Source organism: Paenibacillus sp. FSL H8-0122 (assembly GCF_038005345.1).
Lineage (GTDB): Bacteria > Bacillota > Bacilli > Paenibacillales > Paenibacillaceae > Paenibacillus_AQ.
This window is the reverse complement of record NZ_JBBOTB010000001.1, coordinates 1,613,687-1,671,357: the sequence shown is the minus strand read 5'-3', so window position 1 is coordinate 1,671,357 and position 57,671 is coordinate 1,613,687. Positions and strand designations below refer to the sequence as shown.

At 55.7% G+C, this 57,671-nt stretch carries 50 protein-coding genes (2 of these 50 running past the window's edge); 25 read left to right on the top strand and 25 right to left on the bottom strand.

Annotation, left to right across the window (positions count from 1 at the left end):
* Positions 1-186: the 3' portion of a TVP38/TMEM64 family protein gene (locus tag NSS64_RS07075; RefSeq protein ID WP_341139689.1), read on the top strand. 426 nt of this gene lie to the left of the window's left edge; only the last 186 of its 612 coding nucleotides appear in the window; its start codon lies beyond the left edge, outside the window; it ends in the stop codon at positions 184-186.
* Positions 187-284: 98 nt separating this feature from the next.
* Positions 285-1,271 (top strand): peptide-methionine (S)-S-oxide reductase MsrA, encoded by a 987-nt coding sequence (gene msrA / locus NSS64_RS07070; RefSeq protein ID WP_340939416.1) that lies wholly within the window; start codon positions 285-287, stop codon positions 1,269-1,271.
* 201 nt (positions 1,272-1,472) lie between these two features.
* Here the strand turns inward: msrA and NSS64_RS07065 are convergent, their stop codons facing one another.
* A complete protein-coding gene (locus tag NSS64_RS07065; protein ID WP_341139688.1) occupies positions 1,473-2,615 on the bottom strand; it encodes a DUF4349 domain-containing protein in 1,143 nt (380 codons plus the stop codon).
* A 372-nt stretch (positions 2,616-2,987) separates the two neighbouring features.
* Here NSS64_RS07065 and NSS64_RS07060 point away from each other — a divergent pair, with 372 nt between their 5' ends.
* A complete protein-coding gene (locus NSS64_RS07060; RefSeq protein WP_076079942.1) occupies positions 2,988-3,140 on the top strand; it encodes a DUF1540 domain-containing protein in 153 nt (50 codons plus the stop codon).
* Between the two features lie 190 nt (positions 3,141-3,330).
* Here the strand turns inward: NSS64_RS07060 and metE are convergent, their stop codons facing one another.
* Together metE and NSS64_RS07050 are read right to left on the bottom strand one after the other, a co-directional pair.
* A complete protein-coding gene (metE, locus tag NSS64_RS07055) occupies positions 3,331-5,631 on the bottom strand; it encodes a 5-methyltetrahydropteroyltriglutamate--homocysteine S-methyltransferase (protein ID WP_341139687.1) in 2,301 nt (766 codons plus the stop codon).
* Positions 5,632-5,826: 195 nt separating this feature from the next.
* Positions 5,827-6,687 (bottom strand): undecaprenyl-diphosphate phosphatase, encoded by an 861-nt coding sequence (locus NSS64_RS07050; protein ID WP_076079944.1) that lies wholly within the window; start codon positions 6,685-6,687, stop codon positions 5,827-5,829.
* Between the two features lie 194 nt (positions 6,688-6,881).
* Between NSS64_RS07050 and NSS64_RS07045 the strand changes: the two genes are divergently transcribed.
* From NSS64_RS07045 to NSS64_RS07030, 4 genes are all read left to right on the top strand, one after another.
* Positions 6,882-7,913: an NADH:flavin oxidoreductase/NADH oxidase gene (locus NSS64_RS07045; protein WP_341139686.1), complete on the top strand. Its 1,032-nt coding sequence runs from the start codon at positions 6,882-6,884 to the stop codon at positions 7,911-7,913.
* Between the two features lie 88 nt (positions 7,914-8,001).
* Positions 8,002-8,436: a MarR family winged helix-turn-helix transcriptional regulator gene (locus NSS64_RS07040; protein ID WP_340939407.1), complete on the top strand. Its 435-nt coding sequence runs from the start codon at positions 8,002-8,004 to the stop codon at positions 8,434-8,436.
* 128 nt (positions 8,437-8,564) lie between these two features.
* Positions 8,565-8,837 carry a PQ-loop domain-containing transporter gene (locus NSS64_RS07035; protein ID WP_076079946.1) on the top strand — a complete coding sequence of 91 codons (273 nt, stop codon included), beginning with the start codon at positions 8,565-8,567 and terminating at the stop codon, positions 8,835-8,837.
* Positions 8,838-8,915: 78 nt separating this feature from the next.
* Complete coding sequence (locus NSS64_RS07030; protein WP_341139685.1) at positions 8,916-9,659, top strand: class I SAM-dependent methyltransferase; 744 nt, start codon at positions 8,916-8,918, stop codon at positions 9,657-9,659.
* Between the two features lie 73 nt (positions 9,660-9,732).
* Here the strand turns inward: NSS64_RS07030 and NSS64_RS07025 are convergent, their stop codons facing one another.
* The 5 genes from NSS64_RS07025 to NSS64_RS07005 all read right to left on the bottom strand — a co-directional run bounded on the left by NSS64_RS07025 (position 9,733) and on the right by NSS64_RS07005 (position 15,125).
* Positions 9,733-10,419, bottom strand: coding sequence for a YitT family protein (locus NSS64_RS07025; RefSeq protein ID WP_036698508.1), 687 nt, complete (start codon positions 10,417-10,419; stop codon positions 9,733-9,735).
* A gap of 321 nt (positions 10,420-10,740) precedes the next feature.
* Entirely contained in the window at positions 10,741-11,241 is a 501-nt protein-coding gene (locus tag NSS64_RS07020) for a Crp/Fnr family transcriptional regulator (protein ID WP_036731809.1), read from the bottom strand.
* A 174-nt stretch (positions 11,242-11,415) separates the two neighbouring features.
* On the bottom strand, positions 11,416-13,365 hold the full coding sequence (locus NSS64_RS07015; protein ID WP_341139684.1) for a PTS fructose transporter subunit IIABC: 1,950 nt from the start codon (positions 13,363-13,365) through the stop codon (positions 11,416-11,418).
* 47 nt (positions 13,366-13,412) lie between these two features.
* Positions 13,413-14,324 (bottom strand): 1-phosphofructokinase, encoded by a 912-nt coding sequence (gene pfkB / locus NSS64_RS07010; protein WP_341142779.1) that lies wholly within the window; start codon positions 14,322-14,324, stop codon positions 13,413-13,415.
* A gap of 39 nt (positions 14,325-14,363) precedes the next feature.
* Positions 14,364-15,125 (bottom strand): DeoR/GlpR family DNA-binding transcription regulator, encoded by a 762-nt coding sequence (locus NSS64_RS07005; RefSeq protein WP_340939402.1) that lies wholly within the window; start codon positions 15,123-15,125, stop codon positions 14,364-14,366.
* Positions 15,126-15,472: 347 nt separating this feature from the next.
* Here NSS64_RS07005 and NSS64_RS07000 point away from each other — a divergent pair, with 347 nt between their 5' ends.
* Positions 15,473-15,790 carry a hypothetical protein gene (locus NSS64_RS07000; protein ID WP_341139683.1) on the top strand — a complete coding sequence of 106 codons (318 nt, stop codon included), beginning with the start codon at positions 15,473-15,475 and terminating at the stop codon, positions 15,788-15,790.
* A gap of 26 nt (positions 15,791-15,816) precedes the next feature.
* Here NSS64_RS07000 and NSS64_RS06995 read toward each other — a convergent pair whose 3' ends face one another.
* Complete coding sequence (locus NSS64_RS06995; protein WP_340939400.1) at positions 15,817-16,284, bottom strand: hypothetical protein; 468 nt, start codon at positions 16,282-16,284, stop codon at positions 15,817-15,819.
* Between the two features lie 184 nt (positions 16,285-16,468).
* On the opposite strand from NSS64_RS06995, the gene NSS64_RS06990 reads away from it, so the two are divergent.
* Entirely contained in the window at positions 16,469-17,605 is a 1,137-nt protein-coding gene (locus tag NSS64_RS06990) for an AI-2E family transporter (RefSeq protein ID WP_340939399.1), read from the top strand.
* A 164-nt stretch (positions 17,606-17,769) separates the two neighbouring features.
* On the opposite strand, the gene NSS64_RS06985 is transcribed toward NSS64_RS06990, so the two are convergent.
* From NSS64_RS06985 to NSS64_RS06970, 4 genes are all read right to left on the bottom strand, one after another.
* Positions 17,770-18,174 (bottom strand): hypothetical protein, encoded by a 405-nt coding sequence (locus NSS64_RS06985; protein ID WP_076079955.1) that lies wholly within the window; start codon positions 18,172-18,174, stop codon positions 17,770-17,772.
* Between the two features lie 31 nt (positions 18,175-18,205).
* Positions 18,206-18,874: a uracil-DNA glycosylase gene (gene ung, locus NSS64_RS06980; RefSeq protein ID WP_076079956.1), complete on the bottom strand. Its 669-nt coding sequence runs from the start codon at positions 18,872-18,874 to the stop codon at positions 18,206-18,208.
* 71 nt (positions 18,875-18,945) lie between these two features.
* Positions 18,946-19,611 (bottom strand): ribonuclease H, encoded by a 666-nt coding sequence (gene rnhA / locus NSS64_RS06975; RefSeq protein WP_076079957.1) that lies wholly within the window; start codon positions 19,609-19,611, stop codon positions 18,946-18,948.
* 157 nt (positions 19,612-19,768) lie between these two features.
* Positions 19,769-20,344 carry a TetR/AcrR family transcriptional regulator gene (locus tag NSS64_RS06970; RefSeq protein WP_340939398.1) on the bottom strand — a complete coding sequence of 192 codons (576 nt, stop codon included), beginning with the start codon at positions 20,342-20,344 and terminating at the stop codon, positions 19,769-19,771.
* A 158-nt stretch (positions 20,345-20,502) separates the two neighbouring features.
* Here NSS64_RS06970 and NSS64_RS06965 point away from each other — a divergent pair, with 158 nt between their 5' ends.
* From NSS64_RS06965 to NSS64_RS06955, 3 genes are all read left to right on the top strand, one after another.
* The gene (locus tag NSS64_RS06965; protein ID WP_341139682.1) at positions 20,503-21,054 is read left to right on the top strand and encodes a hypothetical protein; all 552 of its coding nucleotides are present in this window, start codon (positions 20,503-20,505) and stop codon (positions 21,052-21,054) included.
* A gap of 93 nt (positions 21,055-21,147) precedes the next feature.
* Entirely contained in the window at positions 21,148-22,509 is a 1,362-nt protein-coding gene (locus NSS64_RS06960; protein WP_341139681.1) for a metallophosphoesterase, read from the top strand.
* 74 nt (positions 22,510-22,583) lie between these two features.
* Entirely contained in the window at positions 22,584-23,486 is a 903-nt protein-coding gene (locus NSS64_RS06955; RefSeq protein WP_341142778.1) for a manganese catalase family protein, read from the top strand.
* A gap of 120 nt (positions 23,487-23,606) precedes the next feature.
* On the opposite strand, the gene NSS64_RS06950 is transcribed toward NSS64_RS06955, so the two are convergent.
* Complete coding sequence (locus NSS64_RS06950; protein WP_340939396.1) at positions 23,607-24,725, bottom strand: DNA alkylation repair protein; 1,119 nt, start codon at positions 24,723-24,725, stop codon at positions 23,607-23,609.
* A gap of 203 nt (positions 24,726-24,928) precedes the next feature.
* Here NSS64_RS06950 and NSS64_RS06945 point away from each other — a divergent pair, with 203 nt between their 5' ends.
* From NSS64_RS06945 to NSS64_RS06915, 7 genes are all read left to right on the top strand, one after another.
* Entirely contained in the window at positions 24,929-25,147 is a 219-nt protein-coding gene (locus tag NSS64_RS06945) for a hypothetical protein (protein WP_036698535.1), read from the top strand.
* Between the two features lie 215 nt (positions 25,148-25,362).
* Positions 25,363-26,358 carry a LacI family DNA-binding transcriptional regulator gene (locus tag NSS64_RS06940; RefSeq protein WP_340939394.1) on the top strand — a complete coding sequence of 332 codons (996 nt, stop codon included), beginning with the start codon at positions 25,363-25,365 and terminating at the stop codon, positions 26,356-26,358.
* 137 nt (positions 26,359-26,495) lie between these two features.
* Positions 26,496-27,917 carry a tagaturonate reductase gene (locus tag NSS64_RS06935; RefSeq protein WP_340939392.1) on the top strand — a complete coding sequence of 474 codons (1,422 nt, stop codon included), beginning with the start codon at positions 26,496-26,498 and terminating at the stop codon, positions 27,915-27,917.
* Between the two features lie 64 nt (positions 27,918-27,981).
* A complete protein-coding gene (locus tag NSS64_RS06930; protein WP_340993631.1) occupies positions 27,982-29,469 on the top strand; it encodes a UxaA family hydrolase in 1,488 nt (495 codons plus the stop codon).
* Between the two features lie 36 nt (positions 29,470-29,505).
* Entirely contained in the window at positions 29,506-30,927 is a 1,422-nt protein-coding gene (uxaC, locus tag NSS64_RS06925; protein ID WP_341139680.1) for a glucuronate isomerase, read from the top strand.
* Between the two features lie 17 nt (positions 30,928-30,944).
* Entirely contained in the window at positions 30,945-31,631 is a 687-nt protein-coding gene (locus tag NSS64_RS06920) for a rhamnogalacturonan acetylesterase (protein ID WP_341139679.1), read from the top strand.
* 230 nt (positions 31,632-31,861) lie between these two features.
* Positions 31,862-32,704, top strand: a complete 843-nt coding sequence (locus NSS64_RS06915) for a sugar phosphate isomerase/epimerase family protein (RefSeq protein WP_341139678.1) — start codon at positions 31,862-31,864, stop codon at positions 32,702-32,704.
* A gap of 344 nt (positions 32,705-33,048) precedes the next feature.
* Here NSS64_RS06915 and fucU read toward each other — a convergent pair whose 3' ends face one another.
* The 4 genes from fucU to NSS64_RS06895 are packed head-to-tail and all read right to left on the bottom strand — an operon-like array spanning position 33,049 to position 37,630.
* Positions 33,049-33,489 (bottom strand): L-fucose mutarotase, encoded by a 441-nt coding sequence (gene fucU / locus NSS64_RS06910; RefSeq protein ID WP_341139677.1) that lies wholly within the window; start codon positions 33,487-33,489, stop codon positions 33,049-33,051.
* Positions 33,490-33,512: 23 nt separating this feature from the next.
* Entirely contained in the window at positions 33,513-34,163 is a 651-nt protein-coding gene (locus NSS64_RS06905) for a class II aldolase/adducin family protein (RefSeq protein ID WP_341139676.1), read from the bottom strand.
* A gap of 50 nt (positions 34,164-34,213) precedes the next feature.
* Positions 34,214-35,797 (bottom strand): rhamnulokinase, encoded by a 1,584-nt coding sequence (locus NSS64_RS06900; protein WP_341139675.1) that lies wholly within the window; start codon positions 35,795-35,797, stop codon positions 34,214-34,216.
* Between the two features lie 24 nt (positions 35,798-35,821).
* Positions 35,822-37,630 (bottom strand): L-fucose isomerase, encoded by a 1,809-nt coding sequence (locus NSS64_RS06895; protein WP_341142777.1) that lies wholly within the window; start codon positions 37,628-37,630, stop codon positions 35,822-35,824.
* A 278-nt stretch (positions 37,631-37,908) separates the two neighbouring features.
* On the opposite strand from NSS64_RS06895, the gene NSS64_RS06890 reads away from it, so the two are divergent.
* Positions 37,909-38,682, top strand: a complete 774-nt coding sequence (locus tag NSS64_RS06890) for a DeoR/GlpR family DNA-binding transcription regulator (protein WP_340939381.1) — start codon at positions 37,909-37,911, stop codon at positions 38,680-38,682.
* 3 nt (positions 38,683-38,685) lie between these two features.
* Here NSS64_RS06890 and NSS64_RS06885 read toward each other — a convergent pair whose 3' ends face one another.
* A complete protein-coding gene (locus NSS64_RS06885) occupies positions 38,686-39,525 on the bottom strand; it encodes an MBL fold metallo-hydrolase (protein ID WP_341139674.1) in 840 nt (279 codons plus the stop codon).
* Between the two features lie 192 nt (positions 39,526-39,717).
* Between NSS64_RS06885 and NSS64_RS06880 the strand changes: the two genes are divergently transcribed.
* Positions 39,718-41,655, top strand: a complete 1,938-nt coding sequence (locus NSS64_RS06880; protein ID WP_341139673.1) for an NAD(+) synthase — start codon at positions 39,718-39,720, stop codon at positions 41,653-41,655.
* Positions 41,656-41,745: 90 nt separating this feature from the next.
* Here the strand turns inward: NSS64_RS06880 and NSS64_RS06875 are convergent, their stop codons facing one another.
* The 4 genes from NSS64_RS06875 to NSS64_RS06860 all read right to left on the bottom strand — a co-directional run bounded on the left by NSS64_RS06875 (position 41,746) and on the right by NSS64_RS06860 (position 46,830).
* Complete coding sequence (locus tag NSS64_RS06875) at positions 41,746-42,174, bottom strand: GreA/GreB family elongation factor (protein ID WP_340939378.1); 429 nt, start codon at positions 42,172-42,174, stop codon at positions 41,746-41,748.
* A 173-nt stretch (positions 42,175-42,347) separates the two neighbouring features.
* A complete protein-coding gene (locus NSS64_RS06870; protein ID WP_341139672.1) occupies positions 42,348-43,280 on the bottom strand; it encodes a class I SAM-dependent methyltransferase in 933 nt (310 codons plus the stop codon).
* A gap of 143 nt (positions 43,281-43,423) precedes the next feature.
* Positions 43,424-43,825, bottom strand: a complete 402-nt coding sequence (locus tag NSS64_RS06865; protein WP_340939376.1) for an RrF2 family transcriptional regulator — start codon at positions 43,823-43,825, stop codon at positions 43,424-43,426.
* Positions 43,826-44,157: 332 nt separating this feature from the next.
* Positions 44,158-46,830, bottom strand: a complete 2,673-nt coding sequence (locus tag NSS64_RS06860; RefSeq protein ID WP_341139671.1) for a glycoside hydrolase family 78 protein — start codon at positions 46,828-46,830, stop codon at positions 44,158-44,160.
* A gap of 157 nt (positions 46,831-46,987) precedes the next feature.
* Here NSS64_RS06860 and NSS64_RS06855 point away from each other — a divergent pair, with 157 nt between their 5' ends.
* From NSS64_RS06855 to NSS64_RS06840, 4 genes are all read left to right on the top strand, one after another.
* Positions 46,988-47,896 carry a helix-turn-helix transcriptional regulator gene (locus tag NSS64_RS06855; protein WP_341139670.1) on the top strand — a complete coding sequence of 303 codons (909 nt, stop codon included), beginning with the start codon at positions 46,988-46,990 and terminating at the stop codon, positions 47,894-47,896.
* Between the two features lie 82 nt (positions 47,897-47,978).
* Positions 47,979-49,724: an ABC-F family ATP-binding cassette domain-containing protein gene (locus NSS64_RS06850; RefSeq protein ID WP_341139669.1), complete on the top strand. Its 1,746-nt coding sequence runs from the start codon at positions 47,979-47,981 to the stop codon at positions 49,722-49,724.
* A 111-nt stretch (positions 49,725-49,835) separates the two neighbouring features.
* Positions 49,836-51,590, top strand: a complete 1,755-nt coding sequence (locus NSS64_RS06845; RefSeq protein ID WP_340939372.1) for a sensor histidine kinase — start codon at positions 49,836-49,838, stop codon at positions 51,588-51,590.
* A complete protein-coding gene (locus tag NSS64_RS06840; protein WP_341139668.1) occupies positions 51,580-53,268 on the top strand; it encodes a response regulator in 1,689 nt (562 codons plus the stop codon). Before NSS64_RS06845 ends, NSS64_RS06840 begins: the two co-directional genes overlap by 11 nt.
* Before the next feature lie 419 nt (positions 53,269-53,687).
* Here NSS64_RS06840 and NSS64_RS06835 read toward each other — a convergent pair whose 3' ends face one another.
* Both NSS64_RS06835 and NSS64_RS06830 read right to left on the bottom strand, forming a co-directional pair.
* Positions 53,688-55,226, bottom strand: a complete 1,539-nt coding sequence (locus NSS64_RS06835) for a hypothetical protein (protein WP_340993647.1) — start codon at positions 55,224-55,226, stop codon at positions 53,688-53,690.
* A gap of 62 nt (positions 55,227-55,288) precedes the next feature.
* On the bottom strand, positions 55,289-57,671 hold the 3' portion of the coding sequence (locus NSS64_RS06830) for an FAD-dependent oxidoreductase (RefSeq protein ID WP_341139667.1). The gene runs 380 nt beyond the window's last position; 2,383 of the gene's 2,763 nt are visible here — the last part of the coding sequence; the start codon falls outside the window, past its right edge; its stop codon occupies positions 55,289-55,291.

Below are 57,671 nucleotides of genomic sequence, written 5' to 3'. Positions count from 1 at the left end.
CTGCCTTTCTGGAGCTATCTTGGAGCCACCGCACTTGGCAAAATTCCCGGCATCGCCCTCTACGCCTTCCTGGGAGGACAGATGTTCCAGCATCCGCGAAGTGCAGCTGTAGCTATAATCTTGTATATTGCCGTACTGGCTGTAGCCGGATTATCCATGCGCCGCCGTCCTTCTGCGGGCCGCTGACGCTTCAAGAATTTCCGGTATGCTGGCAGTAAGCCTCTATTTGATTTATAATTAAATTGTGATCTATTTAATTGCATTCTACAGATGGAGGGATAACAATGAGTGAATTTCAAGCTGATTCTATAAATTTCAAGACCGAACAAGCCACCTTCGCCGGTGGATGCTTCTGGTGTATGGTATCCCCTTTTGAAGAGCTTCCGGGCATTGTCAAGATTATCTCCGGTTATACAGGCGGACATACTGTGAATCCGACCTACGAGGAAGTATGCTCGGAAACCACCGGACATGTTGAGGCGGTACAGATTACGTTCAATCCGGATATTTTCCCATATAGCAAGCTGCTTGAGCTGTTCTGGCAGCAGATTGACCCTACCGATGCCGGAGGGCAATTCCATGACCGCGGCACTTCTTATGGAACGGCAATCTTCACCCATTCGGAGGAGCAGCGCCAGCAAGCAGAGGCTTCCAAGGCGGCCCTTCAGGCCAGCGGACGCTTCTCTGCTCCCATTGTGACGCCTATTCTTCCGGCTAAGCCCTTCTACCCAGCCGAAGAATATCATCAGGGCTATCATCACAAGAATCCAGCCCATTACAAGCGTTACCGCAAGGGTTCGGGCCGGGAAGCATTCATCGAAGCTCACTGGACGCATAAGGAGGACCCGCAGAGCCTGAAGGAGCGCCTGACTCCGCTTCAATATGAAGTAACGCAGAACAGCGCTACGGAATCTCCATTCCGCAACGAATTCTGGGATCACCACGGAGACGGGATCTATGTGGATATTGTCTCCGGGGAGCCGCTGTTCAGCTCAGAGGATAAGTTCGATTCCGGCTGCGGCTGGCCGAGCTTCACGCGTCCGATCCGGGACTATGCGGTCAAGGAGAAAACCGACCTCAGCCACCTGATGGTCCGCACCGAGGTACGCAGCAAGACAGCGGATTCCCACTTGGGCCATGTATTCAATGACGGCCCCGGAGCGAACGGATTGCGGTACTGTATCAACTCGGCAGCTCTGCGCTTTGTTCCCAAGGAGGATCTGGAGAAGGAAGGCTATGGCGAGTACCGCGTGCTCTTCCAGCATGCTTAAGGCTGGAGGTCCGGTTTGTCTGCTCCTCTAATGGACAGCTTTAAGCACTTACCTGCGCGCTAGCACAATGTATGCTGTTTTTCGCATACATTCGGACCACACGCCTGCATTTCCTGAACAAGAACAAAGCCTCCAGCCCGGATTCACGGGTAGGGAGGCTTTATTCTTTACAAATGATCCTTATCTTTACCGGTACAGCTTCTACTTGTTCTGCTTATCCGTATTCTCCTCTTCCGGTGCAGTTGGTACTATAGGTGCACTCTCAGGATGAGGCTGCGATTCCCGGCCCGGCAGATGCTTACCGCCCAACCGCACTTGTTCAGGGTGCGCAGGTTGCCGCCGCTTGAAGCTTCGCCGTAACCAGAGCACCAGCGCAACCACCACTCCAGCTACGAGCAGGACGGGGAGAGCAGCCGCCAGTACCACAACAAGCCACTGGAACATCACAGACAACGCCTTCATGCTGCCATTCAGCGCTTCTGAAGCCCGTACACCCAGCGGTCCCTGGGCATTGGTCTTCGTAAGGGTGAGACTCTTCTCCGTCTGGTATAGGCGAAGCTCCACTGTAGAGAAAGATACATTCTGATCAATATACCGCATTCTGCCCTTGATCTGTTCGATTTGCTCCTGAATTTCCCCAAGCTGGTTAGCGAACTGGACGAGATCGGCCGGTTTGGTTGCTTTTTTCATAAAATCGATATACTGCGCCTCCATCATCTGCTTCGCCTTAAGGCGTGACTCCAGGTCCACATATTCCTCCGACACATCCTGCCCCTGGATGCTTCTCTGGAGCTTCTCGTGCTTAATCTTCTCCAGATTGTTCAGGAACGGAGAGAAGCCCGCCGCAGGCACTTTTAGGATAAAGGTTCCGCCCTGTTCATATTCAGACATATTCTCTGAGAATTCGATAATGTAGCCCCCGGCCAGAGTAACCATATTCCGCACTTCAGTCTGCGCTGCCCCGTAGTCGCTTACCTCCATATTGAGGTTCGCCTTGTAGATCAGCTTCTTGTTCAGCCCTGCTACCACATCGGTTCCGGTGAATCCGGCAGAAGCATCTGTCCCTTGCTCAGCCCCCGCCCCAGGGACTGCCGAATTTCCGCCGCCGCCTTTCTGGTCAGCCTGATCATTAACAGCCATCGCAGTATTCGAGGTTAGACTATCCTCCTTGACCTCCACCGCAGCAGGCGCACTCTCCGCCGATCCGTCTGATGCTGCTTCATTTCTGAACGCGCTTTCTGTATTCGCGGCCGAATCTGAATTGCTACTCGACGCGCCGCAGCCCGTTAGAACCACGGCTACAACCACTAGATACAACAAGTAATGCAGACCCCATTTTCGCATGCTCATTCCTCCATCAAGTGTAATTGTATACTGCTTCCTGTGTTTCAGCTTCCGCGGCGAAAGGCCGTTATCTGTATCGGTCCGTTCCGCGCTTATCCCTCTTGACGTTCCAAAAGCTGGAAGGTTGCAGCCATTTACGGAAAATAACAAATAAGACCATTCAGCCATAGATAGCCAAGTGTGGTCCTGTTTGCGTATTGCCTCTTTATTTGTTACAATTACGATGATAAAACGGCAAAAAAACACCAAAAACCCTATTCGCATAGAATAAGGTTATGGCGCTATTCGGACAAGCTCCACCTTGCCCGGGCAGCTGTAATTGATTTCTTGCCGATTTATGATGCCTACTACTACAAGAGGAGGTGAACCCTCATGGCAAAAGACGTATTGTGCGCAGTTAATTCTTGCACCTACTGGGCTGAAGAGAACAAATGCAACGCTGAGTCGATCTTCGTTGCTTACCACAGCTCCAAGCAGCCTACACAATCTGAGGAAACAGATTGCAAAACCTTCGAAAGCAAATAATGAATGATTGCAGAAGTTGAAGGAGCCCTCCACAGGTTCCTTCTTTCTTTTCTCATTCTATCAAGAATGAGAATTATTATCAAGTGTTTCCTGCAAAAATAAAACCACTGCTGGCCGGAGACTGTACTCTCCCGCTTGCAGTGGTTTTTCTGTGCGAATCTAAGGATCTTAAACGGAACAACTCCGGCTGTTAACGGGTCACTGCGCCGTGCTGCTCTCTCACCAGGACCGCAGCCTTCACCATATTACGCAGTGCGCCTGTGGTCTCTTCCCAGCCCCGTGTCTTCAGTCCGCAGTCGGGATTAATCCAGAACTGCTGGACATCCAGCACGCGCAGCGCACGTTCGATGGCCGAAGTCATCTCCTCTACCACCGGTACGCGCGGACTGTGGATATCATACACACCCAGTCCAATTCCCTTGTCGTATTCCTGCTCCTCGAAGCTGACGATCAGCTCACCATGGCTGCGCGAGGTCTCAATGGAGATGACATCCGCATCCATCGCCGAGATCGAACCGATCATGTCATTGAATTCGCTGTAGCACATATGCGTATGCACCTGTGTGGTGTCCTTGACATGATTCGTGGCGGTCCGGAAGGATTTCACCGCCCAGTTCAGATAATACTCATGATCTCTCGCCTTCAGCGGCAGGCCTTCGCGGATCGCCGGCTCATCGACCTGGATCATCTCGATCCCAGCCTCCTCCAGTGCGGATACTTCATGACGCAGGGCGAGGGCAATCTGTCCAGCCACCGCCTCGCGGCTGAGATCATCGCGGACAAAGGACCAGTTCAGGATCGTGACCGGTCCGGTCAGCATTCCCTTAACAGGCAGCTTCGTCAGTGACTGGGCATACACGCTCTCCTTGACGGTCATCGGCTCGATGAAGGCAACATCGGCATAGATGACCGGCGGCTTCACGCAGCGTGAGCCGTAGGACTGAACCCAGCCGCCTGCGGTGAACAGATAGCCGGCCAGCTTCTCCCCGAAGAATTCCACCATATCCGTACGCTCGAACTCTCCGTGTACCAGCACATCCAGACCAAGCTCCTCCTGAAGCGTAATCGCTTCAGCGATCTGCCGCTTGATGAACAAGTCATAACGCTCCTGGTTCCAGACTCCCTTGCGCCATTTCAGACGGGCCTGGCGGACTTCAGCCGTCTGCGGGAAGCTGCCGATGGTCGTGGTCGGCAGCAGCGGCAGACGCCACTTCTCCTGCTGAACCTTGACACGCTCGGCGAACGGAAGGCTGCGGCGGTCCGGCAGCTGGGCAAGGGCACGCACCTGCTCCGCTACATCCTTACGCCCGCGCTCCGGCAGGGCACGGAATACGGCCAGCACCTCACGGCTGCGCTCCAGCTCGGCGGCATAACGCTCTCTTCCTTCATTAGCGGCTGCCGCAATCAGAACCAGCTCGGCCAGCTTCTCATTGGCGAACGCCAAGGCGTTCTTAACCGCAGCCTTCAGCTTGACCTCCCCCTCAACTGTTACAGGCACATGCAGCAGACTTGACGCTGGCTGGAGAATCAGCTGCTCCTTAGGCACATAGGTCAGCAGCTTCTCTACCAGCTCCAGCTTGGCATCGGTATCGGCGCGCCAGATGTTGCGTCCGTCAAGGATACCGGCTCCGAGTGTCTTATCCTGCGGCCACCCGAGGCGTGCAACCGACTCCAGATTCTTGCCGCCGTCATGGACGAAGTCAAGACCCAGACCCTGCACAGGCAGCGCGAGCAATGCTTCAAGCGGCTCCGCAGCTTCGAAGTACGTCTGCAGCATCAGGTTCAGACCAGGTACGGCCGCAGTAATCTCACCGTAAATGTTCTGCAGCAGCGCGGTATCCTCAGCCGTTAAGCCGGTAACAATCGCCGGTTCATCGATCTGTACCCAGGCCACTCCTTCCGCCTTCAGCTCCTGCAGCAGCTGCACATACAGCGGGAGGAAGCGTGCGGCAATGGCGGCGATGTCTGCTGCAGGGAAGCCCTTGGACAGCTTCAGGAAGGTATACAGTCCGACTATAACCGGCTTGCCCTCAATGCCTGCCCGCTCCTTGGCGAAGCGGTAGGCGGCCAGCGGTTTATTCGCTGTCAATACCGGGGACAGGCTGCCGATCTCAGGTACAATGTAATGGTAATTCGTATTGAACCATTTGGTCATCTCACAGGCCGGAGCCTCTGCATTGCCGCGCGCCATTGCAAAATACAGATCCAGCGGAATCTCTCCGCCCTTATATCCATAACGCGCCGGTACGATCCCGAACATGGCGGCAGTATCCAGCACATGGTCATAGAAGGTGAAGTCGCCCACAGGAATCAGATCAATTCCGGCCTGCTGCTGGGTCTGCAAATGCTGAAGCTGAATATCCTCCATCTGCGAGCGGAAGCTTTGCTCATCGATTTTGCCGGCCCAATAAGCCTCCAGCACTTTCTTCCATTCACGGTTCTTGCCGATTCTCGGATAACCGAGGCTGCTTGTATTGATTCCTTTACTCATAGGTGTCCACTCCTCTGTATAGTTGTTTATCGCTTATGCCTGCAAGCCTTAATCTGATGCCATCTTACTGCACGGCTTCCGCGCCCTGCAACAGTTTCCACGCAATCCGGCTATACAGATTCCCTATAGCAGAACGCCAAAAAAAGCCGCATCCCCATGAAGGAGGAGCAGCTTAGACTCTGAGGCGCGGAGAAATCAGAACCAGATCAGATAGACCACACCGGCAAGCACAATCCGGTAGATTGCGAAGGGCAACAGCTTGATCCGGTTAATCAGCTTCAGGAAGAAACGCATCGATACCAGTGCGAATACGAAGGCGCTAATGAAGCCGGCAATGAAGAACGGCAAGGCATCCAGCGTAAAATACTGCCAGTTCTTCAGCAGTGAAATCAGGCTTGCCCCGGCCATAATCGGTACCGCCATGATGAAGGTGAAATCGGCTGCCGCACGGTGGCTCATGCCCAGCAGAACCCCGCCGGATATCGTCGAGCCGGACCGCGAGAAGCCCGGCCACAGGGAGATACATTGAATCAATCCGACTGATAGCGCCTGCCTATATGTAATTTGGTCCACACTCTCAGTCCGGGCATTCGCAGGCGCAAAACGGTCAGCACAGATCATGAACAACGCTCCTACCACAAGTCCAATCAGCACAGTAAAGGTAGAGAACAGATGCTCATCGATGTAATCCTCCAGCAGAAATCCGAAAATACCGGCAGGCAGCAGTCCAACGAGGATATGCGTCAGCTTCAGCCGTCCTTCAACCGGAGCCTGCCGCTGCCCTTCCGGCACTACGGCCAGATCCTGGCGGCTAAGCTTCCTCAGGCCCAGCAAATCAATGAACCGGTTACGGAAAATAATGACCACCGCAAGAATGGAGCCTAATTGAATCACTACCTTGAAGGAGTTGGCCGTGTACTTCCCCAGGAACTCCTGCGATTTAAGCCACATATCATCAACGATGATCATATGGCCTGTCGAGGATACCGGAGCAAATTCGGTCAGCCCTTCTACAATGCCCAGGATGATTGCTTTAACAATGGTCAGCAGCTCCATGGCGATCCCCCTTTATTGTTTTCAATATAATAATTGTAAACTCGCACAGCTATTTCTGAAACTTACAACGTATATGCAGTATTGCAAATTTTAATCCAGCTGACTTGACAGGCAGAAACCTACGGCTTATATTTATATGCATGCGCATGCATTTATTGTTTATCCATCCCATATAGAACGAAGGAGCGACATTCATGACGAAAGATCTGTTCACCCCCTATGAGTATAAAAATTTAAAACTGAAGAACCGGGTGGTGATGCCGCCCATGTGCCAATATTCAGTTACCAATAAGGATGGCATCGCTAACGACTGGCATTACAACCACTATGTAAGCCGCGCTGTCGGCGGCACCGGACTGATCATTGTCGAGATGGCGGATGTGGACCCGGACGGCCGGATTACCGATTATGATCTGGGCGTCTGGTCTGATGAGCAGATTCCTGCGCTGGCGCGGATTGTGGAAGCCAGTCATGCCCATGGAGCCAAAATCGGAATTCAGGTGGCCCATGCCGGGCGCAAAGCGGAGGATGCCAAAGTTCCTGTCTCCTCTTCGGCTATTCCTTTTGACGGCAACTCCAAGACTCCTCATGCCCTGACGACAGAGGAAGTACAAGATATGGTCCAGAAATTCAAACGGGGCGTAGAGCGTGCGGTTCAGGCCGGGTTCGACACTATTGAGCTGCACGGCGCCCACGGTTATCTGATTCACCAGTTCCACTCGCCGTTGACCAACAAACGGACTGATGAGTACGGACAGGACCTGACCTTGTTCGGCCGGGAGGTAATCGCTGCCGCCAAGAGCGTGATGCCTGAGGATATGCCGCTGATCATGCGGATTTCCGCCAGAGAATATGTGAAAGGCGGCTACGGCCTCCAAGAAGGTCTGGAGATCAGCAGAGCCTATAAGGAAGCCGGAGCCGATATTTTCCATATCAGTTCAGGCGGTGAGGGAGCAGTTGACGCAGAGAATGGACCGGGCAACCATGCAGCCTATCAGTTACCGCTGGCAAGAACCATCCGCGAGGAGCTGAACGTGCCGGTGATTGCTGTCGGCCGGTTGGATGAAGCGGTTCTTGCCAACGCCGTCATTAGCAATGAAGAAGCTGACTTGGTAGCGGTGGGCCGGGGAATGCTCCGTAATCCTTACTGGACGCTGGAAGCCGGTGTGACACTGCGTAAAGACGCAGATATACCTAAGCAGTACGCATTAGGATTCCCGCGTTAAGGACAATTCGTCAGCAGCTTGCCTATGGTGATGGTATACTGTATAACAACTACTATTCATTACAGGTATACACCGGGAGGATGAAGACATGACTAACCCCCCTTCAAATGATCTGATTAACAGCTGGTTATCGCTCTCTCTGATACAGATGAAGGTGGCCGCAGTCCTTGAAGCGAAGCTGACCGAGAACTATGAGTTATCGCTTAAGGAATTCTATGTATTGCTGTTTCTGTCCGAAGCCCCTGAGCAAAAGCTGAAGCTCCAGCAGCTGGAATCGATGGTCGGGCTTAGCCAGAGTGCTGTGTCCCGGCTGGTCAGCCGCTTCGAAGCCAAGGGCTGCGGAGCGCTGGAGCGCAAGTCCTGCGAGGCAGACCGCAGAAGCATCTATACGTCCCTGACTGCCATTGGGCAAGATAAGGTTGACCGGGCGAAGCAGACCGTTAATGAAGTGCTGCAGGAAGCCTTTCCTGTAGACGACACGCAGCAGCTGCTGAAGCAGCTTATCCAACTGAAGCAATCCTAGACCCGGGCAGATGCCTGCCGGGTGAACCGCCGTCCCTCCCGAGGGATGGCGGTTTTTTTGTCTGAACCTCCATTTCCCCTAGAGCATACATCGTACTAATACGAAATTAAGAATAGCGGGGTGTATGAATGGTGTTCACAGTTATGCAGCTGGTTGGCGGTCTTATTCTCTCTGTAGGCTGGATTCCGCAGATTGTGCAGATCCTCAGGACCCGTTCTGTTGCAGATCTCAGTCTGAAATCTTACCTGCTGATGCTGCTGGGCATCGCACTTATGGAGGCTTATGCGGTTAACCTGGCCGCGCAGGGGGTCGGATTTGCTTTTCTGATCACCAATTCCTTATCACTAGCCGTTGTAACAACGGTAGTCCTGCTGATTATCCGCTACCGGACCCAAGGGTAATAAAGCATTCTTAAGGCTGCACCCCCGTCCCATCTGCGTTATACTTTCTGTAATACAAGGATGTGGGAGGTTCAAGAAATGAAGCAAAATAAGTATGACGACGCGGGTTTTTTTGAGAATTACAGCCAGATGCCCCGCTCTACGGGCGGACTGGAGGCTGCCGGAGAATGGGAGGTCTTCCGTACCCTGCTGCCTGATCTGTCCGGCCAGCGGGTGCTTGACCTGGGGTGCGGGTTCGGCTGGCACTGCCGGTATGCCCGGGAGCAGGGGGCGGCTTCCGTCGTAGGCATAGATCTCTCCGCCAATATGCTGGAGCGTGCCCGTGCGATGACAGACGACCCGAAGATTGAGTATCTCCAGCTCGCGATTGAGGATGCCGCATTCGGGGCAGAGCAATTTGATACCGTGATCAGCTCGCTGGCGATCCACTATATTGAAGATTTCGGCAGTCTCTGCCGCCAGGTCCGGCATTGCCTGAAGCCCAGGGGAGCCTTTGTCTTCTCTGTGGAGCATCCGATCTTCACCGCTCTCGCCGCGCAGGATTGGCATTACAGCCCGGACGGGAAGAAGCAGCATTGGCCCGTGGACAACTACCATCTCGAAGGGCTAAGACTGGCTGATTTTCTCGAACACGAGGTTGCCAAATACCACCGGACCACCGCCACCTACCTGGGTACGCTGCTCCATTCCGGCTTCGTCCTGAAGCAGCTGTCTGAGCTGCAGCCAACCCCTGAGATGCTGGAGAAGAATCCGGCCTGGCAGGAGGAGACGCGGCGTCCGATGTTCCTGCTGCTGTCCGCGGTGAAGCAGTCAACAGACTAATCTTACCGCACAAAAAAAAGACCAGCCGGACGGTAGTCCGCTGACCTTTTATCATCCCCGTGGTTCACGGAGTTCACATTGCATTATTCACATTCACTGTACCTTCCTGAGTCTTGGCAAGTGCGGACGGAATCTTAGGTGCCTGAACCAGCTTCCGTCTGCCCAGAGAGGTTGTAAAAGTGATTACATAACCGGCTACAACTACAGCCATCACAGTGTACAGGGTTTCTCTTAACGGCATATAGAAGAGGGAGAAAGCCAGAACGATTACATCCATCAGGATAAATACGGTTCCTACCTTAATACCTTTCCATTCACTGATCAGCACGGACAAAATATCGTCCCCGCCGCTCGCCCCGCCGCCCAGCAGGACCATTCCTGCGCCCAGACCTGTCAATACCCCGGACAACAGCGCCGCAACCGGCAAGTTATCCTGCAGGTCAATAACCCAGCCGGAATAGCGTTCCATCAGCCCGTAGAATACCGTGAAGGCCACTACGGAGATGAAGGTGTTCACTACGAATGATTTTCCTTTGAAAATGATTGCGATGATGAGTACCGGAATGTCCAAAATCAGGATGCTAAGTGATGGTGAAATCCCCAGTACATACTTGCCGAGCAGCGACAATCCTACGAATCCGCCTTCGGTCAAGTGGTTCTGATAATTAATGTGATAATACGTAAATGCAAGCAATAGTGTTCCGGTCAAAATAATAGCTAACCGGAGCGGCAAACTCATGCCACTGTCTTGTTTCCTCATTACTCGGTCTCCCCTTATCGTATATGGCGGCTAGACGTTCGTGCCAGCCTCTACGAGGGGTTATACCGGAGGAGATGTTGCTCCTTCGCATACAATACTTCCTTCCCTTCGCAGAAGCGGCTTCGTCAATGAACAACGGTTCGCGCACATGCTACAGGGAAGCTAAGTATAAGACAGATCATAACGTTTCCAAATCGTCCTTTGGGGAATCGTCCTTCGGGGACACATGGTATCCTGATCCTTTCTTTAGTTTGATATGTTCTGAATAGATTATACCACGCGGAGGGGCCACTCTAAACAGTTTCCACTAAAAATAAGCAATCAGCCCGGATTCCGCAGCAGACGGTTGACGGTCTCGCGGCGGACGCCGATCAATTGTCCGATCTCTTCCTGTGTCAGCAGATCTGTGAGCTGTGCGCCATGAGAATATTCGGTCAGCCAGCGGGTCAGCAGGGCCATCCGCTCCCCCGGCGTTCCAACCGTGAGATGATCGAGCCTCGTCTGCATGAACCGCACCTTCTCCTGAAGCAAAAGGGCGATCTCCATCACCTTCTCAGGCTTCTCCCTCAGCTCCCGGTACCATTCTGCAGCCGGAATCAGCTCGACCTCACTTTTCATCATTGCCACTGCGGTTCCATGCGCCTCCTTCGGCGAAATGAGGGAATGATGCGGAACGGTCTCACCCGGATATAGCAGGTTGAACAATACCATGTTCCCGTTCTCATGCAGTCTCGTGACCTTGAACAGTCCGCTCTTCACCTTGAACAGGTTCTGGCCGCCGTCACCCTGGCGGAATAAGACCTCACCTCTATGCAGAATCATTTCGCATTCTCCTTTGCCTTCTCTGTATATATATTTTTAATTATACCGAAATAAGACACCAAATTGGAGGGGCAAGCGTAAAACAGTCCTGTTACAGGGTCTAAATGGCAAAAACCGCCTGGGAGCAGAGGTCTGTCTCTGCTCCCAGGCGGTTCCAGGGAAAGGCAAGATACGTTATTTTGCTGTGATCGGCTTCTTCCAGAGCCCCAGGATCAGACCGGAAATCACGGAACCGATCAGCACGGCCAGCAGAAACAGCGCGGCATTGCTGGACAGGAAGGCTACGAACACACCGCCATGCGGTGCGGGAACGTTGAGGTTCCACAACTGGGTAAGTCCGCCGGCTACGGCAGAGCCCAGAATACAGGAGGTGAGCACCCGCAGCGGATCAGCCGCAGCGAACGGAATAGCCCCTTCGGTGATGAACGACAAGCCCAGCACATAGTTGGTTACACCGGATTTGCGTTCGGTCTCCGTGAATTTATTCTTGAAGAACGAGGTGGCCAGGGCAATCGCCAGCGGAGGCACCATCCCTCCGGCCATCACTGCGGCCATCATCATTCCGTTTGTATTGCCGCTGGATGTAAACACGCCGATAGCGAAGGTGTAGGCTGCTTTGTTGAACGGACCGCCCATATCAATGGCCATCATCCCGCCAAGCACCAAGCCCAGCAGAATCTTGTTGCCGGTACCGAGATTGTTAAGCGCATCGGTCAATCCTCCGTTAATCCAGCTAAATAACGGATCGAACAGGAAGAACATAACTGCGCCAGTAATTAGCAAACTGAATACGGGATAGAGCAGAATCGGCTTCAGACCGTCCAGTGTGCGCGGCAGGCCCGAGAAGGCTCTGCGGAGCATAATCACAACGTAGCCGGCCAGGAACCCGGCAGCCAGACCGCCGAGGAAGCCCGAATTGGAGTTAAGGGCCATCAGACCGCCGACCATACCCGGCATCAGCGCAGGCCGGTCACCGATGCTCATCGCGATAAATCCGGCAAGGATCGGAATCAGGAAGTGGAAGGCTCCGTCTCCGCCGCCAATGCTCTGCAGCAGCTTGACCAGCGGATTGTCGGGACTGGCCACCTGTTCAATCAGGAAGGAGATCGCCAGCAGAATGCCTCCGCCGACTACGAACGGCAGCATATGCGAGATGCCGTTCATCAGGTCTTTGTAGATTTTGCTTCCAATAGAACCGGACTTCACAGGCGCTGAGCCTTCTTCATTGCGACCAGAGCCGCGGTAGATAGGCGCATCTCCTGCAACTGCAATCCGGATTAGCTCCTCTGACTTGCGGATACCGTCGCTAACCGGACGCTGGAGCACAGGCTTGCCGCTGAAGCGCTCCATCTCCACGTTCTTGTCGGCGGCAACAATGACCCCGCTGGCCCGGGCGATCTCATCTGCGGTCAGCACATTCTGCGCACCCTCCGAGCCGTTCGTTTCGACACGGATATTGACACCCATCTCCTTGGCCTTCTTCTTGAGGGCATCCTCTGCCATGTAGGTATGGGCAATACCTGTAGGACACGCTGTTACAGCAACAACGAAGCTCTGTGAATCCGGGTTCCCGGTAATGATTCGAGCCGGTTCAGCTTGCGGTGCGGCTGCCTTAGGAGCAACCTTCACTGCCGCTGCTTTGGCTTCCGCTTCCGCCTGGGCTTCAGCCTCCGCTTGCTTGGCATCGAATAAGGCGGACACCTCGGCAGGGGTCTTGGCACTCATGATTTGTTCGATGAATTCGCTTTCAATGAGCAACCTGGACAGTGCAGCGAGTGTCCGCAGGTGCATATTTCCAGCTCCGTCCGGCGCGGCGATCATGAAGAATATGTGGGCCGGCGCTTCATCCAGGGAGGCAAAATCAATTCCGGCGCTGCTCTTCGCAAATACTACCGTTGCTTCGCTAACGGCCTTGGTCTTGGCATGAGGCATAGCAATGCCTCCGCCGATGCCTGTGCTGGACTGGGCTTCACGCTCCAGAATCTTCTCCTTGAACAGCTTCGCATCCGTGATGCGTCCGCTGGCCGCGAGGCTGGCAATCAGCTCGTCAATGACCCCTTCCTTCGTTGTCGCCTGCAGCTCCATAATCATCGTTTCCTGTATCATTAAATCTGTAATTTTCATCAATTCTCAACTCCCCGAATGTACTTGAACCTGTTAACCTCTGTTATTCATAGCTGAGATATGGCAATAAGCGGACGAAGCTCTTCAATCAATGCCCGGTCTGCCAGATCATCGGAGAACGCTGTGGCACTTCCTGATGCCACACCGGCACGGAATGCTTCCAGCACATTCCCTGTCAGCGACAAGGTGCCCACGAATCCGGCAATCATCGAATCTCCCGCACCTACTGAATTCCTCACCTGGCCCTTAGGAGCGCTGGCATGGTATACTTCTTGCCCGGTAAGGAACAATGCGCCTTCGCCAGCCATCGAGACCAGCACGTGCTTGGCACCACCCGTAAGAAGCTTGCGTCCGTAAGTGATAATCTCTTCTCTGGTACTGATCTGAACACCGAACAGCTCTGCCAGCTCATGGTGATTCGGCTTGACCAGCAACGGCCCCCGGGATAAGGCGTCCTGCAAGGCCTGCCCGGTCGTATCAATAACGAACTCCGCGCCCTTCTGCCTGCATACTGCAATCAGTCTGCTGTAGAAATCTCCACCCAGCGAAGGTGGCGTGCTGCCTGACAGGATCACAATGTCACCCGGCTTCAGGGCTTCCAGCTTAAACAGCAGCGAAGACGTCTCGGTCTCCGTAATGACAGGCCCGGCTCCGTTAATCTCTGTCTCCTGCCCGGCCTTAAGCTTGATATTGATCCGGGTATCGTCCGCAATATGAACGAAGTCGCCGGAGATCCCCTCCTGGCCCAGCCAGGTATCAATGTATCCGCCGGTGAAGCCGCCCAGAAATCCGGTGGCCGTATTCTCAACGCCCAGCTGCTTCAGAACGCGGGATACGTTGATTCCCTTCCCGCCGGGCAGCTTCATATCGCGCTTCATCCGGTTGAGTCCGCCTAGTGTTAACTCTTCTACCTCCACGATATAATCGACGGAAGGATTGAGTGTCACAGTATAGATCATCATTCATCCCTCATTTATAATGTTTGTCTTCCCATCCCGTCACACCAGTGTATAATCCACATCCAGCTTCTCAAGCTGCCTCCTGAAGCTATCCGGTGTGCCCGTATCCAGAATGCAGTGATCCATCTCCTGCAGATCTGCAACCTTGCAGAAGGAGATCTGCCCGATCTTGCTATGGTCGGCCAGCAGGATCGTCTGCTTCGCTACAGCGATCATTTTGCGCTTGGTGGCCGCTTCCAGCATATTCGGCGTCGTAATCCCTTCGCGGATATCCAGCCCGTTGGTGCCAAGGAAAGCCTTATCCACCCGCACCATATCCAGCGAGCGTTCGGTCATTGGTCCGACAAAAGCCATGGTATCCGGCCTTAGCATCCCGCCTGTAATAGACACCTCAATATGGCGGCAGTCCTTCAGCTCGTTCAGCGCCATGATTGAGTTGGTAATGACCTTGAGATTGCGGAACGATTTCAGCGCCCGGGCAATCTGCAGGGTAGTGGTACCTCCGTCAAGGAGAATGGCATCACCATCCTCAATCATCTCCACAGCCTTCCCGGCAATCCGCAGCTTCTCCTCCAGGAACCGGTCTTCCTTGTCCGTAACCGCCGCTTCAAAGTTCACACTCTGCAGGGATACCGCCCCGCCATGCGTACGCTTCAGCAGCCGCGCTTCCTCCAGCTCCTTGAGGTCCCGGCGTATGGTCGATTCCGAGACGGACAGCTCCTGGCCCAGCTCCTGAACCGAAGCTCTTGTATGCTTCTCGACAAACAGCAGAATCATCCGTTTGCGTTCTTCTTCAAACATGCAGCTCACTCCTTAGGATGTGCAGCTACCCGCTGCTGGATTCCTATATATACAGTAACTACCTGAATTGAAAGATAAGATGACTGGATTCAAATCACTTGTGACTGATGTTGATCATTTGTGCTCATTTATGATTGTAACAGCGTTTTCATGAACTGTAAAGAGGTTACTATTCCAGCCGGATACACTACTGCTGTAAGTATTCGCGTATGCTCTGCTCATTTATGCTCATTTCAGCCTTGTAACTATATCATCCGGTGCGGCAAATTACCTCCCGATTGCCCATTTCACAATGGCAGCGGGCGACATATTTATATTACATATGGGGAAAAGCGGGTGAACAGGAGATGGCCTATTACAATAACAACGGATATGGCAGCGCGGGCGGTAACGGCGGTAATGGCAGCAATGGCGGCATTAACGGCCATGGAGGGAGCGGCAGTGACGGCCCAGTAGAAACCGAGGAGCTCAGTGCAGAGGATTATGCGATTATTGCCGCCGGCTTTGGCGTGCTCGGGGAACTGTTTGCTTTTTTCTCTCTGGTAAAAGCCAAGCAGGTGACCAAGGAAACCGGCGGACAGGTAGGTCCCGGCATCGACCCCGTGCTGTTCGTACAGAACCGCAAAAAAAAAGCAGCCAGACGAAAGTCCCGCCGGCTGCGTTGATCCCTTATATTTTCCGAATCCATCGCTTAATTCAAAGGTATGACATCATGCTTCGCAAATATGGTCTGCACTCTCTCCCGCAGCTCCTCTTCGGGCAGAAGGACAATGACAATAATATGCTCCAGATCAGCATGCTTCGCATACGCCTCCGCGTCATCTTGCGGAATCCCCATTCCGATCAGGCTGACCGCAAGGCCGTCTGTCTCCAGATCCGCCCCCGCGAGCTTGCGGGCTGCCGGACCTGCTGCGACCGCAGAATCCGCGACCATATCCAGGCCTACCCCAAGCCCGCGGGCTGTTCCGTACAAGCCATTATTCCCCTGCCCCGTCTCCACTTCTCCAATCGCGGCATCCTTGCTGATGATCTCCAGCGTGTTCTTCTGCTTCGTGACAGCTGAGATATGCTTCGCCTTGATCCCACTCTTCTTCAATTCTTCGATCGCCAGCACCGCATCACTCCGGTGTCCAAAAATCCCCAATACCAATGTCGGCATGCGGCATCCCTCCTATTACTGCTACTGCAATATTTCCACTCTGCTACTGCGATATTACCACTCCGCCTGTGGCTTGAATCCCGCATGTGGCGGCGGCTCCCGGTCAGGCCTGAATCAATCTCTTCTAATTGGGTTATAAAGATACGTATACATAAACATAACTTAAGAGATAGGGGGGGCTGCTGTGCTTCAAAGCAAGTATTTTCGGACCTGCCTGGCCATTATCGCCTTTTTGACGATTCTGTACCTGGGCTCGAAGGTCATTTTTCTGTTCACACCGCTGGTATCTATCATTCAACTGCTGCTCGTACCCATGATGCTGTCGGGCTTTATGTATTATCTTCTGCGGCCGATTGTCAACTATCTGGGGACCAAAAATGTTAACCGCGGGCTGTCCGTCCTGCTGATTTATCTTGTGTTCGCCGGACTGTTCGTCTTATTCTGGGTGCTGGTCTGGCCTACACTGCGCGAGCAAATCCAGAATTTCATCGACAATACGCCATATCTGGTCGAGGGTATACAAAACCAGTTCAACAAACTGCAGAACGACCCGTCACTCTCCCGCTTCTTCAAGGGTGACACGGATGTGACCACACGCCTGACGGAGTATTTGAACAGTGCCATTAACTGGGTGACCAATTCGATGTCCAACCTGATCACAGTGATCTCCAGTATTGTCGTGGTTATCGCTACCCTGCCGATCATTCTCTATTACATGCTGAAGGACGGGCACAAGCTGTCCCCGATTCTTCAGGGCCTGATTCCGAAGAAATACCGCAAGGAAGGCCAGGAGATGTTCAAGGATATCGACTCTGCACTCAGCGGCTTCATCGTTACACGTGTCCTGCTTAATGTGGTGCTGGGCATCTTGCTATACATCGGATTTTTGCTGATCGGCCTGCCTTATTCTCTGCTGCTCGCCGTGATCTCCATCCCGCTGAATTTCATTCCCTATGTGGGCTCGCTGCTGGCGGCGGTTCCCGTTGTTATCGTGGGGTTCATCGAATCGCCTTCACTCGCGATCTGGTCAGCCGTCGTCATTCTGATCGCGCAGCAGATTCAGGATAACGTGCTGTCACCGGTCATCTATGGCAAGTCGCTGGATGTTCACCCGCTCACAACAGTGCTGCTTGTACTCGTGGGGGGCGACTTCTATGGACTGATCGGCGTCCTCATTGCGCTTCCGGTCTATATGATTATCAAAATCATCTTCCTGCGCATTTACGAGATCATTGTCGCCGAACGGGTGGATCAACCCGTACCCGAGCCAGGTGCTCCGCCGGGGATTGAGATTGAGATCGTCAAGGACGATAAGGTATAGTAAAACAACCCCACAAAGTGGGGCTTTAGCGTAGGTGATCACTCAGGTACTTTGCGGGGGCCCCAAAACATATAAATTCTTATCTTTTAATAAAAAGCCCTCCGGCGCTGATGATCTCCGCGCCGGAGGGCTTTTCAATGTACACGCTTGAATGTATCTGGACTTCATCCCCGCAGCGAGCGGACCACGAAAGTGTGGTTGCCCTTAGGCAGGTTCTGCCCGTCACGCAGCGTCACGGAGCCTTTGGTATGTGCGATGATCGTCGCATTGAATGCAACCAGCTGGTCCCCTTTCCAGACAGTAACCGCTGATTTGAAATAGACGGCATTATCAAACTGCAGACGTTCTCTCATAATATATCCGACCGAATGGAGAACCGGGGGCAAAGCCCTCTCTTTGGGAGCCAGAGCCTTGATGTACACAATATCGCGGAAAGGGACGGCAATCTCCTGATGCCCGATGACGGCTACCGAAGCTGCAAGATCCCATCTGCGCAGAACGCCTTTCATAATCGTATATGGCTGCTCGCCGCAGTACATAATGACCGGTCTGCCAACCCAATGCTTCATGGCTCCACGCCCTTCCCTGTGCCTGAACTACTTATACCTTCGGTATGGACCAGTCTATGCCCTTAAGCCCATGCTGCTCCAGATACTGGTTGGCCTGAGAGAACGGGCGGCTGCCGAGAAATCCGCGGTGTGCTGAGAACGGGCTCGGGTGCGGGGACTGGATCACCTTGTGTCTGCTGCGGTCAACTACCGCGCCCTTAAGCTGGGCATGACTGCCCCACAGGATGAAGACCATCGGTTCCGTCCGCTCGTTCAGCTTCTCCATAATGGCATCCGTGAAGGTCTCCCAGCCCAGCCCCTTATGCGAATTCGGCTGGCCCTCGCGTACTGTCAGTACGGCATTGAGCATCAGCACACCCTCTTCCGCCCAGTGCAGCAGCGATCCGTGGCCCGGCACCTCCAACCCGAGATCACTGTGCAGCTCAGCGTAGATATTGCGCAGAGACGGCGGAATCCTTACACCCGGCTCTACCGAGAAGCTAAGGCCATGGGCCTGTCCGGCGCCGTGATAAGGGTCCTGTCCCAGAATGACTACCCGGGTCTTACTGTAAGGCGTCAGCTTCAGCGCCGAGAACAGCTTGTCCTTCGGGGGATAGACTGTATACTGCTTGTACTCGCGTGCCAGGGCATAGCGCAATTCCTCAAAGTAAGGCTTCTGCGTCTCTTCCTGCAGCACTTCATCCCAATCGTTGCCAAACATTCGGTTCTCCTCCCAAATACCCTGCTATTAGTATTGTTTCATTACCTGTTATTAACCAGAATAACAGGAACTTATTTGCGGCCATAGTCCGCCTTGATCTCGCCCCATGACTTCGTCTGCCATTTCAGCACCTTGTTGTCATAAGTATGGCTGCGCAGCCAGCTCTCCGCCCGGTCAATCAGCTGCCAGATCTCCTCTGTAGAGGCATCCCGGGGCAAGGTCGTGGCCACCTTTTTCTGCTTGACCCATTTCATTGCATTGACAGAATCACTATAGACCGTCTTGCTGCTGCCTTCCTGCTTAAGATGAGCCAGCGCGTGCACAATCGCCAGGAATTCTCCGAGGTTATTGGTGCCTTTACGGATCGGACCGCAGGAGAAAATCACATCCCCGGTCTGGGTATCCACGCCTTTGTATTCGACCGGTCCGGGATTCCCCCGGGTGCCTACATCCACGGAGATGCTGTCATAATCGATCTCCTCAGATGTCTCCACTCCGGCACTCCGGCTCCAGGACTTGCCTGACTTGCTTGTGCCGGAAGTCCCTGAAGCTGCCGCACCCGTTCCCCAGTTGCCCTTCCAGCCTGCCTTGAAGGCTGTCTCAGCAGCCGCCTTGCTCTCATAGGACTTATATTTTGCTCCGGTATAATGATCCGTCTGCGCCTGACATTCCGCCCATGTATTGTAGACTCCGGGCTGCTTGCCTTCCCAGACAACGTAGTATTTCTGCTTAGCCATTCCTATTGCTCCCTCCTGCCGGTGTATCCTTATCCAGAATAATATTGTACTGCATACTGCGTTCATATTGAAGTCTGAATACACCCGCACGCCTGCTTCCCTCCCGAATATCTGTCTGGATAATTACCGGCAGGCGCGTTCATACTAATACGGCAGCTCAGTCCAGCACAGCCAGCGTAGTATCAATAATGGTCTGGAGCTTGCCTTCATCCCTCGTTGCCTTGACCATAACCCGCAGTCCAACCAGGGCATTGTGCAGATAAGCAGCAAGCGCCGGAGCTGCATGCCGGGAGGAGAGTTCTCCAGTCTCCTGTCCATGCAGGATCAGCTGTTCCATTAATCTCTCGGTATTCAGAAAAGCTTCATTGGCCCGCTCAGCTGCTTCCGGATCATGAGCCGACAGCTCCACTGCCGTATTCACCAGCATACAGCCCTTCGGCTCCGCTTCACTTCTATAGACTGTGGCTTCGAATAAGAGGCGGATGGCTGCCTTGGCAGAGGTGATGCCTTCGATCCGGCTCTCCAGCCTGGAGCTTTGAATGGAAGCAAAGCGTTCCAGCGCTTTTATATATAAGGTATGCTTGTCTCCAAAGGTGTCATACATGCTTCGCTTGTGAATTCCCATGCCGGCTACAAGATCCTGCATTGACGTCTTCTCATAGCCCTGCTGCCAGAAAATCGTCATTGCCTTGAGCAATACATCATCAATGTCAAACTCTTTGCTTCGCGCCATGATCATGCTCCTTTCGCGGTCTATTTTACCATTTATAGAACGATCGGTAAATATTATTGTAGCAGTGTTAACTAGATCACATCAATTCCGCACCAATCATTCTATATTAATTTTAAGGAAAATACCATCAGCATTACACACCCCAAGGAGGTTATCACATGAGAAAACTCGCAGTAATACTTGCGGCATTCACCCTGACCCTGCTGATCGGATGCGGCAACAATAACAAAAGCACAGAGAACACTAACACCTCAGCGAACACGGGCAATACGGCTACCGCTGCCCCGGATGCGGTCACTTCAGCTTCAGTGGTCGACAACGGCGAAGCCTTCAAGAAGGCGATCAGCAAGGACGGCACCTGGATTGCAGCCACCCTGAAAGACCTGAGCTTCTCCGAGGAGCTTGTGGTGGACGGACAATTCATTAACAAGGAAGAGCCTGCCCGCAAAATCGCGCTCTATACCCAGGATGCCGATCACAACATCACGAACTCCTTCAAGCTCACCGCCCCCAAATTGACGATCCGCAGCGAGAATGCCCGGATTCAGGGAGGAACCTTTGTGGGTGATGTCTATGTGGAGGCTGACGGCTTCGCCGTCGTGAATGCCACCATTGAAGGCAATATCTATTTCTCCGATGCCAAGTACCAGGCTACCTATACGGCAGCTGATCAGGGTAAGGTAACCGGCGTCACCGAAGTGAAAAAATAATGCGGCAGGGTGCGGGGTGTTCCTCTTCGGGCAAGCGGCCGGGGAGGATACCCCTTTTTCTTGTTCCTGTCCGCGAAAAGGGGTGCTGGCCTAATGAAGTTCATCCGTAAATATGCTATTCTTCCTCTTCTGCTCCTGATGCTCTCCTCCTGCGGCGGACAGGATGTAGCGGAGCCGGAGCCGCAATACCGGATTCAGTCCGGCCATGATCTGAGTATTCTGACAACGAGCGACACCCATTATTTAGCGCAGGAGCTAAGAGATCTCGGACCTGCCTTCCAGCAGTTTCTGGCTGCCGGTGACGGCAAGCAGCTCGGCTACAGCAAGGAGATGATGGAGGCGCTGGGCTATGATATCGGAATCCGCAAGCCGGATGTGGTGATTATCAGCGGGGATCTCAGCAACAACGGGGAAGAAGCCAGCCATAAGGAGCTGGCCGGACATCTGAAGCGCATTGAGCAAGATACCGGAACCCGGATCTATGTGATCCCGGGCAATCATGATATCCGGAATCCCTGGGCCCGGAGCTTCCGCGATAAGCGCCAATATGCCGCAGATTCCGTGAGCGTCAAGGCATTCCGCCAAATCTACGGCAGCTTCGGTTATGATGAGGCCCTGCTGAGAGACGAGGATTCGCTCAGTTATCTGGCCGCCCCGTCGGAGGATCTGTGGCTGCTCATGCTTGATACTGCACAGTATAAGGACAATAAAGCACTGGGACATCCCCAGCTGGAGGGACGGGTCAGCGGCCGGACCCTGGAATGGATCGCCGCCTGCGGCGCGAAGGCCGCGGCCGCAGGCGCGCAGCTCGTGACGGTCATGCATCACAGCCTGCTGAATCACAGTGAATTCATTCAGGAGGGCTTTACTGTAGAGGACCATGCCAAGGTTACAGATGCCTTGATGCAGAGCGGTGTACGGACGGTTCTCAGCGGGCATATACACATTCAGGACATCAGTGAATATAGCCATGACGGGGAGCGTATCTATGATATCGCCAGCAGCGCTTTATCTGTTTTTCCCCATCAATACGGACTCTTAACCTATTCCTCCGCCCGTCAGACTCTGGATTACAGCACGGTAAGATTAGGGATGGAGCAATGGGCAGCAGCCACCGGCAATACCGATCCGAATCTGCTGGGCTTCAAGGCCTACAGTGAAGCCAGCTTCCACAAGCGGTCTGCCACCCGGAGTTATTCCCGTCTGGCTGAAGACCCCGCTTATGCCAGCTATACGGAGGCTGAGCTGAAGCAAATGGCTGACGTTGTCGGAAGGCTGAACGAGAATTACTTCGCAGGCTCTGCCAGTACGGGCAATGCCGCCGTGACCGCCACAGCAGGCTTCCGGCTCTGGCAGGACGCCCCGGCAAGCGGAACGAGAAGCTATGTTCTGGAGATGGCCTCGCAGCAGCCGAAGAACAATCATGAACTGCATGTCCAGCTTCCTCAGCGGTAATGTTTGAAAAACTGGAAACAGGTGTAAAATAGACAAGTATGCTTACACCTACTGCTGAGGAGATGATGATCACCATGTTCACACGTATGGATGAGATTATGATTGAAATCCCGGACGTCGAGAAACCAGATCCTAATGCTGCAGCAGCCGTTCAAGAGCTGCTCGGAGGCAAATTCGGTGAAATGTCAACACTCAATAACTACTTGTACCAGTCCTTCAACTTCCGCTCCAAGGACAAGCTGAAGCCCTTCTACGACCTGGTAATGAGCATTACCGCCGAGGAGCTGGGCCATGTTGAGCTGGTCTCCCACGCCGTGAACAAATGTCTAAGAGGTTCCACGGCTTATAAGAAACCGGATTCCACGCCGCTTGCGGCTGTTAAAGACGCACGGCTGTCTTATCATTTCCTGGCAGGCGCACAGGGGGCCATGCCGTTCGATTCGATGGGCAATCCATGGACCGGAGCCAATGTGTTCAACAGCGGCAACCTCGTGGAAGATCTCCTGCATAACTTCTTCCTGGAGTGCGGGGCCAGAACCCATAAAATGAAGGTCTACGAAATGACCGACCACCCTGCAGCCCGGGCGGTAGTCGGCTTCCTGCTTGTCCGTGGAGGTGTTCACGTGGTCGCTTACGCCAAGGCGCTGGAGATTGCCACAGGCGTCAATGTTACCAAGCTGGTGCCTATTCCTTCCTTGGACAACAAAGCATTCAATGAAGCCAGAAAGTACGAGGAAAAAGGCGTTCATACGAAGCTGTACACCTGGAGCGATAAGGATTTCAGCTCCATTGACCAGATCTGGAAGGGTACTCACCCCGAGGACGGGCTTCCGCTTGAGGTCATTCAGGGCGTACCGGAAGGCTTCCCTATCCCCGAGGCCCCGGAATTGAAGGAAGAATTCGCACCGGGCATCTCTGCCGAGGAATTCAAGGAGATTGCCAAACGGCTTAAAATGGCCGGGAATATTCATGACTAGCAGCCGGAGCCAAGCATAGCGAATAATATCACCCATAGAGAAGCGGATGTCCCGGAAGCCATGAACTGGCTGCCGGAACATCCGCTTTATTTGGGAATGGATTCTTCTAAGATCTCTGCCTTATAACTCCGGTAACTCCGGCTCAAGCAGTAGTAGGGTATCGGCAACAGCCCGCCCATTCACAAGCAGCACTATGGTATGCTCTCCGGGATAGTGCTTCCGTGTAGTCAGGTTGGCCCAGCGGTGGGTCCGTGTACCGGAGAGTCTGGTGCCGCCGGGCACGGTTTTGTCGGATAACAGAAACAGCTTGCGCGAGGTCTTGCCGCCGGCCTTGACGAAGTTGATCCCGTATTCAATGCGGATGCGTACCGGTCCGCCCTCCCGGATGGTCAGAGCGTATTGCAGCTCACAGTGCTCTCCGATCCGCAGTACAGCCGGGTCTGCCGTGAGGACAGCCGAGCTGACCAGCGGGGTGCCGCTCTCCTCCGGAGCATATCCGAACAGCTCCATGATCTCAGGATCTGCCTTGCGGATCAGTGAGCGGCAGCCATGCCGCACAATCCAGTTCGTGTTCGCGTTACTGCCCAGCCAGCGGCGGGCGGTAGCTATCACGATATCGGGGTGATCCTTCGCGATATCGTTCAGGTTGTTGGCTACACTTTTGCGCACATAGAGTGACGGGTCAGCCTTCAGCTTCTCCAGCAGCGGCAATAGCGGAGACGGATCGCGCTTGAACACCGGCAGTGCCTGGCCCCAAGGCAGGCGGGGACGGCATCCCTCACTGGCGAGCCGCCGCACATGCTCCCCCGGATGCTCCGCCCAGACCAGCATCTGGTCTATCATCGCTTGCGGATCACGCAGCAGGAACGGCCTGACGGCAAATTCCGCCGAGGACCTCTGGGTGAACCGCTCCAGCGCCTCCATCGACAGCTCCCAGTGCTCCCCGCTTCCGCCATACACCTCCACGAAATCCGGGAAGATCAGATACGGGAAGCCGACACAGTCCTTATCTATCGCATACAATATCTTCAGCGCTTCCTCATAGGCCGGGGGCAGGCAGCTGCCCAGTGTCTCTGTAATCCTCCGCATCCGCGCCTTCAGCTCCAACTCCTCCCATGGCTCCTTCATCGCCTCAGCCATGAAGCGGTCTGGCTCGAACGAACCGTAGACGGCTTTAATTTTCATTCCCAGGCTATGCAGGAATTCTTGGTTGTACATTGCTTTCAAGGGTTCGGCCATTCTTGAGTTCCTCCTGCTGGTGTAATTAGATTCTCTTAATAATGAGAGCATACCATACGAACCGGACATCCCTGTGTCAACTTTCAGCTGGATATATATACACCAACTATAGCCTATGTTCAAATCCGGCAGCCTGTCGTACAATAAGGTTTAAGTTTTTTTGCCCGCTGACGATGTACTACCTCATGAAAGGACTGGGACTTTTGCCACAGACACTTGTTAAAAACATTGATTTTTTCGTAGCCGCACTGTCACAGACCTTCGTATCCGCCCTCCAGCTTGACCCTGACGGAATGTACTCCCAGGTAGGCAGCGGAGTCGTTGAGAAATTCTCTGATGAGTATGTCCGGCTGAAAAGATTCGACGGCACCACCTCGCATTACGCCCGCGATATTACGAAATTCCAGCACAACCATGCCTGAGAAGGCTTCGGGGTCTCTTCATCAGAGGAGAAGCAGCGCTCGCCTGTGATCCTTCCTCCCCTCTTCAAACGCAGACCCTGGACCCTGATCCGGGTCTGTTTTTGCGTTGACTTTTCACAAAATATTAACGTGTGCATTCCAATAAACTATTGACTTGACGCTGCTGGAGAACTAAACTGAAATCGTTAACAATTCCATGTACCCGGGGAGAACCTATGATTACCATCAAAGATATTGCCCGTGTTGCCGGTGTATCCCATACTACCGTATCGAGGGCGCTGAACGGCAACCCGCTGATCAAGAAGGCCACCCGGGATAAGATTGAACGGATCGCCGCCGAAATGAATTATGTGCCGAATTACAGTGCCAAGAGCCTGGTCACCAAGAGATCGTTCATCATCGGCTTGTTCTTCTCCAGTATTGAGCAGGGGACTTCCGCAAGCTTCCTGGTGGATGCCATCAAAGGCATTACGCACAGTCTGGATGAGAACTATAATCTGACGGTGAACGGGATCGACGGTGTGCAGCATTTCAGCAATATTCAACCGCAGCGCTTCGACGGCATTCTGGTCATGAGCCAGAGCGATGAAGACAATGCCTTCATCTATCATGTGAAGAAGACGGGCATTCCGCTAGTGGTGCTGAACCGCCAGCTGGAGGACCCCGGCATCATGAACGTGGTCGCCAATGACCGCGAAGGCGTCAAGGAAGCGATTGATTATGCTGTGCAGCAGGGTCACCGCAAGCTGGCTATTATTGAAGGCAAGCCCGGCTTCAAGTCCTCAAGCGAACGTAAGCAGGGCTTCCTGGACAGTCTGATTGCAGGCCGGCTTGCGCTGAATCCTGATTATTTTGCCCCGGGAGATTACAGCATTGAGAGCGGATATGCGGCGATGAGCAAGCTGCTTAGCCTGGAGGACCGGCCTACGGCGGTGTTCTGCTCCAATGATGATATGGCGATTGGCGCCATGAATGCCTGCTATGCCCACAAGGTGCAGGTGCCGGAGCAGATCTCACTGATCGGGTTCGATGATATGATGTTCGCCCGCTATACGAATCCTGCCCTGACCACGGTCCGCAAGCCGATTGCCGAGATCAGTGAGCTGGGCATTACCATGCTGATCCAGCTGCTTCAGCAGCCGGAGACCCCGCCGCAGCAGCTGTTCGTTAAGACTTCGCTGGTGGTAAGGGATACGGTTGCCGGAGTATAACTCTATCAGTACCCCACTCGCTATTTTCTGCAGATACGGAGCCTTCCTGGACAAGAGAAGGAATTCCGGATCTTGCTTAAAATAAAATGTTAACGTGTGCAATTTATCACTGTATTCTAAAGGAGATCATGACCACTATGACAAACCGTTTATCCAGAAGCACTCACCCGGGGCTAACCCTCCATCCGGAACGGATGATTCAGTTCGGCGAAGGCAACTTCATGCGTGCGTTCGTAGACTGGCAGCTGCAGCAAATGAACAATCAGGGTCTGTTCAACGGAAGCGCTGTCCTCATTCAGCCCATTGCTCAGGGACCCGGAGGAGTAGCTGATCTGATGGCCGCTCAAGACAACCTCTACACAGTGCTGCTTAATGGCATCATGGACAACGAGACCGTCAATTCCCGCGAAATTATCAGCTCGGTCAGCCGGGTGATTAACCCATACATGGATTATGAAGCTTATCTCGCGCTCGCCGAGAATGATGATCTGGAGTTCATCACCTCCAATACTACCGAAGCCGGCATTGCCTATCTTCCAGGCGACCGCGCAGACGATGCTCCCCCTAAGAGCTTCCCGGGCAAGCTGACCGCCCTGCTCCACCGCCGCTTCGAGCTTGGCAAGAAAGGCTTCGTTATTATTCCTTGCGAGCTGATTGACCGCAACGGCGAGAAATTGCAGGAGATCGTAGAACGTTATGCGGCTGACTGGAATCTTGGCGCAGAATTCCTGCAATGGCTGAAGTCCGAGAATACCTTCTGCTGCAGTCTGGTGGACCGGATTGTTCCTGGTTATCCGCGTGACCAGGCTGCTGCTCTCGAAGCTGAGCTCGGCTATCTCGATAACGTAATGGTGACCGCAGAGCCGTTCCTCTTCTGGGTCATTGAAGGACCGGAGTCTCTGGCAGAGCGCCTGCCGCTGGCTAAGGCCGGACTGAATGTCGTGGTGACACCGGATATGACGCCTTACCGTGAACGCAAGGTTCATCTGCTGAACGGACCGCATACCGCTATGGTCCCTCTGGGCCTGCTTGCCGGTCTTGAGACGGTTGAGGACGTCATGAATGACAGTACCTTCTCCCGCTTCGTGAAGCAATTGATCGAAGAGGAGCTGATCCCTATGCTGGATCTCCCTGCCGATGAGCTGCTGTCCTATGCCGGCGCTGTGCAGGAGCGGTTCCGCAATCCGTTCATCCGCCATGAGCTGACCTCGATCTCGCTCAACAGCATTTCCAAATTCAAGGCCCGCCTGCTCCCGGTCTTGCTTCGCTACCAGCAGGAACGCGGCAAGCTTCCGGAGCGGATGACCCTCGCCTTCGCCGCCCTGCTGCTCAGCTACCGGGGCGACCGTATTCCCCGGCAGGACGGCGCAGAGGTACTGGCGGTGTTCGATCAGGCCTGGAGCCAGCCGGCCAGCTTCGTGAACACAATTCTTGCCGACACCAGCCTGTGGGGACAGGATCTGACCCGGCTGCCGGGACTGGCTGATGCGATTGCCGCCCATTTGCAGCAGCTGGAGCTTGAAGATTCCCGCGCAGCATTACAGGAACTCGTCGGCTGAACCGGCGTGTTTGTACGAAGGAGCTCAGGAAAGCGCAGAATCACTAACTTTTAGGAGGGCCAACATGAAGAACTTAATGAAAATGAACCCGAGAGATACGGTAGCTGTAGCCTTACGGCCGATTGCTGCCGGAGAAGAACTGACAATAGACGGACTGACGCTTCAGGCCGCCCAGGAGATTCCGCAGGGTCATAAGATTGCCCTGACCGGTTTCAGCAGCGGAGACATCATTACCAAATACGGTTCCCCGATCGGCCATGCCACGGCTCCGATTGCCGCAGGCGACTGGATTCATACGCATAACATCAAAACCAATCTGTCCGGCGAGGAAGAATACGAGTATGTGCCTGATGTCCATCCGGTGATCTATCCGCGCCGTGATCTGACCTTCCAGGGATACCGTCGGAGTAACGGCAAGGTGGGCATCCGTAATGATCTGTTCATTATTCCGACCGTGGGCTGTGTGAACGGCGTTGCCGAGCAGATGCTTCAGGAGTTCAAGGCCGAGCATCCCGATCTTGGCGGATTCGACAACCTGACCGTGCTGAAGCATCCTTACGGCTGCTCCCAGCTGGGCGATGACCACCGCATGACCCGCAGCATTCTGCTCGATGCCGTCAATCATCCCAATGCAGGCGGTGTACTCGTCTTCGGCCTTGGCTGCGAGAACAATATCGTCTCCGAGTTCCGCAGCATGCTGGGCGATTATGACGAATCCCGGGTTAAATTCCTGGTGGCCCAGGAGGTAGGCAATGAGCTGGAAGCTGGACTTGTCCTGCTGGAGGAGCTGTATGAAGCCGCAGCGAACGACGTCCGTGAGCCGGTTCCGCTCAGTGAGCTGAACATCGGGCTGAAATGTGGCGGCTCTGACGGTTTCTCCGGCATTACGGCCAACCCGCTGCTGGGCGCATTCTCCGACTTCATCATCTCCCAGGGCGGAACCTCGGTGCTGACGGAGGTGCCGGAAATGTTCGGTGCGGAGAAGGTGCTGATGGCCCGTGCAGAGAGCAAGGAGGTCTATGATGATATCGTCTCGCTGATCAATAACTTCAAGCAGTATTTCCTCTCTTACGGCGAGCCTGTCTATGAGAATCCGTCTCCGGGCAACAAGGCTGGCGGCATCAGCACGCTGGAGGACAAATCGCTCGGCTGCACCCAGAAGGCCGGATCGTCGCCGGTGGTGGATGTATTGCAGTATGGCGTGAAGCTGCGCAAAAAAGGGCTGAGCCTCTTACAGGCTCCCGGCAACGATCTGGTTGCTGCGTCTGCGCTTGCCGCTTCCGATTGCCAGCTCGTGCTGTTCACAACTGGCCGCGGCACGCCGTTCGGCAGCTTTGTGCCTACAGTCAAGGTGGCGACCAACAACGACCTTTTTGCCAAAAAAGGCCACTGGATGGACTTCAACGCAGGTCCCCTGCTGGAAACGCCGATGGCCGATGTGCTGGAGGAATTCATCACGTATATCATTGATGTCGCCAGCGGCCAAAAAACACGGAACGAGCAGAATGAAGTGCGTGAGCTGGCTATTTTCAAAACAGGCGTTACCTTGTAGAACTTATTCCAATCCATTCAAAGGGAGATCCTACTCATGTTCCTAAACGAGGACTTCATGTTGTCCGGCGAAACAGCACGGCTACTCTTTCATAATCACGCCAAAACCATGCCCATTATCGATTACCATTGCCATCTGGACCCGCGCGAAATCTATGAGGACCAGCCCTTTGAGAATCTGACCGCAGCCTGGTTGTACGGGGATCATTACAAATGGCGGCTGATGCGCGCAAACGGCGTGCCTGAATCGCATATTACCGGCGACGCCTCTGATTATGATAAATTTCTGGCCTGGGCCCGTACACTGCCTAAGGCAGTAGGCAACCCGCTGTACAGCTGGACGCATCTGGAGCTCCGCCGTTTCTTCGGTGTAGAGGAGCTGCTGAATGAAGCCACGGCGCCGGCCATCTGGGAGAAGGTCAACCGTAAGCTGGCTGAACCGGGCTTCACCCGGCGCGGCCTGATCCGCAGCAGCGGTGTCAAGGTGATCTGCACCACCGATGATCCGGCAGATTCCCTGGAGTATCACAAGCTGCTGAGTGAGAGTGAGACTGCCTTCCAGGTGTTCCCGACCTTCCGTCCTGACAAGGCGCTGAACATCGATGCCGAAGGCTTCCACGCCTGGATCGGGAAGCTGGAGTCGGCCTCCGGCCTGCCGGTTAAGAGCTATGCCGCGCTGCTGGAGGCCCTGCGTAACCGGGTTGCCTTCTTCCACGAGCAGGGCTGCCGCCTGTCGGACCATGCGCTGGATGTCCTGCGTTACGAAGCGGCTGCGCCTGAGGTGGTGGAAGCTATTTTTGCCAAAAGAATGCAGGGAGCTGCGCTATCACCGGAGGAAATCACCCGCTACCGCACAGAGCTGCTGACTGCGCTGATCGGCTTCTATCATGACAAGGGCTGGACCATGCAGCTTCACCTGCATGCCTACCGCAACAATAATACGCCGATGTTCCAGCGGCTTGGACCGGATACCGGCTATGACGGCATCAACGATCTGCCGCTGACCACAGCGCTGTCGCAGCTGCTTGACCGGGCCGAGAGCGGCAGCGGCTTGCCGAAGACGATCCTCTACTCGCTGAATCCCGGCGACTACCCTGCCCTGCTCGCTCTGCTGGGCTGTTACCAGAAAGATACCCCCGGCAAGCTCCAGCTTGGCTCCGGCTGGTGGTACAACGATACGCGCAGCGGCATGCGCCAGCAGCTGACTCTGCTGGCTGAGGGCAGCCTGCTCGGCAACTTCGTCGGCATGCTGACCGATTCGCGCAGCTTCCTGTCGTATACCCGGCATGAATATTTCCGCCGGGTCCTGTGCGGACTGCTCGGTGAACTCGCCGAACGCGGGGAAGCGCCGGATGACCTCGAAGTCCTCGGGGCTATGGTCCGGGATATCTCCTACAATAACGCAGCCGGGTATTTCGGCTTCCAGACTGCCGGCAGCGAAGCCGGAGTCACCGTCTAGATGGAGGCATGCTGAAGATGCCGACTATCTATATCGCCGGAGACTCTACCGCCGCCCAGAAGGGCGGCGGGGAATGGCCGATGGCCGGATGGGGCGAGTACCTGCGGCAATACGTCAGCCGGAAGGTGCGGATTGAGAACCGGGCCATCAACGGACGGAGTACACGCTCCTTCCTGGCTGAGGGCAGACTGGCAGACCTGGAGCGGGACTTCCTCCCCGGAGATTTCCTGCTGATCCAGTTCGGCCATAATGACCAGAAGCTGGAGGACCCTCTCCGTTACACGGAGCCGCATACCGATTACCGCGAGAATCTCAAGGTATTCATCGATTCTGCCCGCAGCCGGGGCAGCTTCCCTGTGCCGCTGACCTCCGTGAGCCGCCGCCGCTTCACTGCGGACGGTGAACCGGACCCGCAGGCTGTCGGACTCTATCCGCAGGTTATGCGGGAGGTTGCAGAGGAGACCGGAACACCTCTGCTTGATATTTTTGCCGCCTCCCAGCAGCTCTACCGCAGACTGGGGACCGAAGCATCAGCCGGGCTGTTCATGCACCTGCCGCCGGGTGCCCGCCCCAACTACCCGGACGGCATTACCGATGACACGCATTTCTCCCAATCCGGAGCGCAGCAGATCGCAGCGCTGGTAGCCGAAGCGCTCGCACAGTGTGAGGAGCTGAGGCTGCTGCACCCGTATCTGCGGGTGTAATTGGGGGATGCAGGGGAGTGTGTCGCGCGGATTAGGTTATGCATCGGCCTGTGGAGCATTGCAAAAGCAGCGCATATTATTCGCCCTTCCTACATGTTGCTTCACTCCTCAGTCAGCATGATCAGGCCGCTTGTGACCACTTTCGGACACAGGCGGCCTTCTTCGTGGGAACCCGGCCCTTCGGTGCTCCATGCGAACTCTTATATCTGAATACAAAGGAGTCTAACCCTATGACCGTTCCGTTTCACCTGGGCGTCCGTGCCCATGACTTCAAGCGGTGTCCGCTGCCGCAATTAATAGATAAGCTGAAGGAGCATGGCTTCCCGGCAATTCAGTTTGCGCTGCATAAGTCTTTTCCAGAGAGTGTGGCGGAGCTTGGCGCACTAAGTCCGGGTGCTGCTGCGTACTATGGCGATACCTTCAGACAAGCCGGTATCAAGATTGCAGTCCTCGGCTGTTATGTGAACATTATTGATGCTGACCCTGCCAAGCGCGCGCAGGCGCTGAGCGACTTCAACACTCATCTGCGGCTGGCCCGTGACTTCGGCGCAAGTCTGGTAGGGACAGAGACCGGCAGTATGGGTCAGGGGTATACACCGGATAATTTCACGGAGGAGGCTTTTCTGGAGGTCGTTGCCTCGGTTAGCGCCATGGTTGCTGAGGCCGAACGGTTCGGAGTAACTGTGGGCATCGAGGCAGGCGTCAACCACCCGCTCTACACGGCCCCGTTAGCACGGCGTCTGCTGGATACCGTGGCGTCCAATAACCTGCAAATTATACTGGATGCCGCGAATCTGATGACCCCGGAGAATTACCTTCAGCAGGAGCAGATTGTGGCACAAGCGCTGGAGCTCCTCGGAGACCGGATCGCGGTTCTGCATCTGAAGGATTTCACCGTTAAGAACGGCGCCATCGACATCGTTCCTGCCGGACAAGGCATGCTGGACTTCGCCCCGCTGCTCCGCTACATGAAATATAAGCGCCCGCATATCCAGGGCCTGCTGGAGAGCACTCCTGAGGAATATCTCCAGGCCAGCGCGCAATTCCTGCGGAAGATATATAACGAGGTTTAACAAAAGTGCTCTGTGGATGGATGTTGAGTGCTGGATGAGGGTAATCTTGCACAAATTGCAGCATTTCCCCCAACTTATACACTCATAGCTGGAATTGTTGCACAAAAGGCAGGAATCCTCCTCTAACTAAGCATCCTGGCCTGCACATTCCTGCATTTCCTGCAACAATCCTCTGGCAAGCCCCGGTTTCAGGGTAGCCAAGTTGCATAACTTGCAACATTTGAGTTATTTGAGGGTATTTGCTCTAAACGAGCGGTTCACTAAGCAGCGCGCTTAAACAGCGCGCTCTAGGTATAGCAAACAGACCGCCCATAGTTAACCGGGCGGTCTGTTGCTTGAGGCTGCTATTCCCCGGCCTCGGGGGAAATCACACCTTTTTTGAGAATAATATTCCCGTAGAGCGCCTCTTCCCCTGTAATAAGAATGGCGTAGCTGTGCTTGGAGCGGTCATAGAAGTCAAAACGCTCTTCATACCCCACCTGCACCGCAGGATCATGCCGGGTAAGAATCTCCTTGTACGTGTCCCATATCACAGGGACTGTGGGGTCTCCCTCTACTACAGCCATGAAGGCCGCCTGAGCCGGAGCATAATGATCCAGCGGTAGCAGCTCCAGGATGGCGTCAAGCAGCCGGGGGATACCGATTCCGTCAGCCCGCAGCACCCGGGAATGCAGCGCATGTCCCGGATAATTGGCGTCTGCCAGCACCAGCTCATCCCCGTGGCCCATCTCCATCAGGGTGCGGACGAGCTCGGGGGAGAGCAGTTTGGGTATTTTTTTGAGCATATTCCTATCTCCTCTCGGCTTCATTACATTCCGTAAAATGATCTCAGCGCCACCAGCTCCTCAATCCGGTGCGGCGGCAGCTCACGCTCTCCCCCGATCATGCGGGTCAGGAAGGTCAGCTTCGCCGTATACTCAAGCCGCTCCATGTTCATATAAGCAGCCATTACATCCTTGCCCCAGGTCAGGGCCCCGTGGCTCTCCAGCAGCACAGCGGTCTTCTTGCCCAGGAAGGGAGTCAGTGAATCCGGGATCTCTTCGGTCGAAGGCGTCCCGTATATCGCCAGTGGAATGTCCCCCATGGCAATGACGGATTCCGGCATCATCATTTTGTCCAGCGCTTCACCCTTGATGGCAAAAGCGGTAGCATACGGCGGATGCGCATGAACCACCCCGCCCATCTCCGGCAGCTCGTTGTAGATCTTCAGGTGCATCTTCACTTCCGTGGACGGCCGGTAGCCCTCCGCTGCATCCAGAATCTCTCCCTGCAGATTGACTTTGACCAGCATATGCGGCTGCAGATAGCCTTTGCTGACTCCTGTGGGCGAAGTAATGACCTCGGTGGCCGACAGGCGGGCGGAGATATTGCCGTCATTGGCCGCGATGAAATCCTTGTTGAACAGATTCCGGCCGATATCGCAGATTAGGCGCCGTAGTTCTTCTTCATGATTATTCATAATTGCCCCCTTGATTGCTACTTGATTGCTGTATGATTGCTGTATGAAGCTTATCCGTTCTGATGTGTTAAAGACGGCTGGTACCGGAGCGTTGAGCACGACCGGGCTGCCACCCTTGGGACCTCTGCGGGATCGACAGCACCGAGCGCCGTCAATTGCACCAAAAGGTTGCCGATCGCGCTCGCTTCTACCGGTCCGGCAATAACCTCTTTGCCGGTGGCATCCGCCGTCAATTGGCACAGCAGCTTGTTCTGAATGCCGCCGCCGACCATGTGAATGCGGCGCACCGGACGGCCGGTGAGCGCCTCCAGCTCGCGGATCGTATCCGCATAAGACCTGGCCAGACTCTCCAGAATCGAGCGGATGATCTCCGCCCGGGTCTGCGGCACCGGCTGTCCGGTGCGGATGCAGTAGGATTCAATCCGCAGCGGCATATCGCCCGGTGTGCTGAAGAGCGGATCATTCGGGTCCAGCATGGCGATGCACGCCTTGGACCGGTCCAGCTGCCCGGCCAGCTCGGCGGCTTCCTGATGGCTGAGCGGTTCCCCCGCTTCAGCCCAGCACCGCTGGGTCTCCTGGAGCAGCCAGAGGCCGGTGATATTCTTCAGCAGCCGGTTCGTGCCGCCGAAGCAGCTCTCGTTGGTGAAGCCGCTGGCCCGGGCGGCATCGCTTAATACAGGCTCCGCCGTCTCCAGGCCCACCAGCGACCAGGTTCCGCAGCTGATGAATGCAGCGGATGGCAGCGGATCGCTGAATCCGTCGATCCGGTCTGGATCGCTAATGCCAGGATCAGCGCAACGAGAATCGGCATTGCTGGACTCAGCGTAGCTAGAGCCGAAGCCGCCGTAAGGAATGGACGCCACGGCCGAAGCCGTATCATGCGAGGCTCCGGCGATGATCTTAAGCGGACCGCTGCCCAGCTCTTGCTGGAGCGCGGGCCGGAGTTCACCCAGCACCGTGCCTGCCGGAACCAGCCGGGGGATCAGCGTCTCCGGCAGCTCCAGCCTGCGCAGCACTTCGGCTGCAGGCGCTGTGGACTGCAGATTCAGCAGGCCGCTGGTGCTCCAGATGGTCTGCTCGGCCACGGCCACGCCGCTGAGCATATAATGGAACAGATCCGGCATCATCAGCAGCTGCCTGGCGGTTGTCCGCAGCTCCGGATTCGCCATAAGATCGGCAAACAATTGATACACCGTATTAATCGGGCTGGACTGGTTGCCCGTCAGCTTGAATTGCTCTGCCGGAGGCAGCGCAGCCTCCAGTGCCGAAGCGATGTCCGCCATCCGCTGATCCCTGTAATGGTGAGGAGCATACAGCAGCCCGCCCTGCTCATCCAACAGGCCATAGTCGACTCCCCAGGTATCCACGCTCAGAGAGTGCAGCGGTCCGTAGCTTGCCGCAGCCGCTGCAATCCCTTGCTTGATCTCCTCAAGCAGCCGCTGCACATCCCAGTGCAAATGTCCGTTGACCTCTACCGGTCCGTTAGGGAAGCGGTGAATCTCCTCCACCGTCACCTTCCCGTCCCTGTAGCTTCCCAGCAGCACTCTGCCGGAACTGGCTCCCAGGTCGATGGCCAGCAGCCGGATTCCTTGGTTACCGGTTACCTCCATCACTTGCGTCTTCGTCTCTGTCATCTTCCCACCTCTTCACCTGGAGGATTAGTAGAGCGGGCCAAAGTTGCGGCAGGCTCTGTAATCGGCACTCTCCAGATTCTCTGTGCCGAACAGCGACCAGACACGCGGGCGGAAAATCCGCGATTCTTCCACGTTATGCATACTGACCGGAATCCGCAGGATCGAGGCCAGCGTAATGAGATCCGCACCGATATGCCCGTAGCTGATCGCCCCGTGATTGGCGCCCCAATTGTTCATCACATCGTAGACAGACTGGAACGAGCCCTTGCCGGTCAGCTTAGGTGCGAACCAGGTTGTCGGCCAAGTAGGGTCCGTCCGCTGGTCGAGCGTGTCATGCACCTCTCCCGGCAGCTCCACCGTGTAGCCTTCCACCAGCTGCAGTACAGGTCCCAGACCCTTGACCAGATTGAGCCGGGCCATGGTGACCGGCATACCGCCACGGGTGAGGTAATCCGTCGAGAAGCCGCCTCCCCGGAAATATTCCTGGGAAGCCGGACGGAACTGGGTCTGCGCGATACAGGCCGCCGCCTCTTCATCCGTGATGTCCCAGAACGGCTTGATCGCCGGCTTGCCGTCAATACTCTGCTCGCCGGTGCCATCCAGCGCTGCCGAACCGGAATTAATCAGATGCAGCAGGCCGCCTGCCGCTGCTCCCTCCAGCTCATACCCGGTCACACGCTTCACGGCAGCCGGACTCCAGAAGGTGCGCACATCAGCAAAGATCTGCGCCGTATTCGTCAGCAGGTAATTGAACAGCATGGTCACCCCGTTCAGGCTGTCATTCTCAGTGGCGACGATATAAGGCGCCCGTCTGCCGTTCCAGTCGAACGAGGAGTTCAGAATCGTCTCCATGAAATCGCCGTTAGGGAAGTGGTCAGTCCATTGCCGCTGGCCCTGGAAGCCGCCCAGCAGGGCATTGTGGCCACTCGCTTCTTCTTCGAAGCCAAGCTTCGCAAGCTGCGGATTGCCGGTCATGAGATCACGGGCAATCAGCGTCATTTTGACAACCGTCTCCCACTGCTCTTCCTTAACCTCCTCACTGAGCTGCAGATGCTGCGGGTTATTATCCGCTCCCACACGGCAGTTGTCCTTCACCCAGGCCAGCGCCCGCGTGAACTCCTCGGGATCATAGATCCCTTCCTCAAATCTGCGTACAAATTCGGACATATCGATATATTCATTGCGCATGCCGAGATATTCCTGGAAGAACTGCTCGTTTACAATAGAACCGGCGATTCCCATCGACACGGAGCCCATCGACAGATAGGACTTCCCCTTCATCAGAGCAGCCGCCAGCGCGGACTTCGCGAACTGCAGCAGCTTCACCTGAACATCCGCCGGGATCTCCTCGCTGCTGGATTCCTGGACATCCTCTCCGTAGATGCCGAAGGCCGGAATGCCTTTTTGCGCATAAGCAGACAGAACTGCCGCCAGATATACCGCCCCGGGGCGCTCCGTTCCGTTGAAACCCCATACCGCATGCGGGATTGTCGCATCCATATCCATCGTTTCCGATCCGTAGCACCAGCACGGGGTGACTGTAATGGATACGCCTACACCTGCACCCGCGAACTTCTGCGCCGCCGCCGCAGCCTCCTTCACGCCGCCAATCGTAGAATCTGCAATGATACATTCCACCTGAGAGCCATCAGGATACCTTACATTCTCCTGCAAAAATGCCGCCACGCGCTGCGCCATGCCCATCGTCTGCGCCTCCAGCGATTCGCGCACTCCGCGTCTTCTGCCGTCAATCGTCGGCCGGATTCCAATCTTCGGATAATTTGCTGTCACTGCTGTTCCTCCCCAAATCGTTAGTTGATAGTATGAGAACATTACACTGGAGCTATAGCTCCGATTAGTAAGCGCTACCAAATACAGCCTCTGCGGTCTGCACCCTCTTGTCTTTCGCCGCAGGCTTTCCATTTCCTCTACATCATAGAATCACTTACCTGTAAAGTCAACACTATTCCACACTTTAAATTTGGTTATTGTGTGGTTTTATGTGATATAATTTCAATGAACTGTGGAATTGTTTGTGATTGTGGGATTTATGTTAGGCAGCAGATTATAGTAAACTGTATACAACTACATAACGTAAGGGTGGGCATGATATGAAGGCTTTTGAACGGCGGGATCTGGTCATTAATGAGCTCTACAGGCATAAGAAGGTTCACGTTGCGGATCTGGCGCAGAAATTCGGTGTATCCGAGGAGACGATCCGGCGCGATCTCGACCGGCTGGACAAGGAGGGCATTGCCAAGAAGAATTACGGCGGGGCGATTCTGAACGTTCACACCAACGAGGACCCCTCTTACTCGCACAGGCATCAGGTCAACATTGAAGCGAAGCGGATGATTGCGGCAAGGCTGCTGGAGCTGATTAATGACGGGGACAGTGTGATGACGGACACCAGCACAACGGCTTTTGAAGGATTGCGGAGAATCGTCGAGGACAAAAAAAATCTGACCATCATCACCAATTCCCTGGCGGTATTGTCAGAATTCCAGCATTCCGGGCAAAAGCTCATCTCCACGGGGGGCCTGCTCGGGCCGGAGACCAGCTCTTTCGTAGGGCCTACGGCCTCGCAGACCATCCTGAAATATAATGTGGATGTGGCTATTTTCAGCTGCAAGGCACTCTCCATGAACGGCGGACTCTGTGATTCCAACGAGGCGGAGACCGAGCTTAAGGTGCTGATGCAGCAGCAGGCGAGCAAGGTGGTCCTGCTGGCTGACCATTCCAAGTTCGACCGGATCGCCTTCATCCGGCTGTTCAGCTTCGACAAGGTCGATTATATCGTCACCGATCAGCGGCCGTCCGAGGAATGGATCGAGTTCCTTGCCAAGTATCAGGTCTCCCTGCTCTACCCTGCGGATTCACAATAAGTCTTAACGTTCACGCTTAAAAGCCTGCGCCGACACGTACACGAACCGTTCCGCTCTGGCCATCATATGGAACTTCTGCTCCGGGAAGTGGCGGTACAGGTAATCCACGAAATAGCCCGGATTCTCGGCGTTGCCGGCGAACAGGTCATAATGCAGCGGAACCACGGTCTCAAAGCCTGAGGTCGCCGCAAACTCCGCCGCTTCCCGGTAATTCATATTGCCGACAATATTGCGGCTTCCCCGGTAATAGTCACGGCCGTTAATCGGCAGCAGCGCCAGATCGATCTTGCGGCTGCCTACCTCCTCAATCAGCTCAGGGAACAGCACGGTATCCCCGGCATGATAGAGCTTTACCCCGTTCAGCTCCAGAATGTAGCCGACATACTTGGGATTGCCCTGTTCATCGCGGTCCAGTTGCTCATGCGCCGCTGCCACCGGATATACCTTCAGGCCTTGTGCGGGCTCTGCTTCACTGGCAGGCAGGGCAGCGGTGAGGCGCTCCTTGCCGATGCCCAGCTCCTGCAGACGTTCCAGGCAGACCGCCGGAGCCATGAACTGCGCCTGCGGATTCAGTCCGGCAAGCACGGGCAGGGCCTCCTCATCCAGATGATCCGAATGGTCGTGGGTAATCAGGCAGACCTCCATATTCTTAATATCTGCCGGTGCAACCGGCGGCGGGAAGCTGCGGTCCGGATTCGGTGATACATACGGGTCAATATATACGGTTACATCTGCGCCCTTGACAATAACGCTGGCTTGTCCGAGGAACCAGACCGCCAGGCAGCCGTAAGGCACCTCGGTGCTGCGGATTTCTTCGATTAATTCTTGTCCTGCTAATGGCATAGCGGGTTGCTCCCTTCCTCTTCTATCGCTCATTCATCATGGCTGGCTGTTTCATCCCTGTTTAGTTTATACCCGCGAGAAGACAAATGGAAGCGCTTGTGATAATCCCTGCTTGTTACCAATGCCATTTCATGGGTACAATTATTAGATAGTCTACTTCTATAATGGACAGGTAAAGGACAGGTGAAATGAATGCAGAATTACGGATTCGCAAGAGTCGCCGCCGCTTCCCCGGAGCTCCGGGTGGCCGACTGCGTATTCAATGCAGACCAGATAATTGAAGCCATCAATACAGCCAGCACCCAGGAGGTGGAGTACCTGGTACTCCCGGAGCTGTGCATCACCGGCTACAGCTGTGCGGACCTGTTCCTCCAGCCCCGGCTGCTGGAATCCGCGATGCAGGCGCTGCTGCGGATTACAGCAGCTACGGCAGAGCACCGGATGATTGTCATTGCCGGTCTGCCGGTCTCCATCAAGAGCAGGCTGTTTAACTGTGCCGCAGTCCTCCAGCAGGGCCGGATTCTCGGGATGGTGGTCAAGACCTGCATCCCCGGATACAGCGAATTCTATGAGCCGCGCTGGTTCGCAGGAGCCGAAGAGCTGGAGGTGTCCGAGCTGCGGATCGGCGGATCGGCGGTGCCGGTGGGCAATGATCTGATTTTTGCCTGCGAGAGTGACGGGAATCTGTCGTTCGGTGTGGAGATCTGCGAGGATCTCTGGGTGCCGGTGCCGCCAAGCAGCCTGCTGGCCCAGGCCGGGGCCACGCTGCTGTTCAACCCGTCGGCCAGCAACGAGCTGGTTGGCAAGGCGGATTACCGCCGCCAGTTGGTCGGCGGCCAGTCTGCCTCCTGTGTGGCCGGTTATGTCTATGCCAGCTGCAATACGGGCGAATCGACAACAGACGTTGTCTTCGGCGGACATTCGCTGATCGCGGAGAACGGCCAGCTGCTGGCCGAATCGGAACGCTTCACCCATGAGAGCCGGATGATTACCGCCGACATTGACCTGCCCCGGCTGCAGTATTCCCGCACCGTGATGGGAACGTTCCGGGCCGGCAAAGGCGGACGCAATTACCGCGAGATTCTCTACGCCACGCCGCTTAGCAGCGGCAATGAGCGGGAGCTGAAGCGTTCTGTAGGCGTCAACCCGTTCGTGCCGGGCAATCCGCTCCAGCGGGACGAGCGCTGCCAGGAGATTCTCTCGATCCAGACCTCCGGTCTGATGAAGCGTATCCGCCACATCGGCACCAAGCAGGCTGTGATCGGCATCTCCGGCGGCCTCGACTCTACGCTTGCGCTGCTGGTTGCCGTGCGGGCTATGGAGCTGCTCGGGCGTCCGGCCAGCGATGTGCTGGCGGTCACGATGCCGGGCTTCGGTACGACCAGCCGCACGTACGACAACGCGGTAGGCTTGATCAAGGCACTCGGCGCCTCAATGAAGGTCGTTGACATCAAGGCGGCCTGCCTCCAGCACTTCCAGGACATCGGCCACGACCCGGAGGTGCATGACCTGACCTACGAGAACGTACAAGCCCGCGAGCGAACCCAGATTCTGATGGACCTCGCCAACAAGAACGGCGGAATTGTCATCGGCACGGGCGACCTGTCCGAGCTGGCGCTGGGCTGGTGTACCTATAACGGCGACCATATGTCGATGTACAGCGTGAATTCAGGCATTCCGAAGACGCTGATCCAGTATGTTGTCGCCTGGTATGCGGACCACGAAGCACACGAGACGGTGAGTAAGTATCTCTACAGCATTATCGAGACCGGAATCAGCCCGGAGCTGCTGCCGCCTTCGGCCACCGGAGAGATTGTCCAGCTGACCGAGAATATTCTGGGCCCTTACATTGTGCATGACTTCTTCCTGTATTACATGCTGCGTACAGGCGCTTCTCCCGGCAAAATGCTCTATCTCGCCCAGCACGCCTTCGGCGGGGCTTATCCCAAGGAGCAGCTGACCGCCTGGCTGAAGGTGTTCGTCACCCGCTTCTTCACCCAGCAGTTCAAGCGCTCCTGCCTGCCGGACGGACCGAAGGTCGGTACGGTCAGCCTCTCGCCGCGCGGCGACTGGCGCATGCCAAGCGATGCTTCCGCCGCGCTCTGGCTGCAGGAAATCGAAGAACTGTAGTTCCTGGCCGCAGCAGCATGGCATAATGCAAAGAGGCGTCCCCATCATCACAGGATGATCAGGGACGCCTCTTTTTTTCAGCAATCTGCTTCACTCGTACCTATTATCAAGAATCAAGACTTCATCGCTGCCGAACGGGGTCTGAATCGTTACCGTCTCTCCCGGGCACGCCAGAATCAGCCCTCTGCCCATCGGCGACCAGAGTGAGATGCAGAATTCATCCAGCTCCGCTTCACCGGGGATGACAATCCGGTACGGCTCATCAAGCGTCTCCTGGCCGATCCGCAGCGACACCCGGGACCCGACCAGCACCATAGAACGCTGAAGCGCATCGCTGTCACCGGACAGAATCTGCTCCACCGTCTCCTGATAACGCTTGATCATCGCTTGAACCTCTGCCCGCTCAGCCGGAGACTCCCACGTTCCCCTGTCCAGAATGGAGAATTTATGCTCATCGAGATAGACCAGCTGCTGCACCAGCTCCTCGCGGAAGGAAACCGTTTTGAGACTATGGCTCATAGTAGATTTCACCTACCTTCTTCATCAGGTCATGCTCGAAAATACGCTTGTTCCTGCTCATAGCCCTCAGTCCTCCCATATAAGAAAATAGATCCCGCACAGGGACCTATTCTCTATGATAGCATCTTTCTATGGAAAGACAATCTCATGTACTGGGAATGGACGGCAGCGGTTCAGTGCTTCACAGAATGTGCAGATTTCCCGGATGCTTCGGCAGCGGACCGGCTGTACATATTCAGGTCCTGCAGCTTGATCAGCACCTTACCGAACCGTCCGCCTTGGCGGACAACGACTTGCTGCTGCGGGTAGGCCGTGTGCAGATAATCCGTAACTGTCTTGCGGGTAGTCTCTCCCCCGTCCAGATGATGCAGCGGCAGCATCTCCATCACCTCTGCGGCTGCTGCTTCCAGTGATAGCTCCTTGCTTTTCGTTTCGCGGGTAATGATGGTCTCATAGGAATAGCCCTTCAAATATAATAATTGAGTCAGATAAGCCATATCCGAGGATTCTGCATGAACCTCCCGGCCCGTCAGCAGCGGCAGCACTTCATTCATCAGGCTATGCTCCTGCACACCTGCCGAGGTGCTGATATAGCAGTATTGCCGGGCACAGCTGATCACCTTCTCCGTGCTCTCCCAGTCGAAGACCGCCGGGCACATGGACACGAAGACCAGATCGAAGGCGTTCAGCCAGCCGCGTGCTGCAATGTCGATATTCTCGAACGCTTCATGCACCAGCTCCACCTGTCCCGGAGCGAATCCGGCAGTGTTCTTCAGGAACAGCTCCGCTAAGGGAACATTAGGCTCTACTGCTGTAACCTTGGCCCCCCGCTCGATAAAAGGAACCGTGAACCCGCCCGAAGCCGCCCCCACATCGAGCACAGTCAACCCGTTAAAATCCACGCCCTGGCCTTCCATCCAGCCGATAATCCGCTCACTCCGGTCCCGCCCGGCACTGCTGAATACCTCTTCATTGAACACCTGCGCCTTATGATCGAAGCTCGTGTGCGGGTTCATGCCCATCGCCTTGAACTTGTTGGCCATTGCCTTGGGATCTTCCTTCCAGGCCTTCTCCCATACGCTTGCATCGAATAATCTGTTGCTCATCACTGAATCATCCTCTCGTGGATACATAATAATCTTAATGTAGGACTATTGGCTTTACGGACTTAACAGACTTTGAATATCTATAAAAACTCCTAAGTTGAAACGGATGTACCCTCCTTTAAAAGGACGGCTCCGTTTCATACTTAGTGGCACTGCCTCATTTTCTCAGCAAGCTCGGACATCATTTTGTTACGCAGATAGTCCTCCATCTGCCCTTCGGCCTTGACCATCTCCTGCTGGATCAGACACTCGCTGGGATGGTCCAGGGTGCAGTCAAACAGCGATGCAGTCCCTTCAATAGCATGGATGATATCCAGAAACGAGATTTCTTCCCCTTTGCGCCGCAGACGATACCCGCCATTCGCCCCGGATGCAGATTCGATAAGCCCGGCCTTGACCAGCTTGGTCAGAATCTTGGATAAATACGTAGGCGATACATTCTGCCGCTCGGCAAGCTGCTGCACGCCCATTGGCTTATCAGGAGTGTGCGCCACCAGGAACAGCATCGTGTGCAGGGCGTAGTTCGTTGCTTTGGAGTATTTCATGTCTTATTCCACCTTACCTATGGACTATGTCCGCAATTACAGACTTCACTTGTCTATGATAACCCTTATGTGGAGGGAATGCAAGGGGCGGGGGAAGAATAACAAGTGAACACAGCAATGTTGTCCTTTAGGCAGCACGCTTACGTCCGCCTCGGCACATTGTGTTCGATTTTTCGCCTACATTTGGCCCGCGCCCCGCGCACCGGCACATTGTGTTCGGTTTTTCGCATACATCCAGCCCGCGCGCCGCAACAAAAAAACAGAGCCCCATAATCCATGAGGCTCTGTATCGCAGCATTATCTGTGGCTGATATGCCCCGTCTACACTCCACTTACTTCCGCAAAGGGTACTGGAATCTGTATTCCCCGGAGCCGAGTGTAACCTTCACCGCCTGTACCAGCTGCTCAGCGGAATGAATGCCGGGGACCTGCTCAAGCGGCTGCCCGGCTGCCATTCCTGTCTCCGACACTTCGGCCAGCAAGGCGTCCGGCAACAGCACCGTAGCTGAGGTATTCGGCGGAATCACGGCGATCAGCCCGATTGTCCCGGAATCTATCGTCCATTCGGAGCGGATCGTCCCGTACATGGATTCCAGACTGGCGGCAGCCGAGGTCAGTCCGCCTCCCGGATGCGGCTGGATCAGGAACTGCTTATAGCCCGGCCCCTCCTCTGTCTGCTCGATCCCGGCCACATGGCGGTACAGGAAATCCCCTACCGCTCCATAAGCATAGTGGTTGAAGGAATTCATCGACGCACTCCAGAAGCTTCCGTCCTCCTTAATTCCGTCCCAGTGCTCCCAGATCGTAGTTGCGCCGCGGGTAATCGGATACAGCCAGGATGGATAGTCCGTCTGGAGCAGCAGCTTGTAGGCAGCCTCGTAATGTCCCGCATCCGCCAGCACCAGATTCAGATAAGGCGTGCCGACGAAGCCGGTCGTAAGGTGGTACCCGCTCGCTTCCAGCAGCTGTATAAGTCTCGCTACCGTGCGGTCCTTCGCACTCCCCTCCACTAGTCCGAACATTAACGCCAGCACACAGGCTGTTTGGGTAGCCGGACCTTTCTCCCCCGCTGGCAGGATATACGCTTGGTTGAACGCATCTTTGACCTGGTGATGAAGCTGTGAGTAATTCTCTACATCTTCTGTCCTGCCGAGCACCTTCGCCGTCTTCTCCATCAGCTGGACCGAATAGGCATAGAAGGCAGTTGCGATATAATTCCGGTCCGTTGCACCCACATGACTGTCAGCCTTGGCATCCAGACCCAGCCAATCTCCGAAGTGGTCGCCGGTATTCCACAGGAACTCATCCGTACCCTGGCGGCGGATATACTCCACCCAGCCCTTCATGCTGCTGTACTGCTGCTCAAGAATCCGCTTATCCCCGTAACACTGGTAGACCGTCCACGGACAGATGACCGCCGCATCGCCCCAGGCTGCAGAGGAATGCGCCTCCTCCCCAAGCACATGCGGAATCACGTAGGGAACGCCGCCATCCTCCCGCTGATCCGCAGCCAGATCCCCCAGCCATTTGCTGAAAAAAGGTGCCACATTCATCAGATACGCCGCCGTGCGGATGAACATCTGTGCGTCGCCGGTCCACCCTAGCCGTTCATCCCGCTGCGGGCAGTCGGTCGGCACATCGACGAAATTGCCCTTTTGCCCCCAGAGGATGTTGTGCTGGAGCTGATTCAGCAGTGCATCGGAGCAAGTGAAGGTGCCGGTCGGCTCCATATCGGAATGCAGCACCACGCCCGTGAAGTCCTGCAGATCCAGCGGGTCCGGGAAGCCGATCAGCTGGACATACCGGAAGCCCTGGAAGGTAAAACGCGGCTGGAAGCTCTCCCGGCCCCCGCCTCCGGCGATATAAGTAACGGTCTGCCGGGCTGTCCGCAGGTTCTCGGTATATACATTTCCCTGCTGATCCAGCACCTCGAAATGCCGCAGCTGATATTCCTGACCCGCCGCGCCATCTACGGTGAACCGCAGCCAGCCGACCATATTCTGGCCCATATCGAGCACCGTCTCCCCCGCCGGAGTGCGGATGAGAGCAACAGGTGCCAATTCCTGGACCGCCCGGACCGGATCATTCTCCTGTGCAAGCAGAATATTCTTGGCATACGGAAGAATCTCCGCAGCCAGCCACAGCGTGTCATCGTAACCCGGCGTGCTGAAGCCGTGCTGCGCCAGGCGGGCGTCATAGGTCTCCCCGTGATACAGCTCCGACATCAGCAGCGGGCCGGGCAACACCTTCCACTGCGGGCCGCTCCCTATGATCTGCTCCGTGCCGTCCTCATAGGTGAGATGAAGCTGCAACAGCAGCGCTGTGCGGTTGCCATAGATATGCTTCCTGTGCTCCCAGCCGAGATTCCCTTTGTACCAGCCGTTCCCGAGCCAAGCTCCGGCCACATTGTCCCCAACCACCAGTTGTTCCGTTACATCATACGTCTGATACTGCAGGCGGTGGCTGTAGCTGGTCCACCCAGGATTAAGATAAGTATCTCCGACCCGCACCCCGTTCAGCTCCAGCTCGTACAGCCCGAGACTGGTCACATAGATCCGGGCCCGGGCGAGCGGCCGGTCCACCTGGAAGCTTCCGCGCAGCAGCGGACTTTGCTCTGCATCTTCCGCAAGGCAGGCCAGCGGAGCCGTAATCCATTCTGCGGTCCACTCCTCCGGCGAGAGCAGCCCCATCTCCCACCAGGCCGCCTGCGACCACTCCGTAGGGCGGTTGTGCTGATCCCATATTTTCACCCGGTAATAATAAATCTGCCTGGACTGCAGCTCCAGCCCCTTCAGCTCGATATGGAGAGATTCACCAGACTCCACTCTGCCCGAGTCCCACCATACGCTCCCGAAATCCGCCGCACCTGACACCTGTAATTGATACGCCTGCTGTCTCACATCGCGCTCATCCGTATGCAGCTGCCAGCTGAATCTCGGTAAGCGGATATCCAGTCCCAGCGGATTCTCCTGGTACTCCACTCGCGGTTTTTGGATAGCTATCATTGAATACACCTCACCTTTTATAGGATTAATCCTGTATACCTGTATATATGATGCGCTTTCTATTACAATTATAGGATTCCGCTTGGTTTGCATGACCTGCAATATGGACATTTCACCGGGGTAAAAAGGACTTTATACCATCTGGAGGAGGGAACTGATGGATTCGGCCAACCATACGCTAAAAGGGGAGTATTTCTTCCGGGGCAATCTCCTGTTATATGTGAACCGCGCTACCGAGACCTATGATCTTCCGCTTCACTCCCATGACTTCATGGAGCTGACCTTCGTGGCCGAGGGCAAAGGATTTCATTATATCGGCCAGAAGGCTCACCCGACCGGCAAGGGCCAGCTGCACTTCATTCCTGTCGGCGTGTCCCATGTCTTCCGTCCGTCTTCACCCAGCTCTCTGCGTGAGCCGCTTGTCGTGTACAATTGTTTGTTTAAGCCGGAGCTGCTGGACCGTCTTGCCTGCGTGATTCAAGACCCGCCGATTGCCTCCTACCTGGAGCAGATCAGAGAACAACGGCTGCATTCCTTCTCCCTGACGGATCTGAATGGTTCCATAGAGAACCTGTTTCTGGCGCTTCACCGTGAGGTTCACCTGCCGCAGAGCGGCTCGGACAGCTATTTGCTGACCCTGTTCATTCAACTGCTGATCAGTATCTACAGGCTGGAGCATGATGAGATTCAGTTTCCGCTGGGCAAGCAGACGCAATTTTTGCAGATTCTGAATTATGTCCACCTGAACTATGTGCAGGAGATTACCCTGACGCATCTCTCACGCAGCTTCGACTGGAGTGAACGGCATCTTCAGCGGCTGTTCAAGGCGCATACCGGGCAGACCTTCTACCGGTACCTGCAGAACATCCGGATTCAGAAAAGCTGCCTGCTGCTGGTCCAGCAGCCCAAGTCGCCCGTTCACCTCATTGCAGAGCAGGTAGGCTACCGCGATCCGGCAACGTTCAATCTGGTGTTCAAGCGGATTATCGGCACCACACCGGGGATCTACCGGCAAACACCGGGAAGGAAACAGATAGAAGCGGTGAACCCGGAGGAACAACTTTAACGCGGAATCATTGATGTTATTAGGAAATAGTGTTAGGCTATCAACGGTAAACTCCATTCCAGCTACACAGAAAGGTAGTCCTATGATTAAAGTTCAACACCTGTCCTTCTCCTTCCCGCAAAAAGAGCTCTACACTGACATTTCGTTTACGCTCGAAGAGGCGCAGCATTGCGCTTTTATCGGAACCAGCGGCAGCGGAAAAAGCACCCTGATCGATATCCTCATCGACCGGAACAGATATTTGTTCGACGGTACAATAGAGATGGAGCCTGATTGCAGCATCGGGTATGTGAGCCAGTTCGCCAAGCCTGACCAGTCTCTAGACACCACCGTGTTTGAATATATAGCCGGACCTTTCATTAAGCTACAGGATGAAATACAGCTCATCTGCACTGAGATGGAGACCTCGGCGGATATTGAGCCGCTGCTGGAGAAGTATCAACTGGCTCTGGACGCTTTTGAGGCCTTGGGCGGAGATGATTACGAGAGTCTCATTCACAAAAAGCTGAATCTGGCTGACCTCATGAGGCGCAGGGATCTTAAGGTATCCGAGCTGAGCGGCGGGGAATTCAAGCTTGTTCAGGTAATGAAGGAAATGCTGAACCGCCCCGACTTCCTGATTATGGATGAGCCGGATGTCTTCCTGGACTTCGAGAACCTGAATGCGCTCCGGCAGCTGATTAACTCTCATAAGGGAATTCTGCTGGTGGTTACGCACAACCGTTATCTGCTTAACCATTGTTTTAACAAAATCATTCACCTGGAGAATAAGGAGCTTCAGGAGTTTGACGGCCGTTATCTGGAGTACAACCTCTCCCTGCTTCAGACCAAAATAGAGCTGCAGGAGCTGGCCCTCGCTGAACAGGAAGAAATCGAGCGCAACGAGAACATCATCGACAACCTCCGGGCGATCGCCACGTATAATTCAGAAGCCTCCAGAGGAAGAGCGCTGAAAGCGAGAGTGAAGTTCCAGGAAAGACTGGAGGCCCGCAGAATCAAAGCGCCGTTCGTGGACATTAAGCAGCCGCAGATTCATTTGGGGATGGTGCATGAGCCGCAGGACGCGGACGCTCCTGTAGTGACAGTCCAGGATTACCGGGCGGCCTTCGATGAGCTGCTGCTGGACAAGGTTAGCTTCGAGCTGCATGCTGGTGATAAAGTCGCCCTGATCGGTCCGAACGGTACCGGCAAAACAACCCTGCTGCGCGATATTGCGCAGGGCCAGCACGACTCTATTACCCTCAGCCCGGAGGCCACAGTGGCTTATCTGTCCCAGCTTCAAGGCGAAGTGCTGAACGATTCCAACACCCTGCTCGAAGAATTCATCGAGGCCGGGATGGCTACGTATGATGAGATCCGCTCCCATCTGGCAGGCTACGGCTTTGAAGGCGAGATCGTGAACCAGAGAATAGCAGCCCTGTCCGGCGGCGAAAAGAATTTGTTACAGCTGGCCAAGGTGTCTGCCTTGAAGGCCAATGTCCTGCTGCTAGACGAGCCGACCAGCCATCTGGACACCTACACGCAAATCGCGCTGGACCAAGCCATTCAGGAGTACAAGGGCGCGATTCTCATGATCTCCCATGATTTCTATTCCGTAGTCAACGGGATGGATTATGTACTGATCATTGACGATAAGACGGTCCGCAAAATGACGATCAAGAAATTCAAGAAGATGATTTATGCCCGGCATTTCGATAAAGATTATCTGGAGCTGGAGCAGAAGAAGAAAGCAGCCGAGACCCGGGTAGAACTGGCGCTGAAGGATAATAATTTTGAGCTTGCCAAAAGTCTGGTTGCTGAGCTTGAAGAGCTGATTAAACAGATGTAAGCAGGGTTCCTCCGGGAGCCCTTTTCTGCATTGACAGCAGCGAAAAAGAATCGTTAAACTGAACGTACTACGCGAGATTCCATCAGGAGGCACCTACAGGAGGCAACTTAGATGAAGAAGCTTCTTCTCTCCCTGCACAAGATCCGTTTCAAAATGTTCGTGATCATCCTTGCCTGTATGCTGACCGTTGCGCTGTCGATCAGTCTGATTGCCTACCGGTATATCACCGATCTGCTGACCGAGAAGCAGATGAGCCAGATGAAGTCGTATGCCGACCGGCAGTTCGAGCAGCTCGAACGGATTCTGGCGGACATCAAGGCTCCGCTGGGGCAGCTGGCCGGACAACTGGCCGAGACAGACCAGTCCCGTGAAGCGGTTACCCGCGTCCTGCGGATGTATCAGTATTCGGTGTACCCTTTTTCCAGAGGCATGTATTTCATCGCCCCGGATTATTCGATTTATGAGACGGCGCAGACTACAACGCTGCCCGATGAGCTGAAGAACCGGCTGTATGCCGGAGCCCGGTCCTCCTGGACCTCCCTGCAATCCTTCGGCCCCTACCAATCCGCTAATAAAGGCCTGGTGCTGACCATTGCCGTAACCGTTTACAGAGGTACAGAGATCCAGGGCATCCTGGCGGCTGACCTCGACCTTCTGGCCATTAACGGGCTGATCACCGGGATGAATCCCTCCCCGGCAACCTCTACACTGCTGTTCAATTCCGGGTTACAGCCGATCCTCAGCTCGGTGAAGGTCAGACAGGATGAATACAGCGGGCTTTTTCCCCAGATCCAGAGCTTTCTTAGGCATAATGAAGACGGCCTCCTCCCCCTGTATACCGATCACGAAGAGTTTGTTGCTCTGTTTGGCGGTCCCAATTCGCAGGGCTGGCGGCTGGTCAGCTTTGTCGATAAGCAGGATATTCTCGCACCGGTCACCCAGCTCCGCTATTATGCGATCTATCTGGCCCTCTTTTTCATCCTGCTGTCGCTGATGATCTCCTTCTTCCTGGCCCGTTACATTGACGGCCCCATCTCCGGCCTGATCCTCCAGATGCGCCGCATCCAGAAGGGGAACCTCGGGCTGCGGGTCCAATTGAAGCGCAAGGATGAATTCCGCACGCTGGCGGATTCCTTCAATATCATGCTGGACCGTATCGGGGAGCTGATTGACGACAAGCTGCGGACGGAGAAGCTGAAGAAGCAGTATGAGTTCCGGGCCTTGCAGGCGCAGATCAACCCGCATTTCCTGTACAATACGCTGAACTCGATCAACGCCCTGGTCGATCTGAAGCGGACAGATGAGATCGCCAAGGTGCTGCATGCACTGGTGAATCTGCTGGATTATTCCATGGGCAAAGGCGAGGCGCTGACCACGCTGGAGAAAGAGCTGGAGGGGCTCAGTCATTATATCTACCTGCAGCAGATCAGGTACCAGTACAAATTCGAGGTCAGCATAGACGTTGACGAAGACGTGCTGGACTGCCGCATTCTGAAGCTGACCCTGCAGCCGATTCTGGAGAATGCCATCTTCCACGGAATAAGGGGGAAGCGGCGCGGGGAAGGACTGATTACTGTACGCGGCAGGCTGCTGCAGTCCAGGCTGGTGCAGCTCGAAGTAGAGGACAACGGCACCGGGATCGCACCGGATCGCCTTAGCGGGCTGCTGGACCCCTCCGCCCCGCCGCCCGGCGGAGCGGAGGGGATTCCGCATTATTCTTCGATGGGTCTGCGGAATGTCCACGAACGGCTGCAGCTCCATTTCGGCGAGGCTTACGGCCTGAAGATTACAAGCACAGAAGGCGCGGGGACGATCATCAGCATCACCTTCCCCGTAGTGAGAGGAGAACCGGCAGATGAGCAATAATCCGGTTGTACTGGACAAGATACGATGTATTGTAGTGGATGATGAGGCACTGATCCGGGAGCGGTTCCGGTATGCTTTTCCGCTGGAGGAGCATGGATTCGAAATCATCGGGGAAGCGGAGGACGGCGAAGAAGCGCTGGAGCTGTGCAGACAGCTCAGCCCGGATATTGTGATCACCGACGTGGTGATGCCGGGGATGAACGGGCTGGAGCTGACCGGACAGCTGAAGCAGCTCCTGCCGAGGATCAAAGTCATTATTCTGTCTAGCTTCCAGGAGTTTGAGTTCGCCCGCAAGGCGGTGGCGCTGGGCGCACTGGGCTATCTGCTGAAGGTAACCTCGGGCTATCAGGAGCTGCTGGAGATTCTGGATCAGGCCCGCAGCGAGATCGAGGCCGACCGGGAGCGGATGCTGCTGTCCATTGAGGAGCGCAAGCAGCTTCAGGACAGCCAGCCGCTGCTGCGCAAGCAGCTGATCCTGGATATCCGCAGCGGAATGGCCCATTCCCCGGCCAGGCTCGGGGCCGCCTGCGATTTCGTGAACTGGCACCGGCCGGGCCCGGTATTCACGCTGGGGCTGGTCAGCATCGACCGCTACAGCAGCCTGTCCCAGACCTTCCATTCCAAAGATCTGGCGCTGTTCAAATACGTGATGATGCGGATGATCGAGGAGTTGGCGGAGACCAGCCTCCCCTGCAATGTATTTGACTGGGATGAGCAGAGCATCGGTCTCTGGATACTGCTCCAGGACCCGGGCGATGCTGCACAAGTGTCGCCGCTCTGTGAGAGCATACTCCACCATGCGCGTAAATACCTGCCCTTTACGGTGTCGGTCCGGGTTAGCAGGGCGCACCGGATGGAGGCTTCGCCGGAGGGGTGGCCGTCCGCTTTCGGAAGTGCATTCGGGGACTTAGAGGAGCTGAAGGCCGCCTTGTTCTATGAAGGCCATGGCAGCTATCACGCATATAACGCTGTGCACGGAACGGTTCAGGGTAAGGAACCGGGTACTGCCTTGGTGGCTGCCGCCGCCTCCCGGCATAGTATGCCGGAGCTTCCCGATCCGGCTGAACGGCTGGCCGGACTGAGCGACCCTGCCGGGCTGCAGCGGCTGGTGCATGACGATTATATCCGGCCTCTGGTGTCGGCGAAGCCGGAACCGGAGCGGCTGCTGCACTGGATGGAAGAGCTGGCCGGGCGCTGGACCGCTGCCGACTCCCATTCCCGCAGCCGGTTCCTCGCCGGAATTGGCGGCGTGGAGACGATCCATGATGCGGAGGAGTTCCTGCTTAGCCTGTTCCTGTGGAAGCAGAGCGCAAGCCGGCTCGCCTTCGACCAGCCGGTACAGCGGGCCGAAATCCAGAAGGCGCTGGATTATGTCGCCCGCCATTACCGCGAGCCGCTCAGCGTGGCGGACATCAGCGACTACACGGCCATCAGCCCGAATTACTTCAGCCACCTGTTCAAGGCTCAGACCGGCATCAACTTCTCCGACTATGTGACCCGTTACCGGATCGAACGGTCCAAGCAATACCTGCGGGAGACCGAGATGCAGGTCGGTGAGATTGCCGAACAGATCGGCATCCCGGATTACAAATATTTCGCCAGAATCTTCAGGCGGCTTGTCGGCAAGACACCCAGCCAATACCGCGAGGAGGAGGGCGGGCGGAGCGGCCGGAAGTAGCGGAGTGGCCGGGTGTAGCGGAACGGCCGGAAGTAGGCGAGTGGCCGGGTGTAGCGGAGCGGCCGGAAGTAGGCGGGAGCAGGCTGACGCAGGCGGTGCGCCCTCTGGCTAATACTGAGAGTTTTCTCTCCCACCGGTCGCCTGTATGGAGAGCATTGCTGCACATATTGCAGGATTTTTCTATAACTGTTACTGGCGGCGGTACAATGTTGCATGATTTGCACAAATTCCGGTGCAAAGAGCAAGTTAGCGCCGACTATGTTGCATTTCGTGCAGGATTTCAGTATAGACCGCTTCTATTGGGCAATATTGCTGCATTATTTGCAAGATTTCCTAAGCAATGACAAAGAGGCCGTCCCGAAAGCCGTGGATCATGGCTTGGGACAGCCTCTTCTATTCTTTTTTATAAGCGGTCAGCCTTACAGGGTATCATCCGCCACGACCAGTTCGAACACCGAGCCGGCGGCGAAGAGCGTTCCGTTCTTCGGCTTGAAGGTCACGGAGGTCACAGCGGCGTTGTTCTTCCAGCGTCCGCCGTACAAGGCCAGGCGTCCGCCCGCAGCGCCGATCAGCGACAGCATATGCTTATGGCGGTCAGTGTCGGCATGGCGGATAATGGACAGCGCTCCGCAGCCGAACTGGCCCGCTTCCGCTTCCCCGCCGGGGATCACCCCAATCTCATTATCGCTCTGGAGCACGGTCTCATGCGTCTTGTCCATGGCAGATGCCCGCCGGATCGCATAATTGGCCGCAGAGGCATCCCCGTTCAGCTCGATCAGCAGCCGGTCCTCCGTCCCGGAGGCATTGGTTCTTGCCACTGCAACCGCACGCAGGCCTACAGCACCAGCCGGGACCTGGAGCGTAACGGAGGCTTCGCCCGCTGCTGAGACCACATGCCGGGCCGCCGGAGCTTCAGCCTTATAGGCGCTGATGATGGAGCCCGGCAGGAAAGACTCGCCGCCCATACCGGGGAAATAATGCAGATGGTTTAAGGCCTCCGTGTTCCTTCTACGGCCGTTCTCCTGGCTGACCGGATAGAAGACCTCTTCAAAAGCAGCATGCTGGCTGATCCATGGCTTATGGAAGGCGGTGCTCCGGTACTCCGGATACATCACCACCAGATTGCCAAAGGAATCCGCCGGGGCAGCGGCCGCCGTTGACCAGCCCACCCGCTTCTCCGTAAAATATTCATCAATAATTTTATTATCCGCGATGCCTTCCCCGCCAAGGCGCTGGATGGGATAATTGGCGGATGACGTATCATTATTAAGCTGCTGATAGACCCGGTCGCCCTGGCGGGTAGCCAGATTCTGGCTGGATCTCATCTGCATCATCAAGACCAGATGGTTAGCATCTGCGGGCAGTGAGCCGAAGGTGAATTTCTTCGACTTCTCGTCAGGCAAGCGGTCTGCTGCCAGCCTGGCCTCATCCACGGCATACAGTGTAACAATGGACCCGATGGCCCATTGGTTGACGCCGCCGGGAACATTCTGCCACGGCCGCAGGGCGATGGAATCCACAGCCGCCGTGCTCTCCCAGGCCCCGGAGTGGCGCTGCAGCCGGGTCTCCAGCGAGGACCCCATACTCTGCCACAGCTTCAGGTTATCTGTGCGGAAGGCATACGGGAACAGCAGATACCCTCCTCCGTATCCGGCAGAGGCTGGAGGGATGTCCACGCCCTGCGCAATGTTGGTATTCGTAGTGCTGACTGTCGTAATCGCTGTGCCGCTTGCTGTGAATTCCCGGCGGTTATAATGGCTGGCCGTATCGCCGTTCAGAATGACCTCGCAGAATCTGCGCTCGGTGTAGGTCTGGGCGGCGTTCACTTCAATCACCAGATGGCGCGTGCCTGCTGGCACGAGCGCCGCCAGGGAGGTGAAGGTGACCGCCGTCTCCGGCGCACCCTGGACCTTAATTTCAGCAACACGGACAAGCGGCAGTGCAGATAGAATACTCATGAATCATCGCTCCTTCGATTTTTGGAATAGGTAACCTGTAGTGACATCATTCAGAACAAGGGCTAACTATGATCCGGCACCCGGGCGGCAGCGGCCAAACCGGCTGTGATCCGGCGGGCAATGAAGGTATCCTCCTTACTCATTCCGGCAGCTTGCGCAGCTTCATCATTGCCGGACGACTCCCGGGGTAAGTCTTCCGGCCATATGTCATCAGCAATATAGGCCAGCGCAGCGGCATCGGGAATCCGGCCCTGTCTGCGCAGCTCCTCTACCGCAGGAACCATCAGCAGCTCACCGGAACCGGCTGTACCGGCGGCTTCCTCCGGCCAGCGGATATCCAGGTAAATCTCATCCGGGTAGAAGCCTTGGCGGAGACGCAGCAGCAGCCGTAAGTCCCCCATCCGCCACGGCTGCCAGCGTCCGTTCCCCTCCTGCCTAAGCGGCTCTGTCCCCGTCAGGACGGCCGTTAGTGTTAATGGAGACTCTCTGCGGGAATTGCCCTTCCCGTCACCGGACGGAAGAAGTGACCCCGCCCGGATGAAGCCGCGCCCGTTCTTGGTGGCGATCTCCACTACAATCTGCGCACCTTCCTTCCATGATCCCAGACTCCGGGCTTCGTACAGAACGCGCACTCCGGCTTCTTCCAGCAGCCGGTCTGCCGCCAGTTGGGTCAGTACCGGCTCCAACTGCTCGCCGTTCCACGCCCCCTCCTTGCGAAGCAGCTCCAGCAGCTTGCGGACGGCCGCAGCCTCCTGCTTATCCGCTCCATGGAAAGCAGTGAGCCGGGACCGGGTAACCTCCGTCATCAGAGCACTGCCCGGCGCAAGCAGTACTACGCGCTTGCCTGTCAGGCCCAGGGCGGCAGCACAGATCACCTCAGCTGTTCCCGCTCCGGTAACCGCAACATCGAATGTACCAAGCGGCGGAACTGCCGCTGCCTGAGACGCTGCATCCGCTGTACCGCCGGGAAGCAGACGGGCGGCCGTGTTGCGGACGTACCCCCGCGCATCGGCGGAGGCTGCGGCAGCCAGCTTCCCGCTTAGGCTGTCATCCGCCCCGGCCTGCGCCAGAATGGCGGCGGCCCGCAGCTCCAGGCTCCAGCGGAGCGATTCAGGCCGGTCGCCGTGCATCCGGTAATCCTCCCCGGGAACGCCGGAGGCCAGCCAGTTCTTCACGGCCGCAGCCGCTGCTGCCTGCTGCTCCTTGTCCAGCAGCGGCAGGACAGCAGACAAGTAATCCAGCAGGAACGTGCTGTGCACTGCACCCGGCTGCTCCGCAAGTGCACGGGCCGCCTCTTCCAGCCCGGCGGGTCTCTTCAGCATCCGCAGCAGAACGAAGGATGCCACCCAGAAGGGCACGCATTTCGGATGGTTGCTGAGCTTCCTGCCATCCCTTGCGCCAATAAGGCCAAGCAGATAAGGAATGGCCTCCTCTCTGCCGAGCAGTGCCAGTGTTATGGCAGCATTGAAACCAGCCACGGCAGACTGCTCCTCCAGTATTCCTGCCAGTAACCGGACCACCTTCGGGTCACTGCCTGCGCCTGCGGAATGGCCCAGCAGCCAGACCGCCTTCCAGCCCTCTTCCCTGCCGAAGTACCCGGCAAGCTGCTCACTGTATGTGGCAGCGTTATCCCCATCCAGCTTCAGACCGGCCAGACTGCCCTGCCGGAAGCGTAGGTTCCGCCCTGCGGTCCGCCGCAGGTCCTCCTGCTCCAGCACGCCGCGCTCAGCCAGTCGCTGCTGCAGCAGCGAACGGTCCACCTGACGGGGGGCGCAGCCGCGTTGTACGCTCAGTGCAGCCGCTACGCCGGCTGCTTCGCCAACCTTATGCATGTCCTTCTGCATCCGCACGCCCATGCCGGCATCCCTGTCCACCGACAGGGCGCGGCCTGCCACCAGCAGCCGTTCCAGCCCTTTTGGCAGTAGCGCCCCGTAGGGAATATCGCACCACAGCCCCCGGACGAACAGGCCCATCACCGCAATCCACAGCTGGCTGAACTCACTCTCATTGCCGGTATCGAAGCCGTGATTATCCAGATGGGAATAGCTGCGGGCGATCACCTCCGGCGAAGGCCGGTCTTCGATGTAATCCTGCAGCGTGATGGTGACATCCCCTTCGATAAGTCCGCCTTCTCTCACGCCAAGCATGGAGGACACAGCGAAGTAACGCGCCCCCTGAGCGTAGCCTTCCCTGACCCACTCTCTTCCGCGGGTGAATGCCCGGGAGACATCCCAGGGATCATACGGGTCCACCCACCCGGCATCCAGATTGTCGTACCCGATCTCACCCTCCAGGGTCCGGCGCGGAATGAACGAGTAGTTATGATAGATGCCGTCCAGCTCCCGGCCGTAGCGGAGCCTGCCCCCGGCCATACGCACCAGATGGGCGTTGCCGGTGCTGTCGATGGTAACCCCGGCGCGGATCTCCAGCGGCCCGGCCGGACTC

Coding starts and splice junctions, on each gene's coding strand:
- msrA (WP_340939416.1), top strand. CDS start 285: ATGAGTGAATTTCAAGCTGATTCTATAAATTTCAAGACCGAACAAGCC.
- NSS64_RS07065 (WP_341139688.1), bottom strand. CDS start 2,615: ATGCGAAAATGGGGTCTGCATTACTTGTTGTATCTAGTGGTTGTAGCC.
- NSS64_RS07060 (WP_076079942.1), top strand. CDS start 2,988: ATGGCAAAAGACGTATTGTGCGCAGTTAATTCTTGCACCTACTGGGCT.
- metE (WP_341139687.1), bottom strand. CDS start 5,631: ATGAGTAAAGGAATCAATACAAGCAGCCTCGGTTATCCGAGAATCGGC.
- NSS64_RS07050 (WP_076079944.1), bottom strand. CDS start 6,687: ATGGAGCTGCTGACCATTGTTAAAGCAATCATCCTGGGCATTGTAGAA.
- NSS64_RS07045 (WP_341139686.1), top strand. CDS start 6,882: ATGACGAAAGATCTGTTCACCCCCTATGAGTATAAAAATTTAAAACTG.
- NSS64_RS07040 (WP_340939407.1), top strand. CDS start 8,002: ATGACTAACCCCCCTTCAAATGATCTGATTAACAGCTGGTTATCGCTC.
- NSS64_RS07035 (WP_076079946.1), top strand. CDS start 8,565: ATGGTGTTCACAGTTATGCAGCTGGTTGGCGGTCTTATTCTCTCTGTA.
- NSS64_RS07030 (WP_341139685.1), top strand. CDS start 8,916: ATGAAGCAAAATAAGTATGACGACGCGGGTTTTTTTGAGAATTACAGC.
- NSS64_RS07025 (WP_036698508.1), bottom strand. CDS start 10,419: ATGAGGAAACAAGACAGTGGCATGAGTTTGCCGCTCCGGTTAGCTATT.
- NSS64_RS07020 (WP_036731809.1), bottom strand. CDS start 11,241: ATGATTCTGCATAGAGGTGAGGTCTTATTCCGCCAGGGTGACGGCGGC.
- NSS64_RS07015 (WP_341139684.1), bottom strand. CDS start 13,365: ATGAAAATTACAGATTTAATGATACAGGAAACGATGATTATGGAGCTG.
- pfkB (WP_341142779.1), bottom strand. CDS start 14,324: ATGATCTATACTGTGACACTCAATCCTTCCGTCGATTATATCGTGGAG.
- NSS64_RS07005 (WP_340939402.1), bottom strand. CDS start 15,125: ATGTTTGAAGAAGAACGCAAACGGATGATTCTGCTGTTTGTCGAGAAG.
- NSS64_RS07000 (WP_341139683.1), top strand. CDS start 15,473: ATGGCCTATTACAATAACAACGGATATGGCAGCGCGGGCGGTAACGGC.
- NSS64_RS06995 (WP_340939400.1), bottom strand. CDS start 16,284: ATGCCGACATTGGTATTGGGGATTTTTGGACACCGGAGTGATGCGGTG.
- NSS64_RS06985 (WP_076079955.1), bottom strand. CDS start 18,174: ATGAAGCATTGGGTTGGCAGACCGGTCATTATGTACTGCGGCGAGCAG.
- ung (WP_076079956.1), bottom strand. CDS start 18,874: ATGTTTGGCAACGATTGGGATGAAGTGCTGCAGGAAGAGACGCAGAAG.
- rnhA (WP_076079957.1), bottom strand. CDS start 19,611: ATGGCTAAGCAGAAATACTACGTTGTCTGGGAAGGCAAGCAGCCCGGA.
- NSS64_RS06970 (WP_340939398.1), bottom strand. CDS start 20,344: ATGGCGCGAAGCAAAGAGTTTGACATTGATGATGTATTGCTCAAGGCA.
- NSS64_RS06965 (WP_341139682.1), top strand. CDS start 20,503: ATGAGAAAACTCGCAGTAATACTTGCGGCATTCACCCTGACCCTGCTG.
- NSS64_RS06960 (WP_341139681.1), top strand. CDS start 21,148: ATGAAGTTCATCCGTAAATATGCTATTCTTCCTCTTCTGCTCCTGATG.
- NSS64_RS06955 (WP_341142778.1), top strand. CDS start 22,584: ATGTTCACACGTATGGATGAGATTATGATTGAAATCCCGGACGTCGAG.
- NSS64_RS06950 (WP_340939396.1), bottom strand. CDS start 24,725: ATGGCCGAACCCTTGAAAGCAATGTACAACCAAGAATTCCTGCATAGC.
- NSS64_RS06940 (WP_340939394.1), top strand. CDS start 25,363: ATGATTACCATCAAAGATATTGCCCGTGTTGCCGGTGTATCCCATACT.
- NSS64_RS06935 (WP_340939392.1), top strand. CDS start 26,496: ATGACAAACCGTTTATCCAGAAGCACTCACCCGGGGCTAACCCTCCAT.
- NSS64_RS06930 (WP_340993631.1), top strand. CDS start 27,982: ATGAAGAACTTAATGAAAATGAACCCGAGAGATACGGTAGCTGTAGCC.
- uxaC (WP_341139680.1), top strand. CDS start 29,506: ATGTTCCTAAACGAGGACTTCATGTTGTCCGGCGAAACAGCACGGCTA.
- NSS64_RS06920 (WP_341139679.1), top strand. CDS start 30,945: ATGCCGACTATCTATATCGCCGGAGACTCTACCGCCGCCCAGAAGGGC.
- NSS64_RS06915 (WP_341139678.1), top strand. CDS start 31,862: ATGACCGTTCCGTTTCACCTGGGCGTCCGTGCCCATGACTTCAAGCGG.
- fucU (WP_341139677.1), bottom strand. CDS start 33,489: ATGCTCAAAAAAATACCCAAACTGCTCTCCCCCGAGCTCGTCCGCACC.
- NSS64_RS06905 (WP_341139676.1), bottom strand. CDS start 34,163: ATGAATAATCATGAAGAAGAACTACGGCGCCTAATCTGCGATATCGGC.
- NSS64_RS06900 (WP_341139675.1), bottom strand. CDS start 35,797: ATGACAGAGACGAAGACGCAAGTGATGGAGGTAACCGGTAACCAAGGA.
- NSS64_RS06895 (WP_341142777.1), bottom strand. CDS start 37,630: ATGTTCTCATACTATCAACTAACGATTTGGGGAGGAACAGCAGTGACA.
- NSS64_RS06890 (WP_340939381.1), top strand. CDS start 37,909: ATGAAGGCTTTTGAACGGCGGGATCTGGTCATTAATGAGCTCTACAGG.
- NSS64_RS06885 (WP_341139674.1), bottom strand. CDS start 39,525: ATGCCATTAGCAGGACAAGAATTAATCGAAGAAATCCGCAGCACCGAG.
- NSS64_RS06880 (WP_341139673.1), top strand. CDS start 39,718: ATGCAGAATTACGGATTCGCAAGAGTCGCCGCCGCTTCCCCGGAGCTC.
- NSS64_RS06875 (WP_340939378.1), bottom strand. CDS start 42,174: ATGAGCCATAGTCTCAAAACGGTTTCCTTCCGCGAGGAGCTGGTGCAG.
- NSS64_RS06870 (WP_341139672.1), bottom strand. CDS start 43,280: ATGAGCAACAGATTATTCGATGCAAGCGTATGGGAGAAGGCCTGGAAG.
- NSS64_RS06865 (WP_340939376.1), bottom strand. CDS start 43,825: ATGAAATACTCCAAAGCAACGAACTACGCCCTGCACACGATGCTGTTC.
- NSS64_RS06860 (WP_341139671.1), bottom strand. CDS start 46,830: ATGATAGCTATCCAAAAACCGCGAGTGGAGTACCAGGAGAATCCGCTG.
- NSS64_RS06855 (WP_341139670.1), top strand. CDS start 46,988: ATGGATTCGGCCAACCATACGCTAAAAGGGGAGTATTTCTTCCGGGGC.
- NSS64_RS06850 (WP_341139669.1), top strand. CDS start 47,979: ATGATTAAAGTTCAACACCTGTCCTTCTCCTTCCCGCAAAAAGAGCTC.
- NSS64_RS06845 (WP_340939372.1), top strand. CDS start 49,836: ATGAAGAAGCTTCTTCTCTCCCTGCACAAGATCCGTTTCAAAATGTTC.
- NSS64_RS06840 (WP_341139668.1), top strand. CDS start 51,580: ATGAGCAATAATCCGGTTGTACTGGACAAGATACGATGTATTGTAGTG.
- NSS64_RS06835 (WP_340993647.1), bottom strand. CDS start 55,226: ATGAGTATTCTATCTGCACTGCCGCTTGTCCGTGTTGCTGAAATTAAG.